Here is a 55,740-nt window from a genome sequence, read left to right as displayed (position 1 = left end):
CGCACATCGAAGGTTGGCTCCGGCATGATCGTGCCATTGGCCTGCAGCGAGCCGGCATTCATGTGGCTGGTCATGTCGGTGGCCGCATTGCCGATATCGATCTGCCCGCAGGCGATATCGAAGGCGCGGCCATCCAGCGAGATTGCCTTGGTCAGCCCGGTAATGGCGTGCTTGGTCGCTGTATAGGAGGCGGCGCCCGGCCGGGGCACATAGGCCGAGATCGAACCATTGTTGATGATGCGCCCGCCCTGTGGCGCCTGGTCGCGCATGGCGCGGAACGCTTCGCGCGCCACATAGAAGGCGCCGTTGAGATTGGTATCGACCATTTCCCGCCAGGTGACGACATCGAGATCGCCGAACGAAACAGCCGGTGCAAAGCGGCCCGCATTGTTGAAGACGAGGTCGATCCGGCCATAGCGCTCTTTGACCCCGGCGAAGAAATGCGCCACCGCCGTCGGATCGGTCACGTCGCATTCGGCCCAGTAGCCCTTGGTCTCGACGGCCACGGTTTGCAGCGCATCGGCCCGCCGCCCGCAAATGGCGACATCGTATCCCGCCGCGGCCAGGCCGAGCGCCGCGGCCTTGCCGATGCCCGAGCTTCCCCCGGTGATGACGGCAACCTTCTTCTGGCTTTGCATGTTCGCTCCCAATTGTGGCGAGGCGGAATCGCCGCCTCCGGCTTTTCGAATTTCCGGCATGATTCCGCCGCATCCTCGCTGCGTCTATGGCAGGCGCATTGCAGGCCGGCGCGGCGAATATAGCGTCGTCGGCGCGCTTGCGCGCTGTAACATGCCCGCAAAACGGGCGGATTTTAACGCTTCCTTCAGCCGGGTTAACAGTCGGTTTCCGTCTGTGTGCTGAATCTGCAACATCCGGTTCCCAACCATGTTGCGCGGCGGCAAAACGGCTTTTGCGCGATTGCGTCATTTTTCGTCATGCGTAGAGTGGGCCCTGCGAATCCATGCATGGGATCGTTTGTCGGTCGCAGCGCGACGGCAACACACTGCACCACGAATAGTGTGGTCGCGTTTCGACAAACCGCTGGGCAACCGGCACTAAGAATGACTGACTTTGGAGGTCAACTAATGAAACTCAAGAGCCTTATCCTCGGTTCTGTTGCTGCTGCCGGTCTCTCGACCGCCGGCTTCGCTGCCGATCTGGGCGTTCTCACCTCGCTCGACGTCTGCGACGAACTGGGCCTGTCGGGCCTGACCATCTCGTCCGACACCAACTGCCTGCAGATCTCGGGCGCCGTGAACTACACGTTCGAATGGGGCAACTACAACGGTGGCGGCCACATCATCGCCAACACCCCGTTTGCTGGCGCTCCGAACACCGACGGTGTTGTCTCTGTCGACACCCCCAGCAACCTCGTTGGCGTGTCCAACCAGGATTGGGACTCCAAGGTTGAGACCCTGCTGAAGTTCGTCGGCACCGCATCGAGCGACTTTGGTCCGGCTTCGGTCGTGATCAACCTGCGCCAGCGTGACTACCAGCGCGCTCGTGACGCCATCGGCGTCGTGAACGGCGATGCGCATGTTCTCCGCGCCCAGGACGCTTATGTCCAGGTCGGCGACACCACCATCCTCAGCGCTGGTAAGAAGGGTTCGATCTTCAACGAAGGCGACGACGAGCCGTTCAACTTCACCGGCCTGTTCATGTCCAAGGATGCCGACGTTGGCGTCTGGGAAGGCCCGGTTCGCAAGGGTGGTCACGTCATCCAGCTCGAATCCAGCTTCGGCGAAGGCCTGGTCGGCAAGATCGGTCTTGAAGCTCTCGACCGTACCGACAACGAAGCTGGCAGCCTGATCGGCGTGCTGCAGTATGCCGGCGAAGGCATCACTGCTCACATCAGCGGTTCCGTTGGTGGCCTGCTCGACGGCGTTCAGACCGTTGGCGATACCTATGCCGTGCATGCTGGCGTGACCAGCACGTTCGACGCCTTCAAGCTCCGTGCAGCCCTGGCTGCTGGCGGCGGCTACAACCCGGCCGGCAACTGGTCGTACTGGAACGGCCTGGTTTCGGGCGAAGCCAAGTTCGACATGTTCAAGGTTGCTCTGTCGGCTGAAGCTGCTGGTGGCACCGCCGTTGGTGGCGCTGCTCTCGACACCGACTTCGGCTTCGGCGGCTCCATCGGTGCCACCGTTGCTGACGGTATCGAAATCAACATCGGTGGTCGTTACTTCAACGACGGTACGGCCGGTGTTGGCGACGGCTACCAGGTTGCTGCTCAGTTGATCGCTTCGCTGACCGAAACCGTCAAGCTGACCACCGAAATCGGTGTGTATGGCCACGCTGCTGACGTTGCTCCGGCTCCGGTTGCGGCTGCCTACTCCGACTTCTACGGCAGTGCAGAACTCGGCTGGAACCCCGGCGGCGGCTTCTCGTCGTCGATCGGTGCCAAGGTTCAGCAGAACGGCGCCTACAAGGTCACCTTCAAGGCCTCCAAGGCCTTCCAGTAATCCTCGGATTACGACCTGCTACGGAAAGGCCCGGCTCATGCCGGGCCTTTCTGCTTTTGGGGATGCGCTCGCGTGGGCGGCTCCATGAGGAGGTGAGATCGAGCTGATTCTCGTCTTCGATCTATCGCAGGGACATTTTCCTGTCGGCCGCATGATTTAATCCCACGGAAACAACCACTTACCGGCTCCATTTTCGTTCCCTCGCACGGCGAAATGCACTAGCCTCGCGAAAATTGCGGACATTCACTGGAACGGGAATGATCAGGGACCTCATCAAGTGGGTCGTGCCAGGACTCGCCACTGTCCTGGGCGGCACGACTTTGTGTCTGGCGATGACATCGACCTATATCGCTGATGATCTGGCGGCTCGTAGCACCACTGCCATGCGTACCGGCGGCTACGATTGGGCCGAACTGTCGCTCGACGCCCGCGACCTGACTTTGACCGGTACGACCACCGATCAGGCTCAGTTGAATTCCGCCGTGACGCGGCTTGCCGGACTGGCCGGTATCCGCTCGGTCAGGACCGATGTGACACTTGCGCCGATGGCCCGGCCCTATGTCTTGCATGCCGGGCTGGAGCAGGGCGCGATCGCGTTGTCCGGCGCCGTGCCGAACGAGACCACGAGGCAGCGTCTGTTGGCGCTGGCCGGGACAGAGCAGGGGGCTCTGGAGCTGCGGTCCGGCGTGCCGGATGGCCGGCTCTGGGTGGCCGGGGCGGAATTCGCCATCGACCGGCTGCAATATTTCGACCAGGGCGAAGCGGTGGTGTCCGACCTGACCGTCAGCCTCAACGGAAGAGCCAAATCCGAGCGCGCCTTCCGCGACCTGTTGATCGTCCTGCGCGCAGGAGCGCCGGCGGGGCTGGAACTGGGCGACATCACCATCGCCCCGGCGCTGGTTTCGCCCTATGCGTGGAATGCGGCTTTCGATGGCAAGCGCGTCGACGTTTCCGGCTACGTGCCCGACGATGCCCTGGTTGAGCGCTACCGCACGGCCGAGGTTTCCGGCGCGCAGGTCGCGACCGGTCTGGCGCTCGGTTCAGGCGAACCCGCTGGTTTTGCTGAGCTTTCCCAGACTCTGCTCGAACAACTGGCGCGTCTCGAATATGGCGCCGCCAGCATCATCGATGGCCAGAGCACGCTGTCCGGCGCACCCGCCACGCTGGAAATCGCCCAGGGTATTGTCGAGACGCTGGAACCATCAGGCACGATCGTGGTGCTCGAACCGCCCCGGATCGCCGACTACTGGATGAGTGCCACCCGCCAGGCAGGCGGCGCCGTGGTCTTCGACGGCTATGCGCCCGACGAGGCCACGCGCGAAGCCTTCAGCCTGCGCGAAGGGGCCGATACCAGCTATCTCAAGCTGGGCCGCGGTGCGCCCGAGCGCTACCGGTCGGGTGCCGATTTCGGCCTCGATGCGCTCGAGAAGATGAGTGAAGGCCGCATCGCTCTGCGCGACAATGTGCTGACCATCGTCGGCACGGCCCGCTCCGGCGCGGACTACGACGCGTTGCTGGCCATGATGGCAGCCGAAGCGCCGCAGGGCCTGGTGCTGGCACGCGCCGAAATCTCGGCGCCCCGCGCCGCTACCTGGTCCTGGTCCGTGACCAAGGATGCTGATGGCGCCATTGCGCTCTCGGGCCTGGTGCCATCAGCCGCCGACGAGGCCGCTTTGCTGACCGAAGCCGGAGAAGGCGCAACGACAACAATGACTTATGCCTCGGGCGAGCCCAATGGCTTTCTCGCCTCGGCTGGCACGGCTATCGACCTGCTGCAGTGGTTGCGCGACGGCAACGTGGCCTATGACGGAATGGGCTGGACCGTGACGGGAACCGCCAACTCGGCCATCGACAAGGGCGCCATCGAGGCCGACTTCGCCACGCGGCAACTGGCCGGTGCCGGCTGGTCCATGGCCATCGCCGTGCCGCCACCTTCCATCCCCGAAATTGCCCCCTATCAGTGGTCCGCCACGCGGACGGCCGATGGCGTCACGCTGATCGGGCATGTTCCAACGCCGAGCTTCAAGAGTTATCTGGCCGTTCATGCCGGCAATGCCGTGGTCGATTCCACCGAACTGGGTCTCGGCGCGCCGAGTGATTTCGTGGCTGCCGCGACGGCGGGGCTCGATGCGGTGCTGGGTCTTGCCGAGGGCGAGGTCAGCTTCGACGGGGCGGCGTGGTCGCTTGCTGGCCGTGCCGAATCCGAGGCGCAACGCGACACGGTTCTGGCGGCGCTGGCCGCCGCGACCGATAGCACCGGCTGGTCGATCGATATCGCTGCGCCGACGCCCGAACCGGTTGTGACCACGCCTTATATCTGGTCGGCCAGCAAGGCCGCCGACAGGGCGGTGACGCTGCAAGGCCTGGTTCCGGTGGCGTCGCTGCAGCGCTTCCTCGTGGTGCGGGCAGGGGGCAATGTCACCGACGAGACAAGCATCGACCCCACGGCACCCGAAGGATTTGCCGATGACCTGCTCGCCGCACTCGGCGCGCTGGCCGGCCTGTCTGAAGGCCGTGTGAGCTATGACGGCGCCGCCTGGACGGTCAGCGGCACGCTCGCAGATGCCGAGGCAGCGGGGGCGATCGACAGTGCCATCGCCACGGCGACGACGCCGGCGAATGGCTGGACGCTGGCGCTGGCCAGCCCGCCCGAGCGTGAACAGGTTGCCGAGGTGGTGCCTGCTACCGAGCCCGAGGCTGTTGCGGAGCCCCAGGCCGCCGCGGAGCCCGAGCCCGTAGTTGAGCCGGCTACCGAAGCCGAGGCCGCAGCCCAACCGGGCGTCGAGACCGTGGCGCCGGTTGAGCCACCGGCCGTTGTCGATCCGAATTATGCCTTTTCGGGGCGGCGTTCGGCCGATGGCGAGGTGGTGCTGAGCGGTCAGTTGCCGTCCGATCCGGCCCTGCGCTATTTCGCGTCGATCAGCAGCGGCGATATCGCGGCGATCAGCATTGCCGATGGCGCGCCCGAAACCTTCCTGCCCAGCGCCGAAACCGGCCTGCGGGCATTGCTCTATCTGCTTGAAGGCCAGCTCGACTTCACCAATGGGGCCTGGTCGCTGCGGGGCATTGCCGCTGACGACGGAGCACGCACGGCAGTATTAGCAGCCATTGCCGCCGATCCGGGCGCGGCCGACTGGACGACGGCCATCGATCTGCCGCCTCCACCGCCTGAACCCGAACCGGCACCGCCGCCTGAACCCGTGGCGCCTGTTCCGGTCGATATAACCGCCTGCGCGGCGCCGATTGCCGAATTTTCAGCGCGCAATTCCATCCTGTTCCAGTCGGGCGCGGCGCTGATTGCCGCCGAATCCGACGCCGCGCTGGACGAGTTGGCGCTGGATCTGGCGGCCTGTCCCGATGCGGTGGTGCATATCGAGGGCCATACCGATGCCGATGGCGACGAGGGCCTGAACATGGCCCTGTCGGTGGCGCGTGCCGAGGCGGTCGTCGAGGCGCTGGTGTCGCGCGGCGTCACGCCGGCCCGGCTTTATGCCGTCGGCTATGGCGAAACCGCGCCCATTGCCGACAATGATACGGCCCAAGGCAAGCGGCTCAACCGGCGTATCGTGGTGAGCGTGCAGCCGGAGCATTATTGAAGCGGCAGGATATGGCGATGAACTGGACTTCGCTGCTCTATCTGCTTGAAGTCTATTGGCCTTATCTGGCAGGGGCGGGGCTGATCGGCCTCGTCGTCGGCTGGCGCAGCTTCTCGTCGCCAAAGCCGTGAGTGCGCCATGACCAATTTGGCCCACATTGCCGAAACCGCCTCGCTGATACTGGCGGCCTATCTGCTGGGCTGCGCCATCGGCTATGGCGCCCGCCGTATTCTCCATGCCGGTCGCGGCACGCGGCAGGTCGCGGCGGTTGCTGTTGCTCCGGCCGTGCCGTCTCGACCGCGCAGCACGGCGGCCCGTCTCGCTGCCAGCGTCGAGGATCTGCCGGCTGATGTTGCGCCGGTGGTCGCTGCCACGACTATTGTAGCGCCGGAAAAGCCTGCCAGGCAGCCGCGGCGGAAGGTCAAGTCGCCCGATCGCAAGCCGGTTACGCTATCCGCACCGCGCAGCGGCGGCGCGGACAATCTGAAGCAGATCAAGGGAATCGGGCCGAAAATTGAAGCATCGCTTCATGCCATGGGTATTTTTCACATCGACCAGATCGCCGGCTGGAGCAAGGCCGATATGGAATGGGTCGAGGCGCAACTGGCTTTCAAGGGTCGTGTCCGCCGTGAGCGCTGGGTGGAGCAGGCGGTGGAACTGGGCAAGGTCAGCGTGGGCGCTTGAGGCTGGCTTTTCTGAAACCTCGTGGTTCGACAAGCTCACCATGAGGACTACTGCCAGTGACCTAAGCCGCTTTTCCCAGCAATTGCGTATTGGTCTGCAGGACGAATTCGGCCACGGCTTCGATTTCCTCGCTCTGGTCGAACAGAGCAGGCGAGCCCTGGCCGACAATGGTCAGCGCGACGGCATCGGGGCGGCGGCGGACCATTTCGTCGAAGGTTTCGCGCCGCAACTGATCGGTCAGTTGCGTGCGCAGCAGCATGAGCGGGGCGCAGGTCAGCGCGTCGAACAGGGGCCATTGCGCCATCAGCACGTCATCGAAATTGATGCTGGCCAAGGCCTCGATCAGCCTGGTGTCATAGAGCGGGCGGGCGCGGCCGCGCTTGTCGATGAAGTGGCTGCGGCCCATCAGGGCGTCGAGCCGGTCATCGGGCAGGCCGGGATAGTCGCCGCTGAGAATCCGGTGGAAGCCGGCTTTTACCAGCTTGGCGCCGCGCAGGGCCTCGACATGCGCCAGATTGTTGCGCAGCCGAACGATGCCGCGTGAATCGGTCACCGGGCCGGAATCGAGCAGCACCGTTCCGGCGACCAGCAGGGGCCGATTGGCCGCCAGTGCCATGGCCACCTGGCCGCCATGCCCTTGCCCCAGCACGATGGCCCGGCCGATTCCCAGGGCCGTCATCACCGAGGCCACGTCATCGGCATCGACCAATGAGCCATAGTCACCAGGCTTTTTCCGGTCATCGGCGCGGCCGCGTCCCGGCAGGTCGAGCAGCACGACCGGCCAGTCGCCGCCGCCGACGCGGCGGAAATAGGCGGCGAATTCGGTGAAGTCGCTCATATTGCGCTGATAGCCGGGCAGGCAGACTACGGGCAGCCGCCGGCTCGACAACTGTCCGGCCACATGCACGGCGGCGCGCACGCCTGCCGCCAGTGGCACATGGGTCACGGGCAGGGGGACGAAAGCGGGGTGATCGGCGGGGACGGTGCGAGCCATGGCGCCATTTAGGGGCAGGGAGGGTGTTGCCTCAAGGGGGATTGTCGTTGCGAACAGCGCAGCAGTAGCCCTCATGGTGAGCCCGTCGAACCACGGGGGCGTGGCACAGGGCCTCCACTCGCTCGACCTCGTGGTTCGACAAGCTCGCCATGAGGTCTCCGATAGGACCTGCCAAAAAGCCGCTACCGGATTGTCCGCAGCGCCTGTTGCAGCGTGACCGGGCTGTCGCCGAGGCGTTGGCGATAGACCAGGTAATTGCCGAGCACGCGCTTCACATAGGTCCGGGTTTCCTGGAACGGGATCAGCTCGACCCAGATCACCGGATCGACATTGTCGACCCGCGGGTCGCCATAGGCCTTGATCCATTTATTGGCATTGCCCGGTCCGGCATTGTAGGCGGCCGCGGCCAGCACCAGTGAGCCGTCATAGCGGTCCAGTTGCGCGGCGAGATAGGTCGAACCGAGCAGGGCGTTATAGGCCCCGTCGCTCACCAGCCGGCTGGCCGAATAGTCCACGCCCACCTTGCGGGCGACATCCTGCGCCGTGCCCGGCATCAGTTGCATCAGTCCGCGTGCGCCAGCCGACGAGACGGCATCGAGCTGGAACATCGATTCCTCGCCGGGCAATGGCATAGACGGCGGCCCGGTCGGCCGCCAGTTGCGCATTGGAGGGCAAGCCATCCTTGGGGAAGCTGAACAGGTCGAGCGGTGTGCCGCGCTGATCGGCCGTGTTGGCAATGGCGATAGCCACATGATGCGCGCCGATTTCCTGCGCCAGCCGCGCGGCCAGCAGCATTTCGGGGCCACTGGTCAGGCCATTGCCGAAATTGCGCAGCAGCGGCACCGCCATATTGGCCTGTCCATTGGCCGCCAGCAGCCGTACTGCCCGCACGATCGGGTTGGCGTCGAACAGCGTTTCGCTCTGCCGCCAATCGGGCAGGGGGCGGAGATCGACCCCGGTCTGACCCAGTTCGGTCCGCGCCAATTGCCCGTAATAGACATTGCCGAAGCGGGCCGCGGCTTCGAATGCAGCCTGCGCGGCCGCTGTATCGCCGAGCTTGAGATTGGCACGGGCCAGCCAGTAATTGGCCTGCGTCACGCTGTCGGGCAGGGTGGACAGGCCAGCCATGGCGGTGAAATGCGTCTTGGCGGACGCCGCGTCATCGAGGAAGGAGAGAGCGATCCAGCCGGCATGGAAATGGGCTTCCACCAGCCGGCCTTCGGGGCCCTTGTCGTAATCGGCGGCAGCGCGATAGGCGAGGCCGGGCTGGCCGACATCGAGCAGCTTGCGTAGCAGCGTGCGGCGCTCATACCACCATTCGGCGGCATCGGGCACGACATCGGGCGCCTTGGCCAGCCAGTCGACTGCGCTCTCCCACAGCTCGAACTGCCCCGCGCGCTGCGCCCGCGAGAAGATGAAGACCGGGTTGGACAGCATGGAGGGATCGACACTGTCGAGCCGCGCCTTGGCATCGGCATCGTTGCGCGACACCGCCGCCCGCGCCACCACCAGCGATTTCTGGGCCTCCGACAGGTAGGGCAGCAGCCGCTCGCTGCCGCGCGCCCGGTCATGCATCATCAGATGCATGGCCCGCGTCCAATGGGCGTCGCGGTCGAGCAGGCTGCCGAGCGTGTCGAGGACGTCACTCTCCTGCTCTTCGGTCAGGAAATTGTCGATCCAGATGCTTTTGGCGATGCTGGTGGCGCGGCTGGTCTCGCCCTGCGCCAGATAGGCTTTTGCCAGCATGATCTGCCCATCGATCGTATTGGGCATGGTGCCGCCCAGCGCGGCGATCACGGCGGCGGGGCCGGGTTCGGCCTTGACCAGCGATTGCTCGATGCGGGTGCGATAGATGCTGGCGGCGGCGAAATCCGGCGCGTCGCCGGCAAAGCGCTGGACGGATTGATAGTCGATCTTGCCGGCATTGAAATAGATGGCGGCCCATTGAATGGTGCGGCGTTCCATGGCATCGGGCAGGGCGCGCGCCTTGGCATAGGCGGCCACCGGATCGCCACCCAGCAAGACATCGAGCGCAGCGCGGAAGGCGGCCGAGCCCCTGGCATCGGCCGCGGGCGCGCTGGCATTGGCCTGCACCGTGCCGGTGGTTATCGGGTCGATCGTGTCATTGGCCGTCGCATGCGAGATGGGGGCAAAGTTCAGGAGGCCCAAAACCGCCGCGATGAGGCCGGCGCGAAACTGCCGCATCATCTGGTGTCCTGCTGGTACGCAAGTTACATGGCCAGCAAGGAGCCCCCATCCTCGCGGTTAACCCATCCTTACCCCATCGGGGTAAATATCAGGTTGCCGCTGCGACGATCCCTGCCGGCTGCCGCCAACGAAAATATTGTCGTGGCAGCCAAGTGTACGTATGGTGCGCCAACTCAAAACCGGCCGCACCCATGCGGTCTATGCCATCCCGCCACGGCTGAACTGTGGCACCCAGACCAAGGACATCTCGACAATGCTGCGAGGATCGATAACGGCGCTCATCACTCCCATGCTCGATGGGAATGTGGATGAGAAAGCCCTCGCGAGCTTTATCGACTGGCAGATTGCCGAAGGCACGCATGGCCTGGTCCCGGTGGGCACCACCGGCGAAAGCCCCACCGTCAGCCACGAAGAGCATCGCCGCGTCGTCGAAATCGCCGTCGAGGTCGCCAACAAGCGCGTGCCTGTTATCGCCGGGGCCGGATCCAACTCGACGGCCGAAGCGGTGGAACTGGCAAAATTCGCCGAAAAGGCTGGCGCCGACGCGGTGCTGTCCATCGTGCCCTATTACAACAAGCCCAACCAGGAGGGCATGTTCCAGCACTTCTCGGCCGTGGCCAAGGCGATCGGCATCCCGGTCATCCTCTATAGCGTCCCCGGCCGCACCGTGGTCGATCTCACCATCGACACCATTGCGCGGCTGCACGAGGCGCATAGCAACATTATCGGCGTCAAGGATGCGACGGCTGATCTGGGCCGGGCCAGCCTGCAGCGCGACAAGCTGGGCAAGGATTTCATCCTGCTGTCGGGCGAGGACATCACCGCGCTCGCCTTCAACGCGCATGGCGGCCATGGCTGCATTTCGGTGACCTCCAACATCGCGCCGCGCCTGTGCTCGCAGATGCAGGAGCTGTCGCTTTCGGGCGATTTCAAGGGCGCGCTGGCCATCCAGGACAAGCTGGTGCACCTGCACAAGAACCTGTTCATGGAGCCCAATCCGACGGCCGTGAAATATGCCGCCAGCCGCCTCAATCGCTGCGCCAACGAGCTGCGCCTGCCGCTCGTGCCCGTCGCCAAGGCGACCGAGGAGGCCGTGGACTTTGCAATGCGCCATGCGGGGCTTATCTAAAGCGTATGGCCCAGAAGAACGACAAGAACAAAAACGGCATCATCAGCCACGGTCTCGTGGCTGAAAACCGTCGTGCGCGCTATGATTATGCGATCGGAGAAACGCTGGAAGCGGGCCTGGTGCTGTCAGGGACCGAGGTCAAGTCATTGCGCCTGGGCAAGGCCCAGATCACCGAAGCCTATGCGTCGCCGGAAAAGGGCGAGCTGTGGCTGATCAACGCCCATATCCCCGAATATCTGCAGGCCAACCGCTTCAATCACGAGGAGCGCCGCCCGCGCAAACTGCTGGTGTCCAAGAAGCAACTGGCCAAGCTCGACCAGGAAGTCTCCCGCGCCGGCAACACCATCGTGCCGCTGAAACTGTTCTTCAACGACCAGGGCCGCGCCAAGGTCCTGATTGGCCTGGGCAAGGGCAAGAAGAACTACGACAAGCGCGAAACCGAGCGCAACCGCGACTGGAACCGCGACAAGTCCCGCATCATGAAGGAAGGCGGGCGAGGGTAGGGGCTCTGTGCCACGCCCTCGTGGTTCGAAGCGCTGAAGAAGCGCACCTCACCATGAGGGCTGTTGATGCATCGAATTCCCGGTAGCCCTCATGGTGAGGCGGGAGCGCAGCGACCCTCGAACCACGAGGGCGTGCCCCCTGTTATTCCTCGACAGGCGCTGCTACCGGCCGCGTGCTCGGCGGTCTGCCCACGGTCTTGGCCAGTTCGGCCACGTCGATGAAGAAGTCCGCCTGCCGGCGCAGGTCGTCCGAGATCATCGGGGTCGCGGTGGTCAGCGTCGAAACCACGGTCACGCGCTTGCCCTTGCGCTGCAGGGCCGCGACCAGGGCGGTAAAATCGCCGTCGCCCGAGAACAAAACCATGTGATCGTAGAACGGGGCGAGTTCGAGCGCGTCGACGGTCAGCTCGATATCCATATTGCCCTTCACCTTGCGCCGCCCGGTGGCATCGGTGAATTCCTTGGCCGGCTTGGTGACCACGGTGAAGCCGTTATAGTCCAGCCAGTCGATCAGGGGGCGGATGGAGGAATATTCCTGGTCCTCGATCAGCGCCGTGTAATAATTGGCGCGCAGCAGATAGGCGCGGGCGTTGAAATCGGCCAGCAGGCGCCGGTAATCGATGTCGACGCCTATCGCCTTGGACGTGGCGTAGAGATTGGCGCCATCGATGAATAGAACGATCTTTTCCCGCGGGTCGATGGGCATCTCAAGTCTCCCGTCAGCGGCCTTGCCGCCCAAATCATTGCGCCGCAAGAGCAGCCAAAAGGTTTATTTAAATTCCGCAGAGAGCATTAACTTAATTTCGGTATTCGCATGTTTTCCGGCGTCCGGCAAGACATCGCCCCTCCCGCCCTCAAGACATGGCTAATGCGCGCCCAGCGGTGCAGGGCAACCTTGTGCCCATGGGACCACTGGTGTATGGGAGGCGTTCATTCCATAAGTTTTGGAGACGTCTGTGGCACGCGTCACCGTTGAAGACTGCATCGAAAAGATCGACAACCGCTTCGATCTCGTTCTCATGGCGGCCCATCGCGCGCGCATGATTTCGTCCGGAGCGCAGATCACTGTCGCTCGCGATAACGACAAGAATCCCGTGGTGGCCCTGCGCGAAATCGGCGACGGCGCTATCTCGCCGGAAGACCTGCGCGAGGACCTGATCCATTCGCTGCAGAAATATGTCGAAGTCGACGAGCCCGAGAGCCATGCTGCTCCGCTGATCGAAAGCGCCGGCGACGACGATTCGATCAATTTCGACACGATCAGCGAAGAAGAACTGCTGCGCGGTATCGAAAGCCTGGCCCCGCCGGAGCGCCGCGACGACTGATTTCGGTTCGTTGCTTGAAATTCAGCACCCTCGGCGTAAGCCGGGGGTGTTTTGTTTTTGGCGGCGAAGACTTTCCATTCTCGCCTGACTCAGATACTCCCTGCGCACCTTTCCCATTTTCTTTCAAAACGCTAAGCTCTTTCCTTCGAGCGAGCGGCGACACCTCCCATGATGCGTCAGTACGAGCTTGTCGAACGCGTTCAGGCCTATAACCCTGATGTCGACGAGCAGTTGTTGAACAAGGCCTATGTCTACGCCATGCAGAAGCATGGCTCGCAGAAGCGTGCCTCGGGCGACCCCTATTTCAATCATCCGCTCGAAGTCGCCGCCATTCTGACCGAGCTCAAGCTCGACGATGCTTCCATCGCCGTCGGCCTGCTGCATGACACGATCGAGGATACCGACGCGACCCGCGCCGAGATCGACCAGATGTTCGGCGCCGAAATCGCCGCCATCGTCGATGGGCTGACCAAGATCGACCGCCTCAACCTGGTCTCGCGCGAAGAGGCGCAGGCCGAGAACCTGCGCAAGCTGCTGCTGGCCATCAGCCAGGATGTGCGGGTGCTGCTGGTCAAGCTCGCCGACCGCCTGCACAATATGCGCACGCTGCAATTCATGCCGCCGGAAAAGCAGCAGCGCATCGCCCAGGAAACCATGGATATCTATGCCCCGCTCGCCGGCCGCATGGGTATGCAGGACATGCGCAATGAGCTGGAGGATATTTCCTTCCGGATACTCCAGCCCGAGCATTACCAGGCCATCGTCGCCCGGCTCGACGAGATGCAGGCGGAATATCGCGAGACGATCGCCACGATTTCGACCGAACTGAGCGAGCGGCTGGCCGTCGAGGGCATCACGGCGCGCGTCAAGGCGCGGGTGAAATCGCCCTTCTCGATCTTCAACAAGATCGAGCGCAAGTCGATCGCGCTGGAACAGCTTTCCGACATGATCGGCTTCCGCGTCATCGTCGGCTCGGTGGAGGAATGCTATCGCACGGTGGGCGTGGTCCACACCCAGTGGAAAGTCGTGCCTTTGCGTTTCAAGGACTATATCTCGGTCCCCAAGCACAATGACTACCAGTCGATCCACACCACAATTGTCGGCCCCGGCCGCCAGCGCGTGGAGCTGCAGATCCGCACCGAGGACATGGACCGCATTGCGGAATTCGGCATTGCCGCCCATGCGCTCTACAAGGATGGCGCTTCGGCCAATCTCGGCCGTATCGAGCAGGAATCGCAGGCCTATGGCTCGCTGCGCCAGACCATCGGGCACCTGACGACCGGCAATTCCACCACCGAGGATTTCCTCGAATATACCAAGCTGGAACTGTTCCAGGACCAGGTGTTCTGCTTCACGCCGCGCGGGCGGCTGATCGCGCTGCCGCGTGGCGCCACGCCCATCGACTTCGCCTATGCGCTCCATACCGATATCGGCGATACCTGTGTCGGCGCCAAGATCAACGGCTCCATCCTGCCGCTGGTGACGCAGTTGCGGAGCGGCGACGAAGTCGAGATCATCCGCGACCAGAACCACTCCCCGCCGATGAACTGGCTGGGTATTGCCGCCACCGGCAAGGCGCGGGCCGCCATTCGCCGGGCCGTGCGCCATGCCGCCACCCAGCGTGCCTTTGCCCTGGGCGAACATGTGCTCAACATGATGCTGGAGCGCGAAGGCGTCATGCTGGACGATAGCGAGGCCAAAGCTCTGGCCGAGGCCCTGAGCACGCCCAGCCGGCGCGACCTGCTGATCGCGGTGGGCGAGGGCAAGATCGGCTCCGAGCCGCTGGCCGCCGAACTGGCCAAGCTCAAGGGCCTGCGCAAGCGCCGCCGCAAGCTCGACCTGCCGGTGGCCGACACCGCCGATGGCTGGTTCGCTTTGCGCGCTACCGATCTGTTCCGCTTCCGCGTCCCCGGCGGCCAGCGCTCCGGCCCGCGCGCCAAGGCCGCCCTGGCCCAGCTCGATTTCCATATGCCGGTGACGGTTTCGGGGGAGGGCGTCGTGCCGGGCGACCGGCTGGTCGGCATTCTCCAGCCCGACAGTCCCATGCTGGTCTATCCGATCCATTCCGAAGCGCTGATCGACAAGCATGACAGCGACGTGGCCTGGGTGGACGTGCGCTGGAACCTGACGGGTGAAGACAAGCTCTATGCGACGGTCATCACCATGGAGAGCGTCAACAAGCCGGGCTCGCTGGCGCAGATTTCCTCGGCCATCGCCGCCTGCGACGCCAATATCAACAATCTGGTGATGCGGATGATTTCGCCCGACTTTCACCAGATGATCTTCGAAATCGAGGTGCGCGACCTTGCGCAACTCACCGATGTTCTGGCAACGCTCAAGCGCAGCCCGGGGCTTTCCGCCGTCCAGCGCGCCGGCATCCGCGAAGCGGGCATGATTTCGACCCTGGAATGGGACGGCAATGTCGACCGGAGATTTGTTGATGACGAAAGATGAAGTGCTGACCATTTTCCGCGAATGCGGCGCCATGCTCGAAGGCCACTTCATCCTGTCATCCGGCCTGCGTTCGCCGGTCTTCCTGCAGAAGGCCAGGGTGTTCCAGTATGCTGCGCAGACCGAAAAGCTGTGCAAGGCGCTGGCCGACCGCATCCGCGCCGAAGTGCCCGGCGTCACCAAGGTCGTCTCGCCCGCCATCGGCGGCATCATCCCCGGCTATGAAACCGCCCGCCAGCTTGGCGTTCCGGCGCTCTATACCGAGCGCGTCGATGGCAAGTTCGAACTGCGCCGCGGCTTCGAGATATCGGCCGACGACCAGGTTGTGGTGGTCGAAGATATCGTCTCGACCGGCCTTTCCATTCGCGAATGCGTCGAGGCCTTGTGCGGTATCGGCGCCAATGTCGTGGCCGCCGCCTGCCTCATCGACCGCTCGGGCGGCGAAGCCGATGTCGGCGTGCCGCTGGTGAGCCTGATCGAATACAAGGTGCCGGCCTATCCCGCCGACCAGTTGCCACCCGAACTGGCCGCCATCCCGGCCGTGAAGCCGGGCAGCCGCGGCATTCAGGGGGTGAAGTGAGTTTTTCTGCGGATACCCCCACCCAGCCTCCCCCTGATAGGGGAGGAGTACGGCCGGTGGGTTTGGCAAGATTATGCCCCAAACTCTGTGCAGTTCCTCCCCCTGTCAGGGGGAGGCTAGGAGGGGTATCCCCTCAAAAACGGAGCCTCCCCATGATCATCGGCCTCGGCTCCGACCTCATCCAGATCGACCGCGTGGCCAGCACCCTGGAGCGCTACGGCGAGCGGTTCACCAATCGCTGCTTCACCGAGATCGAGCGCCGCAAATCCGATCGCCGCGCGCAGCGCGCCGCCTCCTATGCCAAGCGCTTCGCCGCCAAGGAGGCCTGTTCCAAGGCTTTGGGTACCGGCATTTCCTGGGGCGTCTACTGGCGCGACATGGGCGTGGTGAACCTGCCTTCGGGCAAGCCGACCATGCAGTTGACCAATGGCGCGGCAAAAGCGCTGGCCCGTCTTGTGCCCCCGGGGCACGTGCCCCACATCCACCTGACCATCACCGACGATGCCGGGCTCGCCCAGGCCTTCGTCATCATCGAAGCGCTGCCGGCCAATGAAGTTGACCCGGCGAGTTCAAACGCCTAACGCTTCGACACCGTCTTTCCGGGGAATTCCATGAGCCAGCCCGCCGACAAGTCCATCAAGAAATCAGCGGCCAACGAGTGGTGGGAAACCATCGTCGTCGTGGTCGAGGCCTTGCTGATCGCCATCGTGCTGCGCTCGTTCCTCTACCAGCCCTTCTCCATTCCCACGGCCTCCATGCAGCAGACGCTGATGATCGGCGACTATTTCGTCGCCAACAAATTCGTCTGGGGCTATGGCAAGCATTCCTTCTCGCTCGGCCGCTACGGCGATTTCGCGCTGCTCGATTTCGAGCTGCCGATCAACAACCGCATCTTCGGCCGCGAGCCCAATCGCGGCGATATCGCCGTATTCCGGCCGGTGCCGCAGAATATCGAATATATCAAGCGCGTGGTCGGCCTGCCGGGCGATACGATCCAGGTCAGGGAAGGGCGCCTCTATATCAACGGCACCATGGTCGAGCGCGAGCAGATCGGCACGGCGCAGGATACCGACAGCAATGGCGATACCCGCGAGGTCATCCTCTATCGCGAGACTTTCCCCGAGGGCACGACCCACATCATCCAGGAAATCTCGGATAATGCGCCGCTCGACAATACGTCGGAATATGTCGTGCCCGCTGGCCATTATTTCATGATGGGCGACAATCGCGACCGTTCGGCCGATAGCCGCGTGCTGAGCCAGGTTGGCTATGTGCCGGCGGTGAACCTCATCGCCAAGGCCGAGGCGCGGTTCTTCTCCATCAAGGACAATATTCCGCCCTGGCAGCTCTGGCAGTGGCCGGCCAATGTCCGCTGGGACCGCATGTTCCAGGGCGTCGATCACCAGCCTCTATGAGCCGCGGTGCGCGCAATCATGACAAGCTGCAGTTCCGGCTCGGCTACCGCTTTGCCGATCCGGACCTGCTGAACCGCGCGCTCACCCATTCCAGCGCCGTCTCGCCGGCCAAACGCATCGAGCGCTCCTACCAGCGCCTCGAATTCCTCGGCGACCGCGTGCTCGGCCTCGTCGTGGCCGACATGCTCTATCGCCGCTATCCCAAGGCCAATGAGGGCGAATTGAGCCGTACGCTCAACTCGCTGGTGCGCAAGGAAACCTGCGCCGTCATCGCCCGCACGCTGGACCTTGGCTCGGAACTCCATCTTGGCGAGAGCGAAGCCCGCACCGGGGGCGCGGAGAAGGAAGCCATTCTGGGCGACGTCACCGAGGCCGTCATCGGCGCCATCTATTGCGACGGCGGCATGGGCAAGGCCTATGAATTCGTCGAGCGCATGTTCGAGGAATTCCTGGCCGACGGCTCGGCCAACAAGGCCGATGCCAAGACCACATTGCAGGAATGGGCGCAGGCCCGCGGGCTCGAGCCGCCCACCTATACCCAGACCGACCGGCGCGGCCCCGACCACGCCCCCGAATTCACCATATCAATCACCCTTGGCGACTATGATAGTTTGAGCGCTACCGGCCCTTCCAAGAAGATCGCCGAACACAAGGCCGCCGAACTGTTCCTCATCGCCCACAAGGTGTGGAAGGAAGCATCAAGATGAATACGCCCGAAGAACTCTCCGACACCTCCTGCGGCTTCATCGCCTTGGTGGGTGCGCCCAATGCCGGCAAATCGACTTTGCTGAACTCGCTGGTGGGCACGAAAGTTTCCATCGTCACCCACAAGGCGCAGACCACCCGCAGCCAGGTGCGGGGTGTCGTCACGCTCGACAAGGCGCAACTGGTCTTCATCGACACACCGGGCATTTTCGCACCCAAGCGCCGGCTCGACCGCGCCATGGTCGATAGCGCCTGGGGCGGGGCAGGGGATGCCGATATCGTCGCCCTGATCGTCGATGTCGACCGGGGCCTGACGCCCGAGCTTGAAAAGCTGATCGAGGGTCTCGAGAACGTCAATCACCCGCGTATCCTGATCCTCAACAAGATCGACACGGTCAAGAATGAGGAACTGCTCAAGCTCTCCGAAGCCATCAATGCCAAGCTGCGCTTTGAGGCCACCTTCATGATTTCGGCGCTCAAGGGCTATGGCGTGCAGGATTTCATGGATTGGTGCGTCAAGCATATCCCGCCCGGGCCGTGGCATTTTCCCGAAGACCACCTGACCGACCTGACGATGGCGATCACCGCGGCCGAGATCACGCGCGAAAAGCTGTTCCTGCGCGTGCATGACGAAATTCCCTACAATTCCACGGTCGAGACCGAGAGCTTCAAGATCCAGAAGGACGGCTCCTACAAGATCGACCAGGTGATCTATCTGTCGCGCGAGAGCCACAAGAAGATCGTGCTCGGTGCCGGCGGGCAGACCATCAAGGCCATCGGCGCGGAATCGCGCAAGGAACTGATGGCCATGTATGAGGTGCCGATCCACCTGTTCCTGTTCGTGAAGGTCCGCGAGAAGTGGGGTGACGACCCCGAGCGCTATCGCGAGATGGGGTTGGAATACCCGCATGGAAAGAATTAGCGCGCTACGCATGCGCCAAACCCCATAGATGGAATGGACCGGTGAAGCCCTGCTGATCGGCGTGCGCCGCCATGGCGAGAGCAGCGTCATTGCCGAAGCCATGGTGGCCGGCCGTGGCCGCCATCTCGGCCTCGTCAGGGGCGGGCGCTCGACCAGGCTCGCTGCTGTCCTCCAGCCCGGCAATACCGTCCAGCTCACCTGGCGCGCGCGCCTCGAAGACCATCTCGGCACCTTCACCGTCGAACTGATGCAGGCCCGCGCCGCCGATCTCATCGCCGACCGCACCCGCCTCTATCTCAGCCAGCTCGTCTGCGAGCATCTGCGCCTGCTGCCCGAGCGCGATCCGCATGATCGCCTGCTCGGCATGGCCCTGCGCCTGATCGAGAGCCCGCCCGACGGCGCCGACCTGGCCCGGTTCGAACTGGCCTTGCTGGAGGATCTCGGTTTCGGCCTGGACCTTGCCAATTGTGCCGTCACTGGCACGACCGACGATCTGACGCATGTCTCGCCCAAATCGGGCAGGGCGGTGTCCCGTGCGGCGGCGCAGCCCTATCTGGACCGCCTGCTGCCGCTGCCGAGCTTTCTCTCAGCCCGCGGCAATGCGTCGCCAGACGACATAGGCAATGCCCTCCGCCTCACGAGCCATTTCCTCGCCATGCACCTCTGGTCCGCCCGGCAGATCGCTCCGCCCCCGACGCGGGAACCGCTGATCGAGATTTTGACGCGGGTTTAGGGCGCTCCCTAGGGGCAAGAGGTGCCATCGACCATTTCGATGACGCCATGAACGGTTCCGGTATTCACTATGCAGGTGCCGCCGAGATTGGCGTTGCCGGTGGAGCCCGCCAGGACCATGGGGGCGATGCCGGCGTCATCGACCAGGAAGTAGGCATAGCTATTGGACCCGCCATTGGCCGTGGCGACATTGTTGGAAATGCGCGCGGAACCGCCGACCAGCTGTATGCCGACCGCGTTGGCCGTCGGATGAGTGGCTGTCACCACATTGCCATCGACGAGTACATTGGTACTTCCTTGAACGCGGATACCAAATGCCGTGCCCTCGGTCGATGTCATGCTGACGATATTGTCGATGATGGCGGCATTGGACACATTATTCGCGTAGATGCCAATGGGGTTTGAGCCGAAGGCGGTGCCGGTGCCACCGACCGTCATGCCCTTGAGCGTGCTGTCATCGGCCATTTCAAAGCGACCCAGATTCCCGGCGAAGTTGCCGGTAACGCTGGCGCCGGGCAGCGACACCGAGAGCCGTTTTCCGGACGCGGTCCGGACCTCCATGGCTCCTGCGCCCTGCACCGTCTGGCCCTGCTGCAATTGCAGCGGCGCCGAGGTGGTGAAGTCGCCCACAAAGACGACGGTGCTGTTCGTGCCCGCAGCGATCAACTGGTTCTGCAGGTCTCCGCCGCCAAATGCGGTGTCGCTCAATACGGTCACGGCTTGCCCGCTGGCCGTTTGGGCTATTTCCGACGGGCCGGAGACCTGGGTTACCGCAATGTCCTCCGCCCGGGAGAAGGGTGTCGTCATGCGCTGGTACTGGCTGTTTCCGCCGCCGGCGGACTGGCCCGCGCCTCCCAGCGGCACGCGCAGGCTGACGCTGGCAAACGCGCTCGTGCCCATGACATTGTCCTGCCCGAGGCCGCCGCCAAGGCCCAATTGCGCTCCACCCAGACTGGCAATTTCCGTCGTCGTGAGTTCAAGGCGCAGATGGCCGCCATTGCGCGCCTGGCTGGGCGAGGCGAGGTGATACCCGCCGGCATAAGCCCTGATCTGGCTGCCCGAGTCGCTGTCGAAGACCGGCACGCGCCAGCCCAGTTCCGCATCGAACCCCTGCAGCATTTCCTCGATCGTCGGGGTAAGGACAATGTGCGAACCGCTGATCGACGCCGTCAGGAGATGGGGCAGTTCAACTGCGGCGGCGCCCAGGCCCAGATAGGCATTGGCCCTGATGTCGAAGTCTTCCCCCAGGGCCTCGGCGCCCAGCGTCAGGCGGGTGAATTGAGCGCCATTGGCGCTCTCCGCCACGTCGAGCATCGAATAGACGCCCAAATTCCACTCTGAGTCGAGCATGTGGCGGATGCCCAGTCCGATTCCCCGGCGAATTGTCCATCGCCCGAGCGACCAGCTTCGACCTGTCCGAGGAATAGCGTGTCCTGATTCTGTGCCAGCGGCAGGACAATGCCGACCTTGCCCTCAGCCTCGCCGTCGGTCAGGCCGCCCTTGAGGATGACATTGGGATACCACAATTCCTGCCCGCAGGTCGGCATGGCAGCGAAAGCGAGCAGGGCGCCGGCAATGGCGGCGGAGTGGGAGAATTTAGACAAGATTCGGCAATGGCTTGGACAACAATATGCGCAACCATAGGCGATGATGCTCTGTCGATGAAGAGTTTTTAGGCCTTGTCTCGCAACGCTCCGCGGGACCCCGATCGTCAGAAGAAGCGTGACACGACCATGGTTATGACCGTGATCGTCAGCAGTCCGGCCGCTACGCGATGAGCGCCGGCGATCCGCTGGTGCAGAGCGCTTTCCGCATCCCTGGCGCCGGAAAGCGCGCGGCGCGCCGGCCCGACAATGCTGCCCTGCACGGCGCCGGCCACGAAGGCGGCGAGAATTCCGAACAGCAGGATCAATTCCGATGTGCCCAGGGCGCCACCGCGCCAATAGGCCCAGAGCGCCAGACCGGTCAGGACCGTCAGCCCCGCCGAACCCATCTGAAATGGAAAAAGCCGCTCGGCCGAGGTGCCGGCATTCAGGCCGAGATTGGCCAGGGTCGCGGTGGAGCCGGCCCAGAACACGCCGGAACTGGCGTGAATCGCGATCACGACGATCATGAGAGTGTCCATCAAAACCTCCGTTCGATCGCTGCCGATCCTACGTCGATCAGTTAGATGGGTCAATATATTGGAGTAATCAAATTAATTATCGACGGGAGCCCTGGCCATTTTTGCCAGCAGCGCCTGGAAGGTTTCCAGTTCCTGGGCCGTGAGATTGTTCAGCATTTCCGGTGGTTCGTGGAATTCGGCGAGCAGGTCGCGCATGGTGGTCTCACCCTGCGCGGTCAGCGCCACCAGCTTGACGCGCCGGTCGCTTGGCGACGGCCGGCGTTCGGCAAGTCCGGCTTTTTCCAGCCGATCCACTACCCAGGTTGCCGTCGACGGGTCGCAGCCCCAGAGCCGCGCCAGCGCCCCGATGGCCTTTCCCTCCTTGCGATTCAGCGTGTAGAGGGCCCGTGAGTCGTTGGGCGTCAGGTTGCGCCGGCCGAGGCTTTCCTGACGGCCGGCATTGGTCTGCATCAGAATGTCGAACATCAGGCGCCATGCCTGGCGGGCAGCGTCATTTGGGGCGGAGGGGGACGTCTTCATGCCGATGGTCACCTGGTGGGAATTCTGCTCTTAAGCCATGCAATATACTTTGATGGATCGAAGGATCAAAATGTCGGCCGTCCCTACAATGGGTAACGCAGTGGAGGAGCGTCATAACCCGTGCAAAACCGCGTGTTTGCACACAAATCCGGTCCCGACCGTTATACTGCTTTCCTGATTCGTTCCCCCGGAATTTCTGCCCATGTCCGACGCCGATACCCTTCCGCCTGCCGACGACCAGCGTGTCGTCGATCTCAAGCAGGCGCTTGAGGAGCGGTACCTTTCCTACGCCCTCTCCACCATCACCCAGCGGGCGCTGCCCGATGCGCGTGACGGGCTCAAGCCCGTGCATCGCCGCATCATCCACGCCATGCGCCTGCTCAAGCTCGCGCCGAACGAGGGCTACAAGAAATCCGCCCGTATCGTCGGCGACGTGATCGGTAAGTTCCACCCGCATGGCGACCAGTCGATCTATGACGCCTTGGTGCGTCTGGCGCAGGATTTTGCCCAGCGCTATCCGCTGGTCGACGGGCAGGGCAATTTCGGCAATATCGACGGCGATAGCGCCGCGGCCATGCGTTACACCGAAAGCCGCATGACTGACGTGGCCATGCGCCTGCTCGAAGGCATCACCGAGAATGCCATCGACTTCAAGCCGACCTATGACGGCGAAGACGAAGAGCCGGTCGTGCTACCGTCCAATTTCCCGAACCTGCTCGCCAATGGTTCGACCGGCATTGCCGTGGGCATGGCGACGTCGATTCCGCCCCATAACGTGACCGAGCTTTGCGATGCGGCGCTCCATCTTATCAATGTCAATCCAGAGGCTTCCGCCCACGACCTGACTCAATTCGTGAAGGGGCCGGACTTCCCGACCGGGGGCATTCTGGTCGAGATCCCCGTCTTCCATCGCCCAGTCCTACGAGACTGGCCGCGGCTCGTTCCGCCTGCGCGCCAAGTGGGAAGTGGAAGAGACCGGCCGCGGCGTCTATCTCATCGTCGTCACTCAAATCCCCTATGGGGTGCAGAAGTCGCGGCTGGTCGAAAAGATCGCCGAATTGCTGCTGGCCAAGAAGCTGCCCTTGCTCAAGGACGTGCGCGACGAGTCTTCGGACGATATCCGCCTCGTGCTCGAACCGCGTGCCCGCACCGTCGATGCGGTGATCCTGATGGAGCAACTGTTCAAGACCACTGATCTCGAAACCCGCTTCCCGCTCAATCTCAACGTGCTCGACAGGGGCGCCGTGCCCAAGGTCATGGGCCTGCCGCAGGTGCTCAAGGCCTGGCTGGAGCACCGCAAGGAAGTGCTGGTTCGCCGTTCCACGCATCGGCTGGAACAGATCGCCCACCGGCTCGAAGTGCTGGCCGGCTATATCATCGCCTATCTCAACCTCGACGAGGTGATCCGCATCATCCGCGAGGAGGACGATGCCAAGGCGAGCCTGATGAGCACGTTCGAGTTGACCGATGTGCAGGCCGAAGCCATCCTCAACATGCGTCTGCGCTCCCTGCGCAAGCTCGAGGAAATCGAGCTGCGCAAGGAACATGCCGACCTGACCGAGGAAAAGGGGCATCTCGAAGCCCTGCTGGCCTCCGACAAGCGGCAATGGGGCAATATCAGCAAGGAAATCGAGGCGCTGAAGAAGGCCTATCCGCTGGTGAATGCCGATGGCACGCCGCATGCGCTGGGCGCTCGCCGCACCATTCTGGGCGATACGCCCACGACCGACCTGGCCGAAGTCACCGAGGCCTTTATCGAGCGCGAGCCGATCACCGTCATCCTCTCCGAAAAGGGCTGGATTCGCGCGCCGCGCGGCCATGCCACCGACGTCAACGACGAGCGCGGCTTCAAGGCCGGCGACCGGCTCAAGCTGTCGATCAAATGCGAGACGACCGACAAGCTGCTGATGCTCACCACCGGCGGCAAGGTCTATACGCTGGCCGGCGACAAGCTGCCCGGCGGACGCGGGCAGGGCGAGCCGGTGCGCATCATGGTCGATATCGAGGAGGGGCAGGACATTGTCGACCTCTTCGTCTATCGCCCCGGCCAGAAGCGCATCGTCGCCTCGTCGGCCGGCTATGGCTTCATCGTCGGCGAGGACGAGATGATCGCCAATACCCGCAAGGGCAAGCAGATCCTCAATGTTGGCGCGCCCGACGAGGCGGCCTTGCTGGTGCCCGTGGCCGGCGATCGGGTTGCCGTCATCGGGCAGAATCGCAAGCTGCTGGTTTTCCCGCTGACCCAACTGGCCGAGATGAGCCGCGGCAAGGGCGTGCGCCTGCAGCGCTACAAGGATGGCGGCATTTCCGACCTCAAGACCTTCTGGGCTGCCGATGGCCTGACCTGGATGGATTCGTCCGGCCGCACCTATACCAAGCCCACCGAGGAACTGACCGACTGGCTTGGCGACCGCGCCGCTGCCGGCCGCCAGCCGCCCAACGGCTTCCCGCGGAACAACAGGTTCGTCGGATGATCCGCCACTGCGTCTTCGTCAAGTTTCGCAGCGATGTCGGCGCCGATGAGCGCGCCGCAATCTATGCAGGGCTGGGTGCATTGGTGGGGCAGATCGAGGGGCTGTTGTCTGCCGATTTCGGCCCCAATATTTCGCCCGAAGGCCGCAGCCAGGGGTTCAACGATGGCTTCATCATGGATTTCGCCGATGAAGCCGCCCGTGACCGCTACCTGCCGCATCCCGCCCACAAGGCAGCCGGCAGCCGGCTGGTGGCGGCGCTGGAGGGCGGTCGGGACGGGCTGATCGTATTCGATCTGAAGGTGGGGGCTTAGCGACACTCCCTCGTGGTTCGAGGGTCGCTACGCTCCCGCCTCACCATGAGGGCCACTCTTGGCTCAATGCTCCAGTAGCCCTCATGGAGGTGCGCTTCTTCAGCGCCTCGAACCACGAGGGCGTGAGCCGATCACTCCACCGAGAAGGTGAATACCACCGGCAGGTGATCGCTCGCGGTTTTCTGCCCGGCATGCAGGTCATGCACCACGACGCCACCGCGTGTCATCACATGGTCCAGCGGCAGGAACGGGATGGTCTCCCGCCAGGCCCGCAGATAGTACCAGCTCAGCGGATAGGTTACGAGGTTCATGGTTTCGCGGGTGAAGTGGTTGCGCGCCACGAAGTCGCGCAGCGAATAGGACCACGAGGTCGAGTTGAAATCCCCCGCCAGGATCATCGGTCCCTCGATCTTGTCCACGACCTCTGACAGCGCGTCGAGCTGCTCATGCTGGCGCACGACGGGGATCGGCCAGTCCATATGGGTGGTGATGACCGAGAAACTCTTGCCGCCATCGGTCTGGAAGTTGGCGAGGATATGCGCGGTTCGGGTCGTACCATAGGCATTGTTGGGGCAGGCGCCGTCATCGACCTGCGTGAAGGGGATGCGGGAATAGAGCCCCAGATTGGCCCGCTTGCCGCCCCGGCAACGCACGAAGAACGGGTAATCCGCCAGCAGGAGCGGGTGCAGGTCCGTCGCCTGCTCGCCGAAATATTCCTGCAGCACGATGATATCGGGGTCCTCGGCCCGGATAGCCGCGACGACCTTGTCCATCTCATAATTCATGCCGAAAAGATTGTGCGTCATCATGGTGACGGTGCCGCTCGCCGGCGCCACCGGCCGGGCCTGCTGCGAACCGATGAATTCGGGCAGCATCACATTTGCGGATGCGGCAAGGCCGACAAGGGCATAGATGACGGCCACGCTGCGGGTGCGTCCCCGCAGCGCCAATGCCACGATCACCAGGCCGATCACTGTCCCCGGCAGCAGGAAGATCTGCGCATGGTTCAGCAGGTCGAGTTCGGGCACGGCAAAGCCGAACAGCGCGAGGATGGCGAGCGTGGCCACCCCAAGCGCGCCCAGTACCAGACCAAGCCGGATCAGCTTAAACAACAAAGACATGGCAGGTCCGGCAGGTGGGCATGAGGGGCGATGTCGCCGAGACATATGGCGCAAGCAAGGCCGGGGCAACGAAAAAGGGCGACCCGAAGGCCGCCCTGTCTCTTGCTTGCGGGTGGCTTACGCGCCGAACAGGTTCGACGACAGCAGGCCGAACAGCGTCGCCAGCGAGCGCACCACTTCCACCGGCACATTGGTGCCGACGAACTGGCCCGACGCATCGACCTGCGACGGGGTTTCCGTAAGCACGCCGTCGATGTCGATGGTGACGTGCTTGGATTCCTTCATGATGATCTGGGCGGTAATGCCATCGGCCGCCGCGAACAGGTCGCTATTGGCGTCGGCAGTGGCGAACAGCGCATCGTCGCTGGTGGCGCCGGTCGAGGGCAGGGTGAGCGTCAGGTCATACTGGGTCTGGGCATCGACGCCGGGCGAGTCGGTCCAGGGCATGTTGCCCTTGAGGACGTATTCCTTTTCGGCGCAGGTCGCCTTGAGGTCGAGGAACCAGCTTTCGGTCTGGTAGGCGAACACCATATTGCCCGACCAGGTGCAGCCCGTATCGGACGGCAGGCCGGCCGAGGGGATGAAGAGCCGCGTCAGGTCGACCGTATCGACGCGGTCATCGATGACAGAGCCGCCGGAACTCTGGCCGAGATTGGCCATGATCGAACCTTGAGCGCCGAGGCGCCGGTGGAGGTGACTTCCGGCTTGAGGTTCATCGAGCCGGCAAAGGCGCCGGCCGACGGCGCGACCTTGCCGAGGGCCAGGTAGTTGACCGCCATGCCGGAGCCATCGGTATAGCCATCGGCATTGACCGTGTAGCCGCCCGAATACTGGGTGCGTGGCAGCAATTGCTGGTTGGCCGGATTGACGATGGAACCGCTGCCGGCCACGGCACAGGCCTTGTCCGAACGCATGACGAGGAACTGGGTATAGCCGGCCGAGCAGGTCAGCTCGAGCTGGGTCCTGACCTGGGCATCGCCGATGGTGACGGCGAAGACGTCCTTGCGGGACGGGTCCTTGAGCGACGGCATGGTTGCCGCGGCGGTAAAATCGACATTTGCCGGTATGCTGGCCTGTGCAAAGGCCGTAGCCGGCAGGGCGGCCAGCAGGAGGGACGCGAGGTAGATGCTTCTGATCTTCAACGAGGTTCTCCATGGACTAAGGATGGAAGAAAGGGCGCCCCGTTTCCCATCGGTCCACAGCCGCCCACGCTGATCACTGCCAGTAAACGGCTGAACGATAACTGACGGACTGCGTCAGAAACAATTCAGCTTCGAAGTAACCTGATAGTCTTAGTCGAGCGAACACCAGCCCAGCGTGCCGCGCTGGACTTCCAGAGGCTTGTACAGGGCCTTGTAGGCCATCTTCGGCGAATCCTTGACCCAGTAACCGAGATAGACATAGCGCAGCCCCGCCGAGCGGACCTGCGCGATATGGTCGAGGATGAGGTAGGTCCCCAGGCTCCGCGAGGCGAGGTCGGGGTCGAAGAAGGAATAGACCATGGAGAGCCCGTCGGGCATCACATCGGTCAGCGCCACCGCCACCAGGGTCTGGTCGGGATGGTTGCGCAGGCGATACTCCACCAGCACGGACTGCACCGGCGTGTCCTCGACCATATATTCGTAATCCACGAAGCTCATCTGGTTCATGCCGCCCCCGGCATGGCGCGATTCCAGATAGCGCTTGAACAGTTCGTATTGCTCGCTCGTCGCCGTAATGGGCCGCACTTCGACCGAAAGGTCGTCATTGTGGCGCAGCACGCGACGGAAGCGACTCGACGCCACGAAGTCATTGGCGACGATCCGCACCGACTGGCAGGCATTGCAGCCTTCGCAGGCGGGCCGGTAAATCAGGTTCTGGCTGCGGCGGAAACCGTTCTCGCTCAACAGGTGATGCAGGTTCGCGGCGCGCCGGCCGGTCAGATGGGTAAACAGCTTCCTCTCCTGCTTGCCCGGCAGGTAGGGACACGGCATGGCCGCGGTCAAAAACAGCTGCGTGGTTTCCGGCGTCTGGTCGGTCATCCAGGACCCTTGAGTGCAATCAGGAGAATGTACTCCCGCGCCTCAGACCCGGCAATGACTCAATATGCGCTGCTGGCTTGCGCCGAGCGAGCCTGCCGCCAATGGCGCACCATCGGCGAGCGGCGCACCATCAGCGTGCCGGTGATCAGGTCGTGGATCATCTGCCGGCGCGGCGTGAACAGGGCGAAGAGCAGTGACAGCGGCCAGGAAATCCAGGTGGTCAGCCAGAATACGGCGGCGTGGATGATCGCCATCCAGCCATCGAGCGGCTGGCCGCGCGTCGGCGTCAGCACGATATCCATCATCTGCATGCCCATGGTCGCGCGCCGTGGCGAGCCGAGCGTCGCGCCGTAATAGAGCACGATGGTGGCTGGAACGACGAAGATCAGCGCCAGCCAGGCCAGGCCGAAGGTCAGGAATCCGGCGATCAGTCCGACAAAGGCAAAAGCCAGGATCATCAGCCCCATGACGAAGAGGTCGATGAAGAAGGCCAGCACGCGGCGGGTCAACACACCCTCGAACAGTTCGGGGGCCGTGGCGGGATCGGGCAGGGCGGTCTGGTTCTGGCTCATGAACAGAAGATTGTCACCAATGGGGCAGGGTGCAAGGGGAAGGATGTAAAATCGTGCCACGCCCTCGTGGTTCGAGGCGCTGAAGAAGCGCACCTCACCATGAGGGCTGTTGATACGCCAAGTCCCCCAGTAGCCCTCATGGTGAGGTGCGAGCCCTTCGCGAGCCTCGAACCACGAGGGCGTGCACCCAGACCTAGCGACCCAGTTCCCGCGCCACTTCCAGCGCGAAATAGGTGAGCACGCCATTGGCTCCGGCGCGCTTGAAAGCGTGCAGGCTTTCGAGGATTGCCCCCTTGCGGTCGATGGCGCCCGCGGCGGCGGCCATCTCGATCATCGCGTATTCGCCACTCACCTGATAGGCGTAGATGGGGATGTTGAAGCTGTCCCGGGCGCGGCGGACGATGTCCAGATAGGGCAGGCCGGGCTTGACCATGATGCTGTCGGCGCCCTCGACAATATCCTGCTCGATCTCGCGCATGGCTTCGTCGGAGTTGGCGTAATCCATCTGATAGGTGCGCTTCTCACCCTTGAGCCGGCTGCCCGAGCCCACCGCCTCGCGGAAGGGGCCGTAAAAACAGGAGGCATATTTAGCGGCATAGGCCATGATCTGGACCTGCTCATGCCCCTCATCGTCAAGCGCCGCGCGAATGGCGCCGACGCGGCCATCCATCATGTCAGAGGGGGCGATGATGTCGGCGCCAGCCTTGCTCTGCACCAAAGCCGAGCGGATCATCACCTCGACCGTCTCGTCGTTGAGGATTTCCCCGTCGCGCACCAGCCCGTCCTGGCCGTCGCTGGAATATTCGTCCAGCGCCACATCGGCGATCAGGCCCACTTCGGGCACGGCGCTCTTGATAGCTGATAGCGCCCGGCACATCAGGTTGTCAGGGTTATAGGCCTCGGCGCCATTCTCGCTGCGCAGATGGTCCGGCGTATTGGGAAACAGCGCCAGCGCCGGAATGCCCGCATCCCGTGCGGCTTTGGCTGCCTCGACGCAGAGATCGACGCTCAGCCGTTCGACACCCGGCATGGTGCGGATCTGTGTCTTCTCGTTCTCCCCCTCGATGACGAAAAGCGGCCAGATCAGGTCGGCTTGTGTGAGCACGGTTTCGCGCACCATGGCGCGACTCCAGGCCGTGCGGCGCGTGCGGCGCAGCCGCTGGCCGCCGAGAAATGCCATATCGTGCTTCTGCCAGGTGTCGGCCATGGAACGGCTCCTTGTCTGTGCGTTCCGTTTAGCAGCGCCATCCGTGCCATCCAAGCTCCGGCTTGTCGCATCTGTTGCATGGGGATAGAAAACCGGCATGGATTTCAGCGCCCCACCCATTGCCATCTATATCCGCATCGTCGCCATTATCAGCCTGCTGCTGGGCCTCAACGACGCCGCGCGCCTGCTCGGCGTCAATCTCGGCGCCGTCAGCCCCATCGCCACGATGGGCATGACCGGCTTCGTCTATCTCGCCATTTTCGCGCTGGCCCGGCTGTTTGCCGCCGTCGGCCTGTGGATCAAAGCGAGCTGGGGCGCGGTGTTGCTGGTCGGCGCGACCGTGCTTGAACTCGCGCTTTACCTGCTTGGCAATCCCGATGTCCGCATGACCGCCTTCGGCTTTGCCGTCCGGCTGGTGCTGCTGGTGTCGATAACTGTCATCTTCGTGCTGTCCATTCGCCTCAATCGGGCTCGCGCTGCTGACTAGCCCGGATTGGGGTGAAACTGCTCGATAGTGATTTCCTCGGCCATCGCATCCTGCGGCGCACCGAAACTGGTGACCGTGGTGAACCAGCGCGTCATTTCGCCATTCATCCGGAATTCCAGCGGCAGCAGCACCGAGCCGCGCCAATGGCTGCGCACGGCGGACAATTGCTCCGCCCCCGGCTGCGCCATTGCCCGGCGCAGAACTGCAGCTATGGCCGATTGCGGCCCGTGGCGCCGCACCCCCTCGCGCATGCGATGCAGCAGATATTCGGCCACGTCCGTCCAGTTGATGATCGATTCACGCACCGGCCCCGGCGTGTAGACCAGGTCGACCAGGTTGACCCGATCCAGCAGCTCCCGACTCGCGCCGATCATGCCCAAAGCCGGCGGATTGGCGTCGAGTATGTTGAAGGCCATGTCGAGCACGATGGCGGGGTAGGGCTCATGCGCCCCCAGCAGCAGGCCCGCTGCCTGGCGCACCTCCGCCATCGCCTCGCTGTTCCAGTCGCTGTCGCCGAATTGCGGCGCGAAGCCCGCGGCGACCAGCATGGCATTGCGCTCGCGCAGCGGCAGGGTCAGTGCCTCGGCCAGCCTGAGCACCATATCCACGCTGGGCTTGGATCGTTCGGACTCGATGAAGGAGATGTGCCGCGCCGAGACGTCCGCACTCAGCGCCAGCTCGAGCTGGCTCATCCCGCGCAGGCCGCGCCACTCCCGCAACATCGTGCTGAACATCATCGCCCTCCATTGACCAGCCAGCATGAACTGGGTGCAGCCGCTATTCCATTACCTTGCACGTAATTGAAACCATGACCTCGGGCGCGGCACCGTCGGGCCATCGACAAACCGAACGGAGTGCCGCCATGACGACAATGACCCAGACCCTGCCGCGCCTCGATCCGCATCTTGTCTACGGCGTGGATGCCATCGTATCGGCCGCCATGGGCGTCGCGCTGCTTGTCCTCGCCGAGCCGCTGACGCAATTGGCCGGCTGGACCCTGCCATCGGGCTTCCTCTGGACCATCGGCCTGTTGCTTTTGCCATGGGCTGCGTTCAATGCCTGGATAGCGCGCACCGGACACCCCGCAAAGGGCGTCATTCGCGGCAACATTGTTGGAGATGTTGTCTGGGTGGCGGGGACCATTGCGCTGCTCGTGCTACATGCGGCCACTCTCAGCCCCATCGGCCTGGTGCTGCTTGCAGGGCAGGGGATTGCGGTGGCCGGCGTGCTGGCGCTCAAGCTGGCAGGCGCCCGCGCACTGGCGTGACACGATTGGCAGGAGGGCGGCCCCGCCGCCCTTCACACCCTCGTAAGGTTACAAATTTATGCACTGGTGTAACGAAGCATAAAGCCAAATTCTCATTGTTTTCCAGTAAGATGTGCTTAATCACGTCGCTTAGGGTGATCTTAGTCCGCACGCCGTAGTTTGGCCTCATGAGATGCGAAAAATCGCACAGACTGCAAAACAGTGAGGCACAAATGGCAATCAAATCCAACGCAGCCGAGGCCATCGTCCCGGAACGTCCCCAGAGCCTGAAGCCGCTCTATCTGGAAGCGGTTTCCCGTGTGGAACGTCTCCACCGCCGCCTGCTCGATCTCATCAAGGATGAATTCGACCGCATGGGGTGGGACGATATCAACCCGGTCCAGGCCCTGCTGATGTTCAATATCGGCGATGCCGAACTGACCGCCGGCGAGTTGCGCTCCCGCGGTTACTATCTGGGCAGCAATGTCTCGTACAATCTCAAGAAGCTGGTCGAAACCGGCTATATCTTCCAGGAGCGCTCCCGCTCCGACCGCCGCTCGGTCCGCATCCGGCTGACCCCCAAGGGCGAGGAAGTGGCCGAAGTCATCGACGAACTCTATGACCGTCACCTCAAATCCATCGACAAGGTCGGTGGCCTGGGCGACGACGAATTCGACGGCCTCAACAAGGCCCTCGCCCGCCTCGAGCGCTTCTGGGTCGACCAGATCCTCTACAAGCTCTAGGCCCGCTACGGCCGCTGTTGCAGTCGTGCCACACCGTTATGCAAACGCCGGTCCTCTGGGCCGGCGTTCACATTTGTGCCGCAAACGCGCGTGAACTGCGTGGTTAGTGGTTTGCAACCATTTCCTGCGTATTTGTGGTTCATGAAGTCTTGCCGGGTTCACATGCGGTTGAGCGCGTTGTGACCTGTCGGATGCGATGGTAAAAATCGGCCTGCTTTGCGGCTGGAAATTTCGGGTGAATTGATGCGGCTGAATCGACGTTCTCTGCTCCGGTATACGGCTCTGGCCGGGGCATCGCTGGCTATGCCTGCCCTGGCGCGCGGGCAGGAATCGATCTTTGACCTGATGAATCGCGGCAATGTGCTGCGCAATGTTGACAAGGACGGCAATACGGCGGCGGCTGAAGCGCTGATCGCCACGAACGAGCCGATCCTGTCTTATGACACGGTCCACAATCTGCAGCTCGCCATCTCGCAATACGAGCCTTTCGTGGCCAATGGCGGCTGGGAGGAAATTCCCCAGGAAGCTTTCCGCCTGATGATCGGCAAGTCCAGCCCTGCAGTGATCGCGCTCAAGCGTCGCCTGATTTCGTCGGGCGACATGCCGCTGGTGCCCAATGTCAACGACCTGTTCGACGAAGACACCGATCGCGGCGTCCGCACTTTCCAGGCGCGCCACGGCCTGGTGCTCAATGGCCAGGTGGACGAGGCGACCTGGTATGCGATGAACGTGCCGGCCACCACGCGCCTGCAGCAGCTTTACCTGAATTTCACGCGCGTCCAGAGCATGGCCGCCAACCTCAATCCGCGTTACGTCGTGGTCAACATTCCGGCCGCGACCATCGAGGCCGTCAATGACGGCATGGTCGAGCAGCGCCATACGGCCGTCGTCGGCCGCGTGGACCGCGCCACCCCGATCATGGCCAGCAAGATCAGCCAGATCAACTTCAACCCCTATTGGCATGTGCCCAAGTCGCTGGTCGAGCGCGACCTGACCAAGTACATGCTGGAAGACCCCGAATACCTGGCCAAGCAGAACATCCATATCTATGACGGCAGCGGCAACGAAATCTCGCCCGCCAGCATCGACTGGAACAATCTCGGCAACGCCATCAACTACATGTATCGCCAGGAGCCCGGCGCCGAAAACTCGATGGGCCACTGCAAGATCAACTTCTACAATCCCTACGACTGCTACCTGCACGATACGCCGACCAAGGCGCTGTTCGGCGAGAATGCCCGTTTCCATTCGTCGGGCTGCGTGCGTGTCGAGGGTGTCAACGCGCTGGTCAACTGGCTGCTGCGCGACAATGGCGACTGGGACCAGGCCAAGGTCGATTACACCTTCGATTCGCTGCAGCGGCTCGATGTGGAGTGCAAGGCCCGCGTGCCGATCCACACCACCTACATCACCGCCTGGGCCAATCGGCAGGGCACGGTGAGCTTCCGCGACGACGTCTACAAGTTCGACGAGCAGGGCAAGGTGTCCTTCGAACAGGCTTGACGCCGTCCCGGAGGCAAATCGCGCCAGTGGCGCGATTTGAGGCACCAAGGCCATGAGGGCTATGCCCGAATGGCAAGAAGATCCCGCGATCCGCTATTTTGCAGCGCCCTCCCTCGCCGAGGGCGTTTGCTTTTGGCGGCTATGGAATCCTGCTAGTGTCATTGGCGGGGGAAATGCGCCATGGCCGACAGTGAGGTCTATTTCGAATTCGTGCAGGTCGGCCAGCAGATGCGGGTCGCCGCCATCGACGCCGCATCAGGCACCGAAGTCATCGTCATCACGCCCGTATCGGCCAACAAATACCAGATGCAGCAGATTGCCCTGGCCAAGCTGCGCAAGAAGCTGGGGGAGGCCGCGCCGCCACTACCGGCCAGTTCCGGCAAATTTGCCTGAATGGCGGGTTTGGTCACTTCCCCTGCCGCGTATTCTGCGCCATAACTTGGCCGTTCGCGCGACTGGCGAGAAAAGATGGGGAACCATCGGGGAACGCGAACCTTGTAGAGCCGCTCGCCTGGGCACCCATCCGCAACCAGGGAGCCCCTTATGTATCTATCCCTTCTTTCCCGGCCTTGGAATCGCACTTCGCGACATGATAAAGCCATGGCCATGTCGACCCATTTCGTCTCTTGCGAGGTCATTGTTCCATGAGCGCCGCCACGTCTTCCTCGCTCTTTCCCAATTTCTTCTCCAACACGCTGGCCGAGACCGATCCCGAGATCGCTGAAGCCATCCAGAACGAACTGGGCCGCCAGCAGCACGAGATCGAACTGATCGCCTCGGAAAACATCGTCTCGCGCGCCGTGCTCGAGGCCCAGGGCTCGATCATGACGAACAAATATGCCGAGGGTTACCCCGGCAAGCGCTACTACGGCGGCTGCCAGTTCGTCGACGTGGCCGAAACCTTGGCCATCGAGCGCGCCAAGCAGTTGTTCGGCGCCAAATTCGCCAATGTGCAGCCCAATTCCGGCAGCCAGATGAACCAGGCCGTGTTCCTGGCGCTACTGCAGCCGGGCGATACATTCATGGGGCTCGATCTCAATTCGGGTGGGCATCTGACGCATGGCTCGCCGGTCAATATGAGCGGCAAGTGGTTCAACGTCGTCTCCTATGGGGTGCGGCGCGACGATCACCTGCTTGACATGGACGAGGTTGAGCGCCTGGCCCATGAGCACAAGCCCAAGCTGATCCTGGCCGGCGGCACGGCCTATTCCCGTATCTGGGACTGGGAACGCTTCCGCCAGATCGCCGATTCCATCGGCGCCTATCTCATGGTGGACATGGCCCATATCGCCGGGCTCGTGGCCGGCGGCATGCATCCTTCACCGATCCCGCATGCGCATGTCACCACCACGACGACCCACAAGAGCCTGCGTGGCCCGCGCGGCGGCATGATCCTCAGCAATGACGAGGATATCGCCAAGAAGATCAATTCGGCCGTCTTCCCGGGACTCCAGGGCGGGCCGCTGATGCATGTCATCGCCGCCAAGGCCGTGGCCTTCAAGGAAGCTTTGCAGCCCGAATTCAAGGCCTATGCCCGCCAGGTGGTGGACAATGCCCGCGCGCTGGCCGAAGCGCTCAAGAGCCACGGCCTCGACGTGGTGTCCGGTGGCACCGATAACCACCTGATGCTGGTGGACCTGCGCCCCAAGAATGCCACCGGCAAGCGGGCGGAGCAGGGGCTTGGCCGCGCCTTCATCACCTGCAACAAGAACGGCATTCCCTTCGACCCGGAAAAGCCCTTCGTGACCTCGGGCATTCGCCTCGGCACGCCCGCCGGCACGACGCGCGGCTTTGGCGTCGCTGAGTTCCAGGAAATCGGCAGCCTGATCGTCGAGGTTCTCGACGGCTTGCGCGAAGCCAATTCCGATGAGGGCAATGCCGCCGTCGAGGCCGCTGTGGGCGCCAAGGTCAAGGCGCTTACGGCGCGCTTCCCGATCTACGCCAACTAGGATTTTTCGATGCGCTGTCCCTATTGCGGCAACGACGATACGCAGGTCAAGGACAGCCGCCCGACCGAGGATTCCGGTGCTATCCGCCGCCGCCGCGTCTGCAATGGATGCGGCGGCCGCTTCACCACTTTCGAGCGCGTGCAGTTGCGCGACTTGACCGTGGTGAAGAAGAGCGGCCGCAAGGTGCCCTTCGATCGCGAAAAACTGGCCAAATCGGTCTACACCGCCCTGCGCAAGCGGTCGGTGGAGGCCGAGCGCACCGAGCGCATGATTTCAGGCATTGTCCGCCAGCTCGAAAGCCTGGGCGATGTGGAAGTCACCTCCGACCAGATCGGGGAATATGTCATGGAGGGCCTCAAGGGCCTCGATGACGTTGCCTTCGTCCGCTTTGCCTCGGTCTACAAGAATTTCTCCGCCGCAGACGACTTCCGCAACTTCCTGGCCACCTTGGCCGAAGGCGGGCAGAGCACGCTGCGTGACGACGAGTGAGCGGGCTTTCTTCTGAAGATCGGCGCTGGCTCGATGCCGCCGTCCGCTATGCCGCGCCCTTCGCCGGCACGACGGCGGATAATCCGGCTGTCGCCGCCCTGGTGGTCGATCCGCGTATGCAGGCTTTGGTCGCCCGCGCCGTGACCGCCAAAGGCGGCCGGCCGCATGCCGAGGCCGAGGCGATTGCCAAGGCCGGGTTCGAAGCTGCCGGCTGCACGCTCTATGTCACGCTTGAGCCCTGCCATCACTGGGGCCGCACGCCACCCTGCGTCGATGCCATCATTCGCGCCGGCATCATGCGGGTCGTCATCGGCGCGGCCGATCCCAAATCGGCCGGCGGCAGCGTGGCCCAGCTCGAATCTGCCGGCATCGAGACGATTCTCGCCCGCCACGCGCCATCGCAGGCGCTGCATGCCGGCCATATTCTGCGCCACACCGCCAATCGCCCCTTCGTTACCGCAGCGCTTGTCGTCTCGGCCGATGGCATGATCGGCCGGCGAGGTGAGGGCAGGGCGCCTGTCGAGGGTCCGACCCGGCAATGGATCGAAATGCTGCGCTCCCGGTCCGATGCCGTACTGGTCGGTGCGGCAACGGCGCGCGCCGACGATCCTGCCCTGACGGTGACGCTGCCCGGAATGACCGGGCGGACGCCGCTGCGGGTCGTGCTGGCGGGTGTGTCGGGCATCGATCGCAAGGTGAATCTGATTGGTGGCTTTTCCGGCTATCGTACTGCGATCATTGCCGAAACATCAGCTTCGGTCGATGCGCCGGTCTCGGTGGAGACCATGCGGGTCGAGGGCAAGGATGGCCGCCCCGATCTGGCCGCGGCACTGGCCGTTCTGGCGGAGCGGCATATCCAGAACCTGCTGGTCGAGCCCGGTCAGCGCCTCGCCGCGGCCCTGCTCGAAGCCGATCTGGTGGATCGTTTCGCTCTGGTCACGCGCTCCGAGGCCATCGGCGCCGATGGAATACCTGCCAGCCTGGATGGGCCGATTGCCGATGTCCTGGGCGCGGCGGGCCTGGTCGAGGCCGGCGAGCAGGCGCTTGGCGATGACCATTTGACGCTCTATGAGCGGCCGGCGCGGACAGATTGAGCCGCCACCCCTGTTGAAGTTCCTCCCGTGGAAGATTATGGGGTTGCGACGCCCGTCCGGGCAGCGCGGCCCAGCGGCCACACAGCAAAGTTGAAAGTTCGAATGGCCGACGCCCCCAAACGCGATCCGCAAACCGACCGCCCCGCCAATCAGCGCGGTGCCGCGCGTCTGGCCGCCGTGCAGGCGCTTTACCAGATGGATGTGGGCCGGGCGACGCTCGAGGACACGCTGGCCCAGTTCGGCGCCTTCCATCTTGGCCGCGAAATCGAGGGCGAGCAGTATCTGCCTGCCGATGCCGATTTCTTCCGCCAGATCGTCACCGGCGTGGCCAAGCACCAGTTGGCTATCGATCCGGCCGTTGACCGCGCGCTGGCCGAAGGCTGGCCGGTCGAGCGAGTCGACGCCACCCTGCGCGCCATCCTGCGCGCCGCCGCCTTCGAACTGCTGCGCCGCAAGGATATCCCGCCCCGTGTCGTCATCAGCGAATATGTCGATGTGGCCAAGGCCTTCTACGAGGACGATGCCAGCGGCCTCGTCAACGCAGCGCTCGACGCCATTGCCCGCGAAGCGGGCGTGGAGCTGAACGAGGGCGGCAAGCCCGATTGACCGAACTAGACTGGGAAGTCTAGTTTGCAGCTTCCTCGCTGGAATCAGTCCGTGGTCACCGAGCCGTCCCGCCGCCAGTCTTTCCGCAATATTGGCCTGTTGGCCGCCGTGCAGGCGTTCGGCGGCTCCAATTCGTCCATCGTCATGGCGGTTGCAGCGCTGGCCACCGTCAATTTTGCGCCCGACCCGGCAATGGTGACGCTGCCCGTGACGGCGATGATCGTCGGCCTGGCGCTGTCGACCTCCACGGCAACGATGATCATCTACCGGCTGGGGCGGACACGCGGGCTGATGCTGGGCGCCGCCATCGCCATCCCGGCATCGCTGATGGCGGCACTGGCCGTCATGCTCGGCAGCTTCTACCTCTTCGCAGCGGCTCTGTTCCTCGTTGGCGTGTCGGGTGCCTTCATCCAGCAGGTTCGCTTCGCCGCTGCCGATAGCGTGGCGCCCCATCTCAAGAGCCAGGCCATCTCCTGGGTGCTGTTCGGCGGCGTCGCGGCCGGCTTTTTCGGCCCGCAATTGAGTTCGCTTACGCGCACCTGGATCCCGGGCTCCGAATATGCCGCCAGTTTCCTGGTGATCGCCGTATTGTCGCTGGCCTCCATCCTGGTGCTGGTGCCGACACGGCTGGCGCCCACCATCGCGCCAGGCGGCAGTGCCGATACCGGCAGGCCTACTCGCTTGTTGCTGCGGCAACCAGAGATCGTGCTGCCGATGATCAGCGCGGCGCTCACCTATGCGCTGATGACGCTCATCATGGTCGCCGCGCCCCTGGCCATGGTCCATCTCTGCGGCCATTCTCCGGCCGGGCCGCTGGCGCTATTCAGTGGCACGTGGTGGCGATGTTCGCGCCCAGCTTCGTCACCGGCTCGATCATCCGCCGCATCGGCGCGCCGCTGGTGACGGCCATCGGCTTGTTACTGATCATCGCCTGCGCCGCCATCGCGCTCAACGGCATTACCGTCGGTCATTTCACGCTGACGCTGGTCCTGCTGGGGCTGGGCTGGAATTTCGGCTTTATCGGCTCCACCACCATGCTCACCAGCGCCTACCGTCCCGAAGAAGCGGGCAGGGTGCAGGCCATCAACGAACAGGTGGTCTTCGGCGCCAGCGCGCTGGCCTCGCTGGGCTCCGGCTTCCTGCTGCAGGCGATTGGCTGGGAATCCATCAATCTGCTAGCCATTCCGTTGGCCACGGTGGCCATCCTGCTGTTGGCCTGGTCTGCCATGCGGCAGGCCGCTGCCTAGTCGAGCGCCGGGGCACCGATATGCAGCAGCTCGCGTTCGCCGAGCTCGGCTGCATATTTTTCCTTCGCCCGCACCATCTGGAACAGCGCATCGACATCCGATGCCTCGAAAGCGGCCAGCGCGGCGCGCGTGGAATCCCCGAAATTGCCATCCACCGGACCGTCATGGAGGTCGAGCGTCCCCAGCGTGGTCTGCAGGGCGGTGACGATCGGCGGCCATAGCAGGTAGCCATGGTCCCAGAACTCACTGCGGATTTCCGGGCGCATCGAGCTTTTCGTGCCCCAATAGGCCAGCAACAGCCAGGCGCCGGCCTTTTCCGCATCCTGCCGCGCCGTATATTGGCCCTGTAATTTCGCGTCTATATCGGTCGATCCCGTGCCGAAAGCATAGAACAGGCCCACAATGGCCATGGCCATCGGGTCGCCATGCACCGCAGCGTAGCGGGCATAGTCGGCAATCGACAGGGGCAGGTCGTCCGGCGTGGCATAGCCGTACCAGTACATGTTGACCAGGTAGCCGGCGCAGACGTAATTGCCATGCGCCATGCTTTCCGCCGCCGCGATATCGTAGGACGCCCCGTTGCCGTCGATATCCACCAGCCCGAAAGTCCGCACCGCCTCGCAACTGACGGCGGTGCCGAACTCTCCGTCGCGTGCCCGCGTCATGTAGCTCTGGCCTTCCTCAGCGCTGACCCCGGCGCTTTCATCGAACATGGTGCCCAGCGCATACTGGGCCATGGGCAGGCCTTCATCGGCCAGTCGGCGATAGACTTCCGTGGCGTAGAGATTGTCGTCCTGCGTGCCGCCGCGTTCGGCAAACTGGTCCCGCGCCACCGCATAATAGAGCTGGACCTCCGCATCGTCGGGAAATTGCGCTATCGCACTGCGGCAGGTGGCCAGGGCGTTGTCCAGCCCGGTGCGCGGGGTCCAGTCGAAATGTTCCTGGTCACCGAAGGCGCCGATACAGGCCTGGCGCAAAGCCGCGTCCTGCGCCTTGCTCTTGGCCAGTGCCGGCCCGCTCAGAAGGCTTGCAAATACGATGAGCGCTGCAATGCGCAGCGCCTTTCCAGACGTCATTCCATGCAACATGCAAAAGCTCGCTACCAGAGGCCGCCAGATCGGCGACCAGCTTAATGCGGGCTTTGCAGGCTGTCGATGAGGGCGTTACGCCTAGAACGACTGCAGAATCTGGTCGATGAAGCTGCGGTCTTCGCCGAAGGACGGCGTACGGCGGCTTTCGATGGCGATGGTCTTGCCGTCCTGCAGGCCATAGACGGCCTTGTCGACGACCTTGTTGTTCTTGTCGAAATAGACCACCAGCACGGTGCGCGAGTCGACCATCGTCATGCCGAAGGCGGTCTGCCGCACCTTGGTCTCGACATAATAGAATGCAGACTGATCGCCGAACGTATTGGTCGATTGCGGCGAGCCGAGCACCAGCGTCACCAGTTGCTGGCTCTGGCCCGGACGGATTTGCGCCATGGCGCTTTCCGAGATTTCATATCCCTGGGTCCGCTTGGTGACCAGCGACGTGCTGCTCGTGCATGCTGCCAGTGTCACGGCAAGCAGGGCGGCGGCGGCAAGCGGTACGATGGAACCGGAAACGGTACGCAGAGGCATGAATTTGACTTTCCCGATGGCTCTCGACTATAGGCACGGCAACAAGGCGGCGACCCTTCGGTCGCCGGAATGTTTAGCTGCCAACCTGTCCCTCTGGCAAGCTGGCATTGGCCCGGTCAGGCCGTTTGCTCTTGTTAGGCCGATCAAGATGCTGAGCGCAATCCCATGATCCTGTCCCTGTTTCGCAAGAATACAGCAACCGAGCCGGTTTACGCCGTCTATAGCGCCATTGTGGCGCAATCCCGGCAACCCCGGTTCTATGCGGAGTGGCAAGTGCCCGATACGGTCACCGGGCGCTTCGACATGATCAGCCTGCATCTGGCGCTTTTGTTCCGTCGCCTGCGCGCCGAAACCGGCGAGCAGAAAGAATTCAGCCAGGCGGTATTCGACCTGTTCTTCAAGGATATGGACCGCTCCCTGCGCGAAATGGGCGTCGGCGATCTCGGCGTGCCCAAGCGTATCCAGAAAATGGGCAACATCTTCTTCGGCCTGCTGGCCGCCATGAGCGAGGCCATGGACCGGAACGACGCCGAGGCGCTGCAGGCCGTGCTGTCGCGCAATATCTTCGACGGCGCTACCGGCCCCCATGTTTCCGCGCTGGCCGACTATCTGCTGGCCGAGGACAAGGCGCTCGGCGCCCAGCCCAGCACGGCCATCACCCAGGGCGCCCTGAACTTCGAGGCGGCCGCGTGAACGCTACCGAAACGCCGCTATTCGACGCCGTCGTCCGTATCGACAGGCTGCCCGCCAGCGGCCGCGACGTTACGGTTTCCCTGGACGAGCCCACCCGCGCGGCGCTGGCCGAGCTGCTCAAGCTCTCAGCCATCGATTCCTTCAGCGCCACGCTGACCATCGTGCCCCTGCGCGGGGGATTCGGGCGCAGGGCCAGCTCGTGGCCGACATCGTTCAGCCCTCGGTGGTCACTTTCGAACCCGTCGGCCAGCATGTCGACGAAATCGTCGACCGCGTCTTTCTGCCCGAGGCGCATACCCCCAAGCCGACGCCCGGTTCGGAAGTGTTCGTCGATCTCGACGACGAGGATTTTCCTGATCATATCGATGGCCCCGAAGTCGATCTCAGCGCCTTGCTGATCGAAACGCTGGCCCTGGCGATCGATCCTTACCCGCGCCTGCCGGGGGAAAGCCTCGACTCACTGGGCATCGATGTCGCCGGCGCACCTGCCGGGCCCTTCGCGGCACTCGAAAAGCTCAAGAAGTCCACCGATATTGACCGTTAGCCCCGGGATGCAGGGCTTGCACCGACTCCCTGATGGGATATGTTTGGCTGCCTCTTCGTGAGGCGCAGAACGGGCTGAAATGACCGATACTATAACAATATCAGTGGATGCCATGGGCGGCGACAATGCCCCCCGCGCAGTCATCCACGGAGCCTTCCTGGCCCTCCGCGAGCGTAAGAATACCCGTTTCATCTTTCACGGCCGGCAAGAACAGATCGCGCCGCTGCTCGATGAATTCCCCGACCTGCGGCCCGCCTCCACCGTACGGCACTGCGAGACTGTCATCGCCATGGACGAGAAGCCCAGCCAGGCCCTGCGCAAGGGCAAGGGCACCTCGTCTATGTGGATGGCAATCCAGGCGGTGAAGGATGGCGAAGCCGATGTCGCCATTTCCGGCGGCAATACCGGCGCGCTGATGGCCATGGCCACCTTTTGCCTGCGGCCGATGAAGGGCATTTCGCGCCCCGGCATCGCCGCCATCTGGCCGACTTTGCGCAGCGACATCATCGTTCTCGATATGGGCGCCACCATCGGCGCCGACGCCAAGCAACTGGTCGACTACGCGATTCTCGGCTCAGCCCTGGCGCGCTGCCTGTTCGATGACGACGCCCCGACGGTCGGCCTGCTCAATGTGGGCACCGAGGAGGTCAAGGGCCTCGACTATATCAAGGAAGCCGGCCGCGTGCTCACCGAGGCCAGCGGTTCCGGCTTCACCTATCACGGGTTCGTGGAAGGCGACGATATCGGCAAGGGCACGGTTGATGTCGTGGTCACCGAGGGCTTTGTCGGCAATATCGCGCTCAAGACCGCCGAGGGCACGGCCCGCCAGGTCGGCTCCTACCTGCGCAGTGCCCTCAAATCCAACCTGATGAGCCGCATCGGCGCACTATTCGCCACGTCGGCTCTGAATGCCCTGCGGCGCAAGATGGATCCGCGCACCGTCAATGGCGGCGTGTTCATGGGCCTCAATGGCATCGTCATCAAATCGCACGGTGGAACCGACGAGATCGGTTACAAAAGTGCATTGAGTCTCTCCTATGAAATGGCCCGCAGCCGTCTGATCGACAAGATCGGCGACACCATGCAGCGCTTTCCCATCAAGGTGGCCTCCGAAGCCGCCGAAGCAGAACCCGAGGCGAATTCGGCGTGACCAAGACGCGTACCATCATCCGCGGTGTCGGCAGCTACCTTCCCGAAAAGGTGCTCACCAACGCCGAACTCTCCACCATGGTCGAAACCTCCGACGAATGGATTCAGCAACGCGTCGGCATCAAGCAGCGCCACATCGCCGCCGATGGCCAGTTCACCTCCGATCTGGCGGTGGAAGCGGCGAAGCAGGCTATGGCCGCGGCCGGCGTTACCCCGGATGAGATCGATCTCATCATCGTTGCCACCACCACGCCGGATTATACTTTCCCGGCTGCCGCGACCCTGGTGCAGATGAAGCTCGGCATGCATCACGGCATGGCCTTCGATATCCAGGCGGTCTGCTCGGGCTTCGTCTATGCCATGGCCACCGCCGACAGCTATATCAAGAATGGCTTGGCCAACCGCGCCCTGGTCATCGGCGCGGAGACCTTTTCGCGCCTGCTCGACTGGACAGACCGCACCACCTGCGTGCTGTTCGGCGACGGCGCCGGCGCGGCCGTGGTGGAAAAGGCCGAGTTTGCGGACGACGCTCCCGAACGCGGCATACTGGCTTCGGCGCTGCGCTCCGACGGTCACCACTGGGACAAGCTCTATGTCGATGGCGGCCCGTCCACCACCGGCACGACCGGCCATGTCCACATGCAGGGGCCTGAAGTCTTCCGTCACGCGGTCGGCAAGATCACCGACGTGGTCTATGCCACGCTCGAAAAGACCGGCTACACGGTTGATGACCTCGACTGGTTCGTGCCGCATCAGGCCAACAAGCGCATCATCGACGGGGCAGGGGCCAAACTCGGCCTGCCGCCCGAGAAGGTGGTGATGACCGTGGACCTGCATGCCAACACCTCCGCCGCATCCGTACCCCTGGCGCTGAGCGCCGCAGTGGCCGATGGCCGCATCAAGCAGGGCGATCTCGTCATGCTCGAGGCCATGGGCGGCGGCTTTACCTGGGGCGCTTCTCTCATTCGCTGGTAGCGGCCACCGTGAGCCGATTGACCTTAGCCGTTTCAAGGCGTTAGTGTCCTTTGGGCGGAGGAACCCAGCGCAGAAATCGATCGCACGAGGGTCTTGTGACGATGCGATAGCGCTGAGCGAAGGGAAGGATTCCCGCGGTATGGTTCAATCCCGAACAGGGCTTGTGCCGGAGCCAATTTTGATCAGGGACGTAACCCATTCGTCCCGGCGTGGGGGTTTTTGCACCTTTCGGCAACACGGGGGTACGAATGACGCAGAGGACGATAACGCGGGCCGATCTGGCTGAGGCAGTCTACGGAACTGTCGGACTATCGCGGACCGAGTCGGCGGAACTGGTGGAACGGGTGCTCGAGCTTATCGGGGATGCCCTGGTCACCGGGGCGAACGTCAAACTGTCATCCTTCGGCTCCTTCCAGGTGCGTTCCAAGAACGAGCGGATCGGCCGCAATCCCAAGACCGGCGAGGAGGTTCCGATCCTTCCGCGGCAGGTTCTTGTGTTCAAACCATCCAACGTGTTGAAGTCCAAGATCAACAAATCTATGGTTCGTGCTGGAAAATAAGCCATCCAGCGAGTCTCAGCCTCCGTGGACAAGTCGCCAGACGCCTTCCGGACGATATCCGAAGCCGCCGATGAGCTGGACCTGCCCCAGCATGTCCTGCGCTTCTGGGAGACCCGTTTCTCCACCATCAAGCCGCTGAAGCGCGGCGGGGGGCGTCGCTATTACCGCCCCGAGGACGTGATGCTGCTGCGCGGCATCCGCCATTTGCTCTACGATCAGGGCTTCACCATCAAGGGCGTACAGCGCATCCTCAAGGATCAGGGCACCCGCTATGTCATCGCCGTGGGCGAGGGCAGGCCGCTGGAAGACATCCTGCCGATGATCGAACAGGCCGAAAGTGCCAGCGACGAGGCCGAGATCGAAGAGGCCGTCATGCTGGCCGGCCCCGGCCTCGACCGGGAGGCACGTGACAAGCTGTCCGACGTGCTGCGCGAATTGCTGGAATGCAAGCGCATCCTCGAGCGCGCCAGGGAAGCCTGAACGCGGCCCCCAGGACAAGTCGCTCCACTGGAGCGATCGCATGACAGTCATGGAACGGATGTTCTAGATTGACACCGTGACGGTGCATATGTTGCATCGGCACGTTACTCTTCCGGAGATCATAAAATGACCACTCGCTTCGGCCTGCTCGGCGCTGGCCGCATCGGCAAGGTGCATGCCAAGGCCATCTCGTCCAATTCCAAGGCCCAGCTTGTGGCGGTGGCCGACGCCTTCGAAAAGGCTGCCAGCGACCTCGCGACCCAATATGGCTGCGCCGTGCGGAGCGTGGATGAGATCCTGAAGTCATCCGATATCGATGCGGTGGTGATCTGCACGCCGACCGATACCCATGCCGAGCTGATCGAGCAATTCTCTCGCGCCGGCAAGGCCATCTTCTGCGAAAAGCCGATCGATCTCGATGTCGAGCGCGTCAAAGCCTGCCTCAAGGTGGTCGATGCCGCAGGCGGCACGCTGATGGTCGGCTTCAATCGCCGCTTCGATCCGCATTTCCAGGCGGTCAAGCACACGATCGACAAGGGCGAGATCGGCGCCGTGGAAATGGTCACCATCGTCTCGCGCGATCCCGGCGCGCCGCCGGTGGACTATATCAAGCGCTCCGGCGGCATTTTCCGCGACATGACCATCCACGATTTCGACATGGCCCGGTTCCTGCTGGGCGAGGAGATCGACACCGTTTCCGCCCAGGCTTCGGTGCTGGTCGATCCTGATATCGGCGCGGCCGGCGACTATGACAGCGTTTCGGTGATGCTCTCCACGGCCTCGGGCAAGCATGCCACCATCTCCAATTCGCGCCGCGCCACCTATGGCTACGACCAGCGTATCGAGGTCCATGGCAGCAAGGGCGCCGTCTCCGCCGAGAACCAGCGTCCGGTTTCCATCGAAGTGGCCAACGCCGCCGGCTACACCCGCCCACCGCTGCACGACTTCTTCATGACCCGCTATACCGAGGCCTATGCCAACGAAATCAGTACCTTCATCGACGCCGTTGAATCGAAATCTCTGGCTTCGCCCAGCGGCATCGATGGGCTGATCGCCCTGGCGCTGGCCGAGGCCGCGCTGAAATCGGTCAAGGAAAGCAGGGCGGTGAAGGTGAGCGAAGTCACCGGGCCGCTGGCGGACAAATCGGTCTTCCAGGGCCGCTGACGGCAACAGAAAAAAGGGCGCACTTTCGGCGCCCCTTTTTCGTTTAGGCTGGGATTGGTCCGAACGCCGATGAGCCAATGAAATTCTTGCCACTGCTTCCCGGTCTGTTGCTTGTCTCGCCTGCCGCCGCGCAGGGCACCGACCCCCATACTGTCCACACCCTGCGCGGCGTATGCCAGGCGCTTGCCGCCGGCTCCGAGAGCCTGACCGATATCTGCGCCGACGAAATCATGCAGGTGATCTACACCGACCGCCGCATGGAACTTGCCATCTGGACGGATAGTCCAAGCGGCCGCTTCCTGGTCTTCAGCGGTCCCGCCACTGAGAACGTCGAGGGGCTGGTCCAGCAGGTCGACCTCATCATCGACGGCAAGGATGGCAGCGGCAACAACAATGTCGATCACGCGGCCACGGGCCAGTGCACCCTCAGCGGCAATTCCTCGGAAGGCCCTGTCCAGTTCACCTGCGAAGCGACGGACGAAGCCGGAACGGCCTACAGCTTCGCCTTCCTTACCGACGGTGGCGAGCCGGAAAACATGCTGGATTAGCTATTTCAACAGCCACTCATGCTCGGCCGCGTTGTGGAATTTCCACACCCGCTTCGGCCCGGCCATGACGTTGAGATAGTAGAGATCATACCCCGCCGTGGTCGCCACGGGATGATACCCTTTCGGCACCAGCGTCACATCGCCATCTTCCACCGCAATCGCCTCGTCGAGGCTCCGGTCGTCGGTATAGACGCGCTGGAAGGCAAAGCCCTGCGGCGGGTTGAGCCGGTGGAAATAGGTCTCTTCCAACTGGCTTTCATGGGGCAGGTTGTCCTGGTCGTGTTTGTGCGGCGGATAGGACGAGGTATTGCCCTGCGGGGTGATGACTTCCACCACCAGCAGCGAATGGGCCGCCCCGTCATCCTCGGGCATGATGTTATAGACATGGCGCACATTGGCGCCCTTGCCACGCGTGATGCGGGGATGCGTACCGGGCGGGATGATCCTGGCGGGATAGTCCCCGCCGCCCGGTGCGGCACAGACGGCCAGTTCCAGCGCGGTCGTCGCATCGGCCGCCCAGATGGCGCCCTGCGGCACATAGACGGCCCATGGCGCACCCTCGAACGGGTTCACGCGCTCGCCGACCTCGCCCAGATCCACGCCATTGACGGAAATCCGCGCCTTGCCGCCCACCAGCACCAGGCACAGCTCCTGCGTGCCGGATTCGCCGCCGGTCACCTCGCCTGCGGCCAGCTTGTGCAAGGCGAAGCCGACATAGCTCCACCCGGCCGTATCAGGCGTCACATCATGGACGAGACCCGTCGTCCCCTTCGGGCGGATTCGGAGGTGGGATTTGCTCATTGGTCGGCTCCTCCTTGGGAAAGGCATAGAAGAAATTGTAAAGCGAATAGGCCAGCGCGGCGCCCACCAGCAGCGCCCAGAACATGTCGCCGCTCCACAGCAGCTCCCAGCCGAGCCAGAGCGCCAGGAACAGCACGACAGCCACGCGCCGCCACAGCGGCCGGAACCAGTTCAGATCACTTTGCTTGAGCGCCATCAGGTCCCCTCGGACAAATCTTCACCGGCCATGCTCTAGCACAGCTCACCCCTTGGGAAAGCCCTCGGTCTCGACCGTGTAGCCCGCGGCGGTCATCACGCGCATGAGTTCCTTGTGGCCCACCTGCGCCATCCTGAGCGGCGGATTGCTGACCGGATCCTGCTCGGCCTCGACCACGAACCAGCCTTCATAGCCGTAATCGGCGAATTTCTGCACGATGGCGCCGAAATCCAGCGAACCATCGCCCGGCACGGTGAAGGCGCCCAAGGCCACCGCATCGAGGAAGCTCTGCCTGCTGCGATCCAGCCCATCGACCACGGCGCGCCTGATATCCTTCACATGCACATGGGTGATGCGTTTGTGGTGATTGTCGATGGCGCGCAATACGTCACCGCCGGCAAAGGCCAGGTGCCCGGCATCCAGCAGCAGCGGAATGCCTTCGCCCGAATGGCGCATGAAGGCGTCGAGCTCCGGCTCGGTTTCCACCACCGCCGCCATGTGGTGATGATAGGCGAGGGGCATGCCCTGCTCAGCGCACCATTCGCCGAATGCCGTGACCTTCTTCGCATAGGCCCTCATCTCGTCATCGGGGAGCTTTGGCTTGGTGGCCAACGGCTTGCTGCGATCGCCCTGGATCGAGCGGCCCACTTCGCCATAGACGATGCAGGGCGCATTGACCGCCTTGAACAGCGCGATCATCGGCGCGATGCGGTCCTGGTTGGCCGAAATATCCTCATCGACCAACGTGCCCGAGAACCAGCCGCCGCACAGCGTCACATCGGCCGCTTTCAGAATTGGCAGCATTACCTCGGGATCATCTGGAAAGCGCCGGCCCTTCTCCATGCCGGTAAAGCCCGCCGAGCGCGACTGGCGCAGGCATTCCTCCAGCGACACGTCATCGCTCAGTTCCACCAGATCGTCGTTCCACCACGCGATGGGCGACATGCCGAGTTTGGCTTTCATCTCTGTTCCCCTTAGCCGGCCCGTTGCGCTTTCAGCGCCTGCACATAGGCCTCGCGCGCCGCATTCACCTGCGGCCGGTCGCTGACTTCAGGCACCGCCACATCCCACCAATGTCCACCGGCATCGGTGGTGATGAGCGGGTCGGTGTCGATGACGATGACTGTGGTCCGGTCCACGCTCTCGGTTTCCTGCAGTGCCGTTTCCAGTTCGGCGATGGACGCCACCTTGCGCGCCACCGCGCCCATCGACGCTGCATGGGCAGCAAAATCGATTCCCGGCAGAGTGACATGGTGCGTGTCCTTCAACAGATTGTTGAAGTTGGCCCCGCCGGTGGCCATCTGCAGCCGGTTGATGCAGCCGTAACCGGCATTGTCGAGCAGCACGATGGTCAGCTTGGCGCCGAGCATGATCGAGCTGGCGATTTCCGAATTCAGCATCATGTAGCTGCCGTCGCCCACCATGACGACCACATCGTCCTTGGGCCGCGCCAGCTTGACGCCAAGCCCGCCGGCAATTTCGTAGCCCATGGTCGAGAAGCCGTATTCGAGGTGATAGCTCCCCGGCACATTGGCCTTCCATAGCTTGTGCAACTCGCCCGGCAGCCCGCCGGCCGCGCAGACCAGGGTGGCATTCTGCCTGGCCCGCTGCACCGCGCCGATCACCTGCGCATCGGAAGGCAGCTCGGCATTGGTGCTCGATGTGGCCTGGTCGGCCGCCACCAGCCAGTCGTCCTTGCCGGCCTTGGCCCTGTCGGTCCAGGCCTCGTCGGCCTGCCAGCCGGTCAGCGCCTGGTTGAGCGCTTCGAGCGCGGCCCTTGCATCGGCCACCAGCGGCAAAGCGCGATGCTTGTGGGCATCGAAGACCTGCACGTTGAGTCCGATGATCTTGAGATCGTCATTCTTGAACAAAGCCCAGGAGCCCGTGGTGAAATCCTGCAGCCGCGTGCCTACGGCCAGCACCAGGTCAGCCTCCTCGGCCAACTGGTTGGAGACGGCCGTACCCGTCACGCCGACCGAACCCATATTCAGCGGATGATCGTGCGGCAGGCTGGACTTGCCGGCCTGCGTCTCCAGCACCGGCACGCCGTGGATTTCGGCGAATTTACGCAATGTGTCGCTGGCTTCGGAATAGAGCACACCACCACCGGCAATGATCACCGGCTTGCTGGCCCGCAGCAGCGCGGCGGCGGCCGTGGCGAATTCATCGGCATCGGGCATAACCCGCCTGACGGTCCAGACCTTTTCGGCAAAGAAGCTCTCGGGATAGTCATAGGCCTCCGCCTGCACATCCTGGCACAGGCTCAGCGTCACCGGGCCGCACTCGGCCGGGTCGGTGAGAACCGCCATGGCGCGGTGCAGGGCCGGGATGATCTGTTCCGGCCGGGTGATGCGGTCGAAATAGCGGCTCACGGGCCGGAAACAGTCATTGGCCGAAACGGTGCCGTCGCCGAAATCTTCCACTTGCTGCAAGACCGGGTCGGGCAGGCGATTGGCGAAGACGTCGCCCGGCAGCAGCAGCACCGGCAGGCGGTTCACATGCGCCAGCGCGGCGGCTGTCACCATGTTGAGTGCTCCCGGCCCGATGGAACTGGTACAGGCCATGAAACGGCGGCGGAAGCTGGCCTTGGCATAGGCGATGGCGGCATGGGCCATGCCTTGCTCGTTCTGCCCGCGATAGGTAGGCAATTCGTCCTTGACGGCATGGAGCGCTTCACCGACGCCGGCCACATTGCCATGCCCGAAAATGGCGAAGACGCCGCCGAAGATCGGCACGGTCTCGCCGTCGATCACGGTCTTCTGTGCGGTCATGAACCGCGCCACGGCCTGCGCCATCGTCAGTCGAACAGTCTTCTGGCTCATCGGCCTATTCCCCGGATTCTAGGCGGCGCGGCTTTCGCCCAGCCGTTCCCATATCTCGACCAGCGCGCCGAACTTGCGCGCCATTTCGGCTATGGCCTGCTCGTCGCTGATCCTACCTGCCAGCCACGCCTTTGCCGACTCGGCAAATATGGTGCGGCCCACGGCAAAGCCCTTGACGCTGCGCGCGGTGCGGGCGGCGGCAAAGCCGGCTTCCAGCACCTCCTGCGGCGCTTCCAGCCCCAGCAGCACCACGCCGCGACACAGTGGATCACGTGCCTCGATCACTGCGTCGATGGCCGCCCAGGCCGCGCGGCTGGCCTGCGGCTCGAGCTTCCACCAGTCCGGCTTGACCCCGGCATCGTAGAGGTCGCCCAGCACCCGCGCGACCGTGCCGTCATCCAATTCACCATGCCTGCTGGCGATGATCTCGATCAGCAATTCGCGGCCCACCTTGCGGGCGGCTTCATAGGCCGTGCTCAGCTTCTCGACCTGCATGCGCTTCAATTCGACCGGGTCGTCCGGGTGGTAGAAGCACAGTACCTTGATGCAGTGATCCACCGGCCAGTCCACCAGCCGCGAGCCCAGATCCTGGCTGAATTCGAATTGCAGCGGCCGCGAGCCGGGCAGCTCGATCGGCTTGCCAATCCAGAAATCCGGTTGTGCCCCCGCCGCGAACAGCGCGTCGCGGCCATGCTTGTCGTCGAGCAGCATGCCGAAGCCGGGCCGGCCATCGGCGACGCTTGCGGCCGCCTTGACGGCCAGCACCTTGAAATCAGGGATGCGCGCCAGCAGTTGCGCATCGCCATTGGCAAGCTCTTCGAGCTGGCTGCGATGGTCGATGGCCAAGGCCATGAGGCTGGGAATCTCGCGCCGGCGATTGGTCGCCCAGTGAATGTGGTTGAGCGCGGCATCCTTGCGCAGGGCGCGCTCCTTGCTGCCATGCTCCAGGAAATAGGTGAGCTCCGGCCAGCTCGGATATTCCGGCGCGCAGAGCAGGCGGCTGACGGCGAAGGCGCCGCAGGCATTGGCCCAGGTCGCGCTGGTGGCGTGCTTCTCGCCGCGCAGCCAGCCCCGCAGCCAGCCGCTCATGAAAGCGTCGCCCGCGCCCAGCACGTTGTAGACCTCGATGGGGAAGCCCTTGCCGACAATGCCCTGTTCGAGATCATCGGGGATCGGGCCGTCATAGACGATGCAGCCCATGGGCCCGCGCTTCAGAACAATCGTGCCGGAGGACAGGCTGCGGATCGTCCTGAGCGCGGAGAGCAGGTCGGCCTCACCGGAAGCGATGAGCACTTCTTCCTCGGTGCCGACGATGAGATCGCAATCGGGCAGTACGGACTGATATTTCTGCGACACCACCTCTGAAGCAACATAGCGCGAGAAGCCCGCTTCGTGCCCGGCCAGCCCCCACAGATTGGGGCGGTAGTCGATATCGAAGGCGACCAGGGCGCCGTTTGACTTGGCGATGCGGATCGCCTTCTTCTGCGCAGCTTCGCTGTGGGCGCGGCTGAAATGCGTGCCGGTGACCACCACGGCCCGGGCCGAGCGGATCAGGTCCTCGTCGATGTCGCTCTCGTCCAGCGCCATGTCGGCGCAGTCGGTGCGGTAGAAGATCATCGGCGAAACGCCTTCGGCCTCTACCGACAGCAGCACGAGCGCTGTGAGGCGCTCCGGATCGGTGGCAATGCCACGCGTTTCTACGCCTTCGCGGACCAACTGTTCGCGGATGAAGCGGCCCATCTGCTCGTTGCCGACGCGGGTGATGAGGGCCGATTTCAGGCCGAGCCGCGCCGTACCGACTGCAATATTGGTCGGGCAGCCGCCGACGGATTTGGCGAAGCTCCCGACATCTTCGAGGCGCGTGCCGATCTGTTGGCCATAGAGGTCGACAGAGGCGCGCCCGATCGTGATGACGTCGAGCGGCAGCGTCTCCTGCCGCTGGTGCGCATTCGTCACTCCGGTCTCCTCATGGCCCGTTCCGCTTCACCGAAACACGAAACATAAGTTCCGACTATTCGTCAATGTGGAATGTTCATTCCAATTGTGGAACTCGGCGTGACTGTGGCTTATCCGCGCCGCCGCTTCTCGGCAATGCTCACCGTCAGCGCCATGGCAAAGGCCATGCTGGCCGAAAGCGAGCGGAATCCGGCATGGTCGGCCTCCACCACCTCGAACCATTCCCGCGAACATTCGGCGAGCGGGGAAAAGGCGGAATCGGTGAGCGACACCACCGGAATGCCCCGCGCGGCGAGGGCTCGGGCCTGCGCGGCGCTTTCCGAGGCATAGGGCGAGAAGCTGATGGCAAAGGCAGCGTCGCTGGGCGTCGCCATGGCCAAGAGGTCATCGTCGATGCCGGCAGACGTGCCGACCAGTTGGCAGCGCACTTTCAGCTTACCGAAGGCATAGGCCATGTAGCTGCTGATGGGGTAGGAGCGGCGCTTGGCGATGAGATAGATGGTTTCGGCATTGGCCAGCAGCGTTACCGCGCGCTCGAAGGCATCGGGCTCCACAGCGGCTGCGATCGTATCGATCGAGCGGTGCGCCGCAGCGATGAAGCCGTTGAAAATCGTGGTGCTTTCCGCCAGAGCCGCGCCATCCTGCTCCAAGGCGCGCAGGCGCTCCTCATAGGACGAGGTGCGTTCGCGCAGCCGGGCGCGGAACAGCAATTGCAGGCCGGAAAAGCCGTCGAAGCCGAATTGCTGGGCGAAGCGCACCAGCGTGGAGGGCTGCACATCGGCCGACAGGGCAATGCTGGCCGCCGTGCCGAAGGCGATGTCGTCAGGATGGTCCAGCGCATAGGCCGCCACCTGGGTCAGCCGCTTGGGCAATTCGCCCCGGCGCTCCAGTATCGCGGCGCGCAAAGTATCGAAATCCTGCGGCGGGGTGATTTTGGCTGTGATCTCGGACATTGGCGCGCTCCGGCTTCCGGCCCATAATCCTCAATCCACGCCCGCGATCAAGAAAAAATGGAAATTTTGTTCCGTGTGTGGAACGGCCGCCAATTACCAGGCCGTTGGGGCAGGGGACAGGCTGCTCCCGGCAGATACCGGGAGCAGCGGGGCTTCAGGCCATGCTGAGCGTGCGCCGCTGGTTGGATTCCACCCAGAAGATGAAGGTGGAGGCCGCCAGGATCAGCGCAGCGCCCGGCCAGAACCAGACGGACGGCACCTGCGACAGGAAGAACCAGCCCAGCAGGCCACTGAGCGGCACCTTGAGGTCGCCGAAGGGCTGCAGATAGGTCGCATCCGCCGCCTTGTAGGCCACGGCCAGCAGGTATTGCGCGGCAGCGGTGAGGGCGCCGAGCAGCACCAGCAGCAGGAGGGCAGTCCCGCCCGGCAGGGCGAAGACGTTGTCGGCGAGGCCCGCCGGCAGCAGGCCCGGTGCACCGATGCCGAGCGCCCAGACGGCGAGCAGGATCAGCAGATGGTTCGGCGTCACCAGCACGAGCAGCGAGATGGTCAGCGTTTCGGGGCTCTCGCCCTGCTTGCTGAGATATTTGGTCAGCACGTCCGTCGTGGCCCAGAGGGCGGCGGCGATGACGGGCACCAACGTCGACGAGGTCAGGCCTTCGGCGCCGACGCCCGAGACGATGATGGCACCGACAAAACCCACGAGAGCCGCTCCGATCCGGGCGACCGAAGCACGTTCGCCGAGGAACAGCGTTGAGCCGAGGATGATGAAGAGCGGGCCGGTGGCCAAGAGGGTCACCATCTGCCAGATCGGCACGCCCGTGGCGAAGCCATAGACGAAGACATGCACGCCCAGCGCCGAGGCAAAGGCACGGATTTCGTGGGTGATCGGGTGGCTGGTGCGCAGATTGCCGAGGCCGATACGCAGGATCAGCGGCAGGGCCAGCACCGAGGCGATGACATATTGCCAGAAGGCCATGCCGGTCGAGCTCATGCCGAAGCCGCCATATTCAACCGGGGTCGGCAGTGCCGATTGCAGCAGATTGCTCCCGGCAAAGGCAAGGCTTGCCACGATCATGAAGAAGGCGCCCGTTGCGGCGCCATTGCGGGGAAGAGAGGAAACCTGGCTCATTAAAAGTCCTTTCCGTAACCAGTTTCCTCAGGGTTACGGGAAGTGGCGCAGTGCCTGCGCCCGGCCCAAAATGAGCTGCGGACGCCGACAAGCAGCGTTGGTCCCGTTCTCTTTCATCCGGACTATACCGTCGGCTCCGGAATTACACCGGATCTGCTGACCCCAAGGACCTGTGGTCCGAAGGCGCTCGCGGGCTTGGCGTCGCCGCCTTTACCGCCGGTGGGGAATCGCACCCCGCCCTGAGAACAATGCCGGACAATCGTCCGACGCCGACGAACATAGGGCAGGGGCCGGATCGGGGCAAGTAGACACAAAGGTGTAACTGTGCGTCCTTTCTGAACGATGGAGAAATTTTGTTCATGCGGAAGCGCCGCCTGGATTGCGGTTATCGTGACAGGCCGCATGCCAAGACGGCAGCGGGCGGCCCCCGAGACGGCTTTCGCCCATGAGTAATTTAATAGTGAGACGGAAGCCGTCTCGGGGTGCCGGTTTTTGGAACTGTACGGGGGGCGCGCACACGCTTCCGCCCGGACTCGAACCTGCGGGAGAGGCAAAGCCCCCACCCGGCCCACCCCGCCACTGTTCGCCTGCAGGCCGCCGCGCGGGGTGATGGGGAGGAGTATGCGCGTGGTTTCAGGCGGGGGGAGAAGATGGATAAGTCGGTGTTCGTGACTCCACCCCACCCTCAATCCCTCCCCATCAAGGGAGGGAGGCGCATGACCGCATTC

Annotated in this window: 57 protein-coding genes, 1 pseudogene and 2 riboswitches (1 of these 60 cut by a window edge); of the genes and pseudogenes, 34 read left to right on the top strand and 24 right to left on the bottom strand. The window is 63.5% G+C overall.

Going from position 1 to position 55,740, the window contains the following annotated elements:
- Positions 1-638: the 5' portion of an SDR family oxidoreductase gene (locus tag NVV79_RS17080; protein ID WP_303991654.1), read on the bottom strand. It extends 106 nt beyond the left edge of the window; the window shows 638 of its 744 coding nt (coding positions 1-638); the start codon lies at positions 636-638; the stop codon falls past the left edge of the window.
- Positions 639-1,085: 447 nt separating this feature from the next.
- On the opposite strand from NVV79_RS17080, the gene NVV79_RS17075 reads away from it, so the two are divergent.
- From NVV79_RS17075 to NVV79_RS17065, 3 genes are all read left to right on the top strand, one after another.
- Positions 1,086-2,462 (top strand): hypothetical protein, encoded by a 1,377-nt coding sequence (locus NVV79_RS17075; RefSeq protein WP_303991652.1) that lies wholly within the window; start codon positions 1,086-1,088, stop codon positions 2,460-2,462.
- A 257-nt stretch (positions 2,463-2,719) separates the two neighbouring features.
- On the top strand, positions 2,720-6,058 hold the full coding sequence (locus NVV79_RS17070; protein WP_303991650.1) for an OmpA family protein: 3,339 nt from the start codon (positions 2,720-2,722) through the stop codon (positions 6,056-6,058).
- A 138-nt stretch (positions 6,059-6,196) separates the two neighbouring features.
- Complete coding sequence (locus tag NVV79_RS17065) at positions 6,197-6,742, top strand: hypothetical protein (RefSeq protein ID WP_303991647.1); 546 nt, start codon at positions 6,197-6,199, stop codon at positions 6,740-6,742.
- 61 nt (positions 6,743-6,803) lie between these two features.
- Here the strand turns inward: NVV79_RS17065 and NVV79_RS17060 are convergent, their stop codons facing one another.
- The 3 genes from NVV79_RS17060 to NVV79_RS17050 form a co-directional block, all read right to left on the bottom strand.
- Positions 6,804-7,736 (bottom strand): alpha/beta fold hydrolase, encoded by a 933-nt coding sequence (locus NVV79_RS17060; protein ID WP_303991644.1) that lies wholly within the window; start codon positions 7,734-7,736, stop codon positions 6,804-6,806.
- Positions 7,737-7,918: 182 nt separating this feature from the next.
- The gene (locus tag NVV79_RS17055) at positions 7,919-8,302 is read right to left on the bottom strand and encodes a lytic transglycosylase domain-containing protein (RefSeq protein WP_369684749.1); all 384 of its coding nucleotides are present in this window, start codon (positions 8,300-8,302) and stop codon (positions 7,919-7,921) included.
- Entirely contained in the window at positions 8,208-9,944 is a 1,737-nt protein-coding gene (locus tag NVV79_RS17050) for a hypothetical protein (RefSeq protein ID WP_303991637.1), read from the bottom strand. The genes NVV79_RS17055 and NVV79_RS17050 overlap by 95 nt, the downstream gene beginning before the upstream one ends.
- A gap of 253 nt (positions 9,945-10,197) precedes the next feature.
- Between NVV79_RS17050 and dapA the strand changes: the two genes are divergently transcribed.
- Positions 10,198-11,073, top strand: a complete 876-nt coding sequence (gene dapA / locus NVV79_RS17045; protein ID WP_303992740.1) for a 4-hydroxy-tetrahydrodipicolinate synthase — start codon at positions 10,198-10,200, stop codon at positions 11,071-11,073.
- A gap of 5 nt (positions 11,074-11,078) precedes the next feature.
- Complete coding sequence (gene smpB, locus NVV79_RS17040; RefSeq protein ID WP_303991634.1) at positions 11,079-11,576, top strand: SsrA-binding protein SmpB; 498 nt, start codon at positions 11,079-11,081, stop codon at positions 11,574-11,576.
- A 142-nt stretch (positions 11,577-11,718) separates the two neighbouring features.
- Here smpB and NVV79_RS17035 read toward each other — a convergent pair whose 3' ends face one another.
- Positions 11,719-12,282, bottom strand: a complete 564-nt coding sequence (locus NVV79_RS17035; RefSeq protein ID WP_303991632.1) for an NYN domain-containing protein — start codon at positions 12,280-12,282, stop codon at positions 11,719-11,721.
- A gap of 250 nt (positions 12,283-12,532) precedes the next feature.
- Between NVV79_RS17035 and rpoZ the strand changes: the two genes are divergently transcribed.
- The 8 genes from rpoZ (at position 12,533) to recO (ending at position 19,707) form a co-directional block, all read left to right on the top strand.
- Positions 12,533-12,901, top strand: a complete 369-nt coding sequence (gene rpoZ / locus NVV79_RS17030; protein WP_056229435.1) for a DNA-directed RNA polymerase subunit omega — start codon at positions 12,533-12,535, stop codon at positions 12,899-12,901.
- Between the two features lie 168 nt (positions 12,902-13,069).
- Positions 13,070-15,355 carry a bifunctional (p)ppGpp synthetase/guanosine-3',5'-bis(diphosphate) 3'-pyrophosphohydrolase gene (locus NVV79_RS17025; protein WP_303991627.1) on the top strand — a complete coding sequence of 762 codons (2,286 nt, stop codon included), beginning with the start codon at positions 13,070-13,072 and terminating at the stop codon, positions 15,353-15,355.
- Complete coding sequence (gene pyrE / locus NVV79_RS17020; protein WP_303991625.1) at positions 15,342-15,932, top strand: orotate phosphoribosyltransferase; 591 nt, start codon at positions 15,342-15,344, stop codon at positions 15,930-15,932. Before NVV79_RS17025 ends, pyrE begins: the two co-directional genes overlap by 14 nt.
- A gap of 152 nt (positions 15,933-16,084) precedes the next feature.
- The gene (gene acpS / locus NVV79_RS17015; protein ID WP_303991623.1) at positions 16,085-16,513 is read left to right on the top strand and encodes a holo-ACP synthase; all 429 of its coding nucleotides are present in this window, start codon (positions 16,085-16,087) and stop codon (positions 16,511-16,513) included.
- Between the two features lie 30 nt (positions 16,514-16,543).
- Entirely contained in the window at positions 16,544-17,347 is an 804-nt protein-coding gene (lepB, locus tag NVV79_RS17010; RefSeq protein ID WP_303991621.1) for a signal peptidase I, read from the top strand.
- Positions 17,344-18,054, top strand: coding sequence for a ribonuclease III (rnc, locus tag NVV79_RS17005; RefSeq protein WP_303991619.1), 711 nt, complete (start codon positions 17,344-17,346; stop codon positions 18,052-18,054). The genes lepB and rnc overlap by 4 nt, the downstream gene beginning before the upstream one ends.
- Entirely contained in the window at positions 18,051-18,974 is a 924-nt protein-coding gene (gene era / locus NVV79_RS17000; RefSeq protein WP_303991617.1) for a GTPase Era, read from the top strand. The genes rnc and era overlap by 4 nt, the downstream gene beginning before the upstream one ends.
- Positions 18,975-19,002: 28 nt before the next feature.
- Positions 19,003-19,707, top strand: a complete 705-nt coding sequence (gene recO, locus NVV79_RS16995; RefSeq protein ID WP_303991616.1) for a DNA repair protein RecO — start codon at positions 19,003-19,005, stop codon at positions 19,705-19,707.
- A gap of 8 nt (positions 19,708-19,715) precedes the next feature.
- On the opposite strand, the gene NVV79_RS16990 is transcribed toward recO, so the two are convergent.
- The 3 genes from NVV79_RS16990 to NVV79_RS16980 all read right to left on the bottom strand — a co-directional run bounded on the left by NVV79_RS16990 (position 19,716) and on the right by NVV79_RS16980 (position 22,350).
- Complete coding sequence (locus NVV79_RS16990) at positions 19,716-21,065, bottom strand: right-handed parallel beta-helix repeat-containing protein (RefSeq protein WP_303992737.1); 1,350 nt, start codon at positions 21,063-21,065, stop codon at positions 19,716-19,718.
- Positions 21,066-21,417: 352 nt separating this feature from the next.
- Positions 21,418-21,831, bottom strand: a complete 414-nt coding sequence (locus tag NVV79_RS16985; protein WP_303991614.1) for a hypothetical protein — start codon at positions 21,829-21,831, stop codon at positions 21,418-21,420.
- 72 nt (positions 21,832-21,903) lie between these two features.
- Complete coding sequence (locus NVV79_RS16980) at positions 21,904-22,350, bottom strand: MarR family winged helix-turn-helix transcriptional regulator (RefSeq protein WP_303991612.1); 447 nt, start codon at positions 22,348-22,350, stop codon at positions 21,904-21,906.
- 202 nt (positions 22,351-22,552) lie between these two features.
- Here NVV79_RS16980 and parC point away from each other — a divergent pair.
- Both parC and NVV79_RS16970 read left to right on the top strand, forming a co-directional pair.
- Positions 22,553-24,824: pseudogene (gene parC, locus NVV79_RS16975) on the top strand (DNA topoisomerase IV subunit A).
- The gene (locus NVV79_RS16970) at positions 24,821-25,135 is read left to right on the top strand and encodes a Dabb family protein (protein WP_303991610.1); all 315 of its coding nucleotides are present in this window, start codon (positions 24,821-24,823) and stop codon (positions 25,133-25,135) included. Before parC ends, NVV79_RS16970 begins: the two are co-directional and overlap by 4 nt.
- 131 nt (positions 25,136-25,266) lie before the next feature.
- Here the strand turns inward: NVV79_RS16970 and NVV79_RS16965 are convergent, their stop codons facing one another.
- The 6 genes from NVV79_RS16965 to hemB form a co-directional block, all read right to left on the bottom strand.
- A complete protein-coding gene (locus NVV79_RS16965) occupies positions 25,267-26,256 on the bottom strand; it encodes an endonuclease/exonuclease/phosphatase family protein (RefSeq protein ID WP_303991608.1) in 990 nt (329 codons plus the stop codon).
- A gap of 117 nt (positions 26,257-26,373) precedes the next feature.
- The gene (locus NVV79_RS16960; RefSeq protein WP_303991606.1) at positions 26,374-26,916 is read right to left on the bottom strand and encodes a hypothetical protein; all 543 of its coding nucleotides are present in this window, start codon (positions 26,914-26,916) and stop codon (positions 26,374-26,376) included.
- Positions 26,850-27,398, bottom strand: a complete 549-nt coding sequence (locus NVV79_RS16955; RefSeq protein ID WP_303991604.1) for a hypothetical protein — start codon at positions 27,396-27,398, stop codon at positions 26,850-26,852. Before NVV79_RS16955 ends, NVV79_RS16960 begins: the two co-directional genes overlap by 67 nt.
- 150 nt (positions 27,399-27,548) lie before the next feature.
- Positions 27,549-28,277 carry an arginyltransferase gene (locus NVV79_RS16950; RefSeq protein ID WP_146288749.1) on the bottom strand — a complete coding sequence of 243 codons (729 nt, stop codon included), beginning with the start codon at positions 28,275-28,277 and terminating at the stop codon, positions 27,549-27,551.
- A 59-nt stretch (positions 28,278-28,336) separates the two neighbouring features.
- Positions 28,337-28,849 carry an RDD family protein gene (locus tag NVV79_RS16945; RefSeq protein ID WP_303991602.1) on the bottom strand — a complete coding sequence of 171 codons (513 nt, stop codon included), beginning with the start codon at positions 28,847-28,849 and terminating at the stop codon, positions 28,337-28,339.
- 193 nt (positions 28,850-29,042) lie between these two features.
- Positions 29,043-30,056, bottom strand: coding sequence for a porphobilinogen synthase (hemB, locus tag NVV79_RS16940; RefSeq protein ID WP_303991600.1), 1,014 nt, complete (start codon positions 30,054-30,056; stop codon positions 29,043-29,045).
- A 97-nt stretch (positions 30,057-30,153) separates the two neighbouring features.
- On the opposite strand from hemB, the gene NVV79_RS16935 reads away from it, so the two are divergent.
- The gene (locus tag NVV79_RS16935; protein ID WP_303991598.1) at positions 30,154-30,543 is read left to right on the top strand and encodes a hypothetical protein; all 390 of its coding nucleotides are present in this window, start codon (positions 30,154-30,156) and stop codon (positions 30,541-30,543) included.
- Here the strand turns inward: NVV79_RS16935 and NVV79_RS16930 are convergent.
- Positions 30,540-31,277: a helix-turn-helix domain-containing protein gene (locus NVV79_RS16930; protein ID WP_303991597.1), complete on the bottom strand. Its 738-nt coding sequence runs from the start codon at positions 31,275-31,277 to the stop codon at positions 30,540-30,542. The genes NVV79_RS16935 and NVV79_RS16930 overlap by 4 nt on opposite strands.
- 128 nt (positions 31,278-31,405) lie before the next feature.
- Here NVV79_RS16930 and NVV79_RS16925 point away from each other — a divergent pair, with 128 nt between their 5' ends.
- The 10 genes from NVV79_RS16925 (at position 31,406) to NVV79_RS16880 (ending at position 39,420) form a co-directional block, all read left to right on the top strand.
- Complete coding sequence (locus NVV79_RS16925; protein WP_303991596.1) at positions 31,406-31,810, top strand: hypothetical protein; 405 nt, start codon at positions 31,406-31,408, stop codon at positions 31,808-31,810.
- Positions 31,811-32,022: 212 nt separating this feature from the next.
- A complete protein-coding gene (locus tag NVV79_RS16920; RefSeq protein ID WP_146288754.1) occupies positions 32,023-32,532 on the top strand; it encodes a transcriptional regulator LdtR in 510 nt (169 codons plus the stop codon).
- A 303-nt stretch (positions 32,533-32,835) separates the two neighbouring features.
- Positions 32,836-34,035, top strand: a complete 1,200-nt coding sequence (locus NVV79_RS16915) for a murein L,D-transpeptidase (protein ID WP_303991593.1) — start codon at positions 32,836-32,838, stop codon at positions 34,033-34,035.
- Between the two features lie 180 nt (positions 34,036-34,215).
- On the top strand, positions 34,216-34,428 hold the full coding sequence (locus NVV79_RS16910; protein WP_303991591.1) for a serine hydroxymethyltransferase: 213 nt from the start codon (positions 34,216-34,218) through the stop codon (positions 34,426-34,428).
- A 48-nt stretch (positions 34,429-34,476) separates the two neighbouring features.
- Positions 34,477-34,559, top strand: a riboswitch (ZMP/ZTP riboswitch).
- A gap of 120 nt (positions 34,560-34,679) precedes the next feature.
- Positions 34,680-35,984, top strand: coding sequence for a serine hydroxymethyltransferase (gene glyA, locus NVV79_RS16905; RefSeq protein WP_303991589.1), 1,305 nt, complete (start codon positions 34,680-34,682; stop codon positions 35,982-35,984).
- Positions 35,985-35,993: 9 nt separating this feature from the next.
- Positions 35,994-36,473, top strand: a complete 480-nt coding sequence (gene nrdR, locus NVV79_RS16900; RefSeq protein WP_303991587.1) for a transcriptional regulator NrdR — start codon at positions 35,994-35,996, stop codon at positions 36,471-36,473.
- Positions 36,470-37,567 (top strand): bifunctional diaminohydroxyphosphoribosylaminopyrimidine deaminase/5-amino-6-(5-phosphoribosylamino)uracil reductase RibD, encoded by a 1,098-nt coding sequence (ribD, locus tag NVV79_RS16895; protein WP_303991585.1) that lies wholly within the window; start codon positions 36,470-36,472, stop codon positions 37,565-37,567. Before nrdR ends, ribD begins: the two co-directional genes overlap by 4 nt.
- Before the next feature lie 102 nt (positions 37,568-37,669).
- Entirely contained in the window at positions 37,670-38,173 is a 504-nt protein-coding gene (nusB, locus tag NVV79_RS16890) for a transcription antitermination factor NusB (RefSeq protein ID WP_303991583.1), read from the top strand.
- A 51-nt stretch (positions 38,174-38,224) separates the two neighbouring features.
- Entirely contained in the window at positions 38,225-39,076 is an 852-nt protein-coding gene (locus tag NVV79_RS16885) for an MFS transporter (protein ID WP_303991582.1), read from the top strand.
- The gene (locus NVV79_RS16880) at positions 39,016-39,420 is read left to right on the top strand and encodes an MFS transporter (protein WP_303991580.1); all 405 of its coding nucleotides are present in this window, start codon (positions 39,016-39,018) and stop codon (positions 39,418-39,420) included. The genes NVV79_RS16885 and NVV79_RS16880 overlap by 61 nt, the downstream gene beginning before the upstream one ends.
- Here the strand turns inward: NVV79_RS16880 and NVV79_RS16875 are convergent.
- Complete coding sequence (locus tag NVV79_RS16875; RefSeq protein ID WP_303991578.1) at positions 39,417-40,496, bottom strand: hypothetical protein; 1,080 nt, start codon at positions 40,494-40,496, stop codon at positions 39,417-39,419. The genes NVV79_RS16880 and NVV79_RS16875 overlap by 4 nt on opposite strands.
- Before the next feature lie 93 nt (positions 40,497-40,589).
- Positions 40,590-41,039 (bottom strand): outer membrane protein assembly factor BamE, encoded by a 450-nt coding sequence (locus NVV79_RS16870; protein ID WP_303991576.1) that lies wholly within the window; start codon positions 41,037-41,039, stop codon positions 40,590-40,592.
- 165 nt (positions 41,040-41,204) lie between these two features.
- Between NVV79_RS16870 and NVV79_RS16865 the strand changes: the two genes are divergently transcribed.
- The 8 genes from NVV79_RS16865 to NVV79_RS16830 all read left to right on the top strand — a co-directional run bounded on the left by NVV79_RS16865 (position 41,205) and on the right by NVV79_RS16830 (position 47,152).
- Positions 41,205-41,732, top strand: a complete 528-nt coding sequence (locus tag NVV79_RS16865) for a ubiquinol-cytochrome C chaperone family protein (protein WP_303991574.1) — start codon at positions 41,205-41,207, stop codon at positions 41,730-41,732.
- Positions 41,733-41,931: 199 nt separating this feature from the next.
- Positions 41,932-42,276 (top strand): YceD family protein, encoded by a 345-nt coding sequence (locus tag NVV79_RS16860; protein ID WP_303991572.1) that lies wholly within the window; start codon positions 41,932-41,934, stop codon positions 42,274-42,276.
- A gap of 79 nt (positions 42,277-42,355) precedes the next feature.
- Complete coding sequence (plsX, locus tag NVV79_RS16855; RefSeq protein ID WP_303991570.1) at positions 42,356-43,426, top strand: phosphate acyltransferase PlsX; 1,071 nt, start codon at positions 42,356-42,358, stop codon at positions 43,424-43,426.
- Positions 43,423-44,400 carry a beta-ketoacyl-ACP synthase III gene (locus tag NVV79_RS16850; RefSeq protein WP_303991568.1) on the top strand — a complete coding sequence of 326 codons (978 nt, stop codon included), beginning with the start codon at positions 43,423-43,425 and terminating at the stop codon, positions 44,398-44,400. Before plsX ends, NVV79_RS16850 begins: the two co-directional genes overlap by 4 nt.
- Positions 44,401-44,648: 248 nt before the next feature.
- Complete coding sequence (locus tag NVV79_RS16845; protein WP_146288767.1) at positions 44,649-44,960, top strand: integration host factor subunit alpha; 312 nt, start codon at positions 44,649-44,651, stop codon at positions 44,958-44,960.
- Between the two features lie 24 nt (positions 44,961-44,984).
- Positions 44,985-45,440: a MerR family transcriptional regulator gene (locus NVV79_RS16840; protein ID WP_303991566.1), complete on the top strand. Its 456-nt coding sequence runs from the start codon at positions 44,985-44,987 to the stop codon at positions 45,438-45,440.
- 126 nt (positions 45,441-45,566) lie between these two features.
- Positions 45,567-46,604 carry an inositol 2-dehydrogenase gene (gene iolG, locus NVV79_RS16835; protein WP_303991564.1) on the top strand — a complete coding sequence of 346 codons (1,038 nt, stop codon included), beginning with the start codon at positions 45,567-45,569 and terminating at the stop codon, positions 46,602-46,604.
- Between the two features lie 77 nt (positions 46,605-46,681).
- A complete protein-coding gene (locus NVV79_RS16830; RefSeq protein ID WP_303991562.1) occupies positions 46,682-47,152 on the top strand; it encodes a hypothetical protein in 471 nt (156 codons plus the stop codon).
- Here the strand turns inward: NVV79_RS16830 and iolB are convergent, their stop codons facing one another.
- The 7 genes from iolB to NVV79_RS16795 all read right to left on the bottom strand — a co-directional run bounded on the left by iolB (position 47,153) and on the right by NVV79_RS16795 (position 55,012).
- Positions 47,153-47,953 (bottom strand): 5-deoxy-glucuronate isomerase, encoded by an 801-nt coding sequence (gene iolB, locus NVV79_RS16825; RefSeq protein ID WP_303991560.1) that lies wholly within the window; start codon positions 47,951-47,953, stop codon positions 47,153-47,155.
- Positions 47,898-48,149, bottom strand: coding sequence for a hypothetical protein (locus NVV79_RS16820; protein WP_303991558.1), 252 nt, complete (start codon positions 48,147-48,149; stop codon positions 47,898-47,900). The genes iolB and NVV79_RS16820 overlap by 56 nt, the downstream gene beginning before the upstream one ends.
- Positions 48,150-48,194: 45 nt before the next feature.
- Positions 48,195-49,112, bottom strand: coding sequence for a myo-inosose-2 dehydratase (gene iolE / locus NVV79_RS16815; RefSeq protein ID WP_303991556.1), 918 nt, complete (start codon positions 49,110-49,112; stop codon positions 48,195-48,197).
- An 11-nt stretch (positions 49,113-49,123) separates the two neighbouring features.
- Positions 49,124-50,971 carry a 3D-(3,5/4)-trihydroxycyclohexane-1,2-dione acylhydrolase (decyclizing) gene (gene iolD / locus NVV79_RS16810; RefSeq protein ID WP_303991553.1) on the bottom strand — a complete coding sequence of 616 codons (1,848 nt, stop codon included), beginning with the start codon at positions 50,969-50,971 and terminating at the stop codon, positions 49,124-49,126.
- Between the two features lie 18 nt (positions 50,972-50,989).
- Positions 50,990-52,927 (bottom strand): 5-dehydro-2-deoxygluconokinase, encoded by a 1,938-nt coding sequence (iolC, locus tag NVV79_RS16805; protein WP_303991551.1) that lies wholly within the window; start codon positions 52,925-52,927, stop codon positions 50,990-50,992.
- A gap of 110 nt (positions 52,928-53,037) precedes the next feature.
- The gene (locus tag NVV79_RS16800) at positions 53,038-53,880 is read right to left on the bottom strand and encodes a MurR/RpiR family transcriptional regulator (RefSeq protein WP_303991549.1); all 843 of its coding nucleotides are present in this window, start codon (positions 53,878-53,880) and stop codon (positions 53,038-53,040) included.
- A 154-nt stretch (positions 53,881-54,034) separates the two neighbouring features.
- Positions 54,035-55,012 carry a DMT family transporter gene (locus NVV79_RS16795; protein WP_303991547.1) on the bottom strand — a complete coding sequence of 326 codons (978 nt, stop codon included), beginning with the start codon at positions 55,010-55,012 and terminating at the stop codon, positions 54,035-54,037.
- 101 nt (positions 55,013-55,113) lie between these two features.
- Positions 55,114-55,263: riboswitch (FMN riboswitch) on the bottom strand.
- Between the last annotated feature and the right edge of the window lie 477 nt (positions 55,264-55,740).

Origin of the sequence: Devosia ginsengisoli (assembly GCF_024707105.1) — a bacterium.
In the GTDB taxonomy this organism is placed as follows: Bacteria; Pseudomonadota; Alphaproteobacteria; order Rhizobiales; family Devosiaceae; genus Devosia; species Devosia ginsengisoli_A.
The sequence above is the reverse complement of the archived record's forward strand: the minus strand, read 5'-3'. Positions and strand labels throughout refer to the sequence as shown.

Bases quoted from the DNA above. Each gene is read 5' to 3' on its own strand.
- NVV79_RS17075 (WP_303991652.1), top strand. From the start codon at position 1,086: ATGAAACTCAAGAGCCTTATCCTCGGTTCTGTTGCTGCTGCCGGTCTC.
- NVV79_RS17070 (WP_303991650.1), top strand. From the start codon at position 2,720: ATGATCAGGGACCTCATCAAGTGGGTCGTGCCAGGACTCGCCACTGTC.
- NVV79_RS17065 (WP_303991647.1), top strand. From the start codon at position 6,197: ATGACCAATTTGGCCCACATTGCCGAAACCGCCTCGCTGATACTGGCG.
- NVV79_RS17060 (WP_303991644.1), bottom strand. From the start codon at position 7,736: ATGGCTCGCACCGTCCCCGCCGATCACCCCGCTTTCGTCCCCCTGCCC.
- NVV79_RS17050 (WP_303991637.1), bottom strand. From the start codon at position 9,944: ATGATGCGGCAGTTTCGCGCCGGCCTCATCGCGGCGGTTTTGGGCCTC.
- dapA (WP_303992740.1), top strand. From the start codon at position 10,198: ATGCTGCGAGGATCGATAACGGCGCTCATCACTCCCATGCTCGATGGG.
- smpB (WP_303991634.1), top strand. From the start codon at position 11,079: ATGGCCCAGAAGAACGACAAGAACAAAAACGGCATCATCAGCCACGGT.
- NVV79_RS17035 (WP_303991632.1), bottom strand. From the start codon at position 12,282: ATGCCCATCGACCCGCGGGAAAAGATCGTTCTATTCATCGATGGCGCC.
- NVV79_RS17025 (WP_303991627.1), top strand. From the start codon at position 13,070: ATGATGCGTCAGTACGAGCTTGTCGAACGCGTTCAGGCCTATAACCCT.
- pyrE (WP_303991625.1), top strand. From the start codon at position 15,342: ATGACGAAAGATGAAGTGCTGACCATTTTCCGCGAATGCGGCGCCATG.
- acpS (WP_303991623.1), top strand. From the start codon at position 16,085: ATGATCATCGGCCTCGGCTCCGACCTCATCCAGATCGACCGCGTGGCC.
- lepB (WP_303991621.1), top strand. From the start codon at position 16,544: ATGAGCCAGCCCGCCGACAAGTCCATCAAGAAATCAGCGGCCAACGAG.
- rnc (WP_303991619.1), top strand. From the start codon at position 17,344: ATGAGCCGCGGTGCGCGCAATCATGACAAGCTGCAGTTCCGGCTCGGC.
- era (WP_303991617.1), top strand. From the start codon at position 18,051: ATGAATACGCCCGAAGAACTCTCCGACACCTCCTGCGGCTTCATCGCC.
- recO (WP_303991616.1), top strand. From the start codon at position 19,003: ATGGAATGGACCGGTGAAGCCCTGCTGATCGGCGTGCGCCGCCATGGC.
- NVV79_RS16985 (WP_303991614.1), bottom strand. From the start codon at position 21,831: ATGGACACTCTCATGATCGTCGTGATCGCGATTCACGCCAGTTCCGGC.
- NVV79_RS16980 (WP_303991612.1), bottom strand. From the start codon at position 22,350: ATGAAGACGTCCCCCTCCGCCCCAAATGACGCTGCCCGCCAGGCATGG.
- NVV79_RS16970 (WP_303991610.1), top strand. From the start codon at position 24,821: ATGATCCGCCACTGCGTCTTCGTCAAGTTTCGCAGCGATGTCGGCGCC.
- NVV79_RS16965 (WP_303991608.1), bottom strand. From the start codon at position 26,256: ATGTCTTTGTTGTTTAAGCTGATCCGGCTTGGTCTGGTACTGGGCGCG.
- NVV79_RS16960 (WP_303991606.1), bottom strand. From the start codon at position 26,916: ATGGCCAATCTCGGCCAGAGTTCCGGCGGCTCTGTCATCGATGACCGC.
- NVV79_RS16950 (WP_146288749.1), bottom strand. From the start codon at position 28,277: ATGACCGACCAGACGCCGGAAACCACGCAGCTGTTTTTGACCGCGGCC.
- NVV79_RS16945 (WP_303991602.1), bottom strand. From the start codon at position 28,849: ATGAGCCAGAACCAGACCGCCCTGCCCGATCCCGCCACGGCCCCCGAA.
- hemB (WP_303991600.1), bottom strand. From the start codon at position 30,056: ATGGCCGACACCTGGCAGAAGCACGATATGGCATTTCTCGGCGGCCAG.
- NVV79_RS16935 (WP_303991598.1), top strand. From the start codon at position 30,154: ATGGATTTCAGCGCCCCACCCATTGCCATCTATATCCGCATCGTCGCC.
- NVV79_RS16930 (WP_303991597.1), bottom strand. From the start codon at position 31,277: ATGTTCAGCACGATGTTGCGGGAGTGGCGCGGCCTGCGCGGGATGAGC.
- NVV79_RS16925 (WP_303991596.1), top strand. From the start codon at position 31,406: ATGACGACAATGACCCAGACCCTGCCGCGCCTCGATCCGCATCTTGTC.
- NVV79_RS16920 (WP_146288754.1), top strand. From the start codon at position 32,023: ATGGCAATCAAATCCAACGCAGCCGAGGCCATCGTCCCGGAACGTCCC.
- NVV79_RS16915 (WP_303991593.1), top strand. From the start codon at position 32,836: ATGCCTGCCCTGGCGCGCGGGCAGGAATCGATCTTTGACCTGATGAAT.
- NVV79_RS16910 (WP_303991591.1), top strand. From the start codon at position 34,216: ATGGCCGACAGTGAGGTCTATTTCGAATTCGTGCAGGTCGGCCAGCAG.
- glyA (WP_303991589.1), top strand. From the start codon at position 34,680: ATGAGCGCCGCCACGTCTTCCTCGCTCTTTCCCAATTTCTTCTCCAAC.
- nrdR (WP_303991587.1), top strand. From the start codon at position 35,994: ATGCGCTGTCCCTATTGCGGCAACGACGATACGCAGGTCAAGGACAGC.
- nusB (WP_303991583.1), top strand. From the start codon at position 37,670: ATGGCCGACGCCCCCAAACGCGATCCGCAAACCGACCGCCCCGCCAAT.
- NVV79_RS16880 (WP_303991580.1), top strand. From the start codon at position 39,016: ATGTTCGCGCCCAGCTTCGTCACCGGCTCGATCATCCGCCGCATCGGC.
- NVV79_RS16875 (WP_303991578.1), bottom strand. From the start codon at position 40,496: ATGACGTCTGGAAAGGCGCTGCGCATTGCAGCGCTCATCGTATTTGCA.
- NVV79_RS16870 (WP_303991576.1), bottom strand. From the start codon at position 41,039: ATGCCTCTGCGTACCGTTTCCGGTTCCATCGTACCGCTTGCCGCCGCC.
- NVV79_RS16865 (WP_303991574.1), top strand. From the start codon at position 41,205: ATGATCCTGTCCCTGTTTCGCAAGAATACAGCAACCGAGCCGGTTTAC.
- plsX (WP_303991570.1), top strand. From the start codon at position 42,356: ATGACCGATACTATAACAATATCAGTGGATGCCATGGGCGGCGACAAT.
- NVV79_RS16845 (WP_146288767.1), top strand. From the start codon at position 44,649: ATGACGCAGAGGACGATAACGCGGGCCGATCTGGCTGAGGCAGTCTAC.
- iolG (WP_303991564.1), top strand. From the start codon at position 45,567: ATGACCACTCGCTTCGGCCTGCTCGGCGCTGGCCGCATCGGCAAGGTG.
- NVV79_RS16830 (WP_303991562.1), top strand. From the start codon at position 46,682: ATGAAATTCTTGCCACTGCTTCCCGGTCTGTTGCTTGTCTCGCCTGCC.
- iolB (WP_303991560.1), bottom strand. From the start codon at position 47,953: ATGAGCAAATCCCACCTCCGAATCCGCCCGAAGGGGACGACGGGTCTC.
- NVV79_RS16820 (WP_303991558.1), bottom strand. From the start codon at position 48,149: ATGGCGCTCAAGCAAAGTGATCTGAACTGGTTCCGGCCGCTGTGGCGG.
- iolE (WP_303991556.1), bottom strand. From the start codon at position 49,112: ATGAAAGCCAAACTCGGCATGTCGCCCATCGCGTGGTGGAACGACGAT.
- iolD (WP_303991553.1), bottom strand. From the start codon at position 50,971: ATGAGCCAGAAGACTGTTCGACTGACGATGGCGCAGGCCGTGGCGCGG.
- NVV79_RS16800 (WP_303991549.1), bottom strand. From the start codon at position 53,880: ATGTCCGAGATCACAGCCAAAATCACCCCGCCGCAGGATTTCGATACT.
- NVV79_RS16795 (WP_303991547.1), bottom strand. From the start codon at position 55,012: ATGAGCCAGGTTTCCTCTCTTCCCCGCAATGGCGCCGCAACGGGCGCC.